The organism is Candidatus Poribacteria bacterium (assembly GCA_021295755.1).
Lineage (GTDB): Bacteria > Poribacteria > WGA-4E > WGA-4E > PCPOR2b > PCPOR2b.
On record JAGWBT010000003.1, the window covers coordinates 36,211 to 93,881 of the forward strand.

The 57,671-nt window shown below is 49.0% G+C and carries 46 protein-coding genes and 1 pseudogene (1 of these 47 running past the window's edge); 41 read left to right on the forward strand and 6 right to left on the reverse strand.

The features are described from left to right. Nucleotides 1-126: 126 nt before the first annotated feature. Complete coding sequence (locus tag J4G02_00935; protein ID MCE2393160.1) at nt 127-1,203, forward strand: aldose 1-epimerase family protein; 1,077 nt, start codon at nt 127-129, stop codon at nt 1,201-1,203. 27 nt (nt 1,204-1,230) lie between these two features. On the opposite strand, the gene J4G02_00940 is transcribed toward J4G02_00935, so the two are convergent. The 4 genes from J4G02_00940 to J4G02_00955 form a co-directional block, all read right to left on the reverse strand. Then, nucleotides 1,231-1,698, reverse strand: a complete 468-nt coding sequence (locus tag J4G02_00940; GenBank protein ID MCE2393161.1) for a DUF2007 domain-containing protein — start codon at nt 1,696-1,698, stop codon at nt 1,231-1,233. Nucleotides 1,699-1,744: 46 nt separating this feature from the next. After that, complete coding sequence (locus J4G02_00945; GenBank protein ID MCE2393162.1) at nt 1,745-3,484, reverse strand: arylsulfatase; 1,740 nt, start codon at nt 3,482-3,484, stop codon at nt 1,745-1,747. Continuing rightward, nucleotides 3,468-5,303, reverse strand: a complete 1,836-nt coding sequence (locus J4G02_00950) for a RecQ family ATP-dependent DNA helicase (protein MCE2393163.1) — start codon at nt 5,301-5,303, stop codon at nt 3,468-3,470. The genes J4G02_00945 and J4G02_00950 overlap by 17 nt, the downstream gene beginning before the upstream one ends. A 162-nt stretch (nt 5,304-5,465) precedes the next feature. Continuing rightward, nucleotides 5,466-6,107: a sigma-70 family RNA polymerase sigma factor gene (locus tag J4G02_00955; protein ID MCE2393164.1), complete on the reverse strand. Its 642-nt coding sequence runs from the start codon at nt 6,105-6,107 to the stop codon at nt 5,466-5,468. 268 nt (nt 6,108-6,375) lie between these two features. Between J4G02_00955 and J4G02_00960 the strand changes: the two genes are divergently transcribed. After that, nucleotides 6,376-7,785 carry a HAMP domain-containing protein gene (locus J4G02_00960; protein ID MCE2393165.1) on the forward strand — a complete coding sequence of 470 codons (1,410 nt, stop codon included), beginning with the start codon at nt 6,376-6,378 and terminating at the stop codon, nt 7,783-7,785. 9 nt (nt 7,786-7,794) lie between these two features. After that, nucleotides 7,795-8,409, forward strand: coding sequence for an adenylyl-sulfate kinase (cysC, locus tag J4G02_00965; GenBank protein ID MCE2393166.1), 615 nt, complete (start codon nt 7,795-7,797; stop codon nt 8,407-8,409). A 194-nt stretch (nt 8,410-8,603) separates the two neighbouring features. Here the strand turns inward: cysC and J4G02_00970 are convergent, their stop codons facing one another. Together J4G02_00970 and J4G02_00975 are read right to left on the reverse strand one after the other, a co-directional pair. Then, nucleotides 8,604-9,824, reverse strand: coding sequence for a radical SAM protein (locus J4G02_00970; protein MCE2393167.1), 1,221 nt, complete (start codon nt 9,822-9,824; stop codon nt 8,604-8,606). A gap of 92 nt (nt 9,825-9,916) precedes the next feature. After that, nucleotides 9,917-11,122, reverse strand: coding sequence for a glycosyltransferase family 2 protein (locus tag J4G02_00975; protein ID MCE2393168.1), 1,206 nt, complete (start codon nt 11,120-11,122; stop codon nt 9,917-9,919). A gap of 183 nt (nt 11,123-11,305) precedes the next feature. Between J4G02_00975 and J4G02_00980 the strand changes: the two genes are divergently transcribed. From J4G02_00980 to J4G02_01165, 38 genes and pseudogenes are all read left to right on the forward strand, one after another. Next, entirely contained in the window at nt 11,306-14,020 is a 2,715-nt protein-coding gene (locus tag J4G02_00980) for a UxaA family hydrolase (GenBank protein ID MCE2393169.1), read from the forward strand. Between the two features lie 359 nt (nt 14,021-14,379). Continuing rightward, entirely contained in the window at nt 14,380-15,504 is a 1,125-nt protein-coding gene (gene dgoD, locus J4G02_00985; GenBank protein MCE2393170.1) for a galactonate dehydratase, read from the forward strand. A gap of 38 nt (nt 15,505-15,542) precedes the next feature. After that, the gene (locus tag J4G02_00990; GenBank protein MCE2393171.1) at nt 15,543-17,522 is read left to right on the forward strand and encodes an FAD-dependent oxidoreductase; all 1,980 of its coding nucleotides are present in this window, start codon (nt 15,543-15,545) and stop codon (nt 17,520-17,522) included. Nucleotides 17,523-17,727: 205 nt separating this feature from the next. After that, nucleotides 17,728-19,173 (forward strand): trypsin-like peptidase domain-containing protein, encoded by a 1,446-nt coding sequence (locus tag J4G02_00995; protein ID MCE2393172.1) that lies wholly within the window; start codon nt 17,728-17,730, stop codon nt 19,171-19,173. A 40-nt stretch (nt 19,174-19,213) separates the two neighbouring features. Further along, on the forward strand, nt 19,214-20,629 hold the full coding sequence (locus J4G02_01000; protein MCE2393173.1) for a peptidylprolyl isomerase: 1,416 nt from the start codon (nt 19,214-19,216) through the stop codon (nt 20,627-20,629). 350 nt (nt 20,630-20,979) lie between these two features. After that, on the forward strand, nt 20,980-21,624 hold the full coding sequence (locus J4G02_01005) for a hypothetical protein (protein ID MCE2393174.1): 645 nt from the start codon (nt 20,980-20,982) through the stop codon (nt 21,622-21,624). A 531-nt stretch (nt 21,625-22,155) separates the two neighbouring features. Continuing rightward, nucleotides 22,156-22,644, forward strand: coding sequence for a Rieske 2Fe-2S domain-containing protein (locus J4G02_01010; GenBank protein ID MCE2393175.1), 489 nt, complete (start codon nt 22,156-22,158; stop codon nt 22,642-22,644). Between the two features lie 215 nt (nt 22,645-22,859). Then, entirely contained in the window at nt 22,860-23,633 is a 774-nt protein-coding gene (locus tag J4G02_01015; GenBank protein MCE2393176.1) for a cytochrome b N-terminal domain-containing protein, read from the forward strand. 41 nt (nt 23,634-23,674) lie between these two features. Then, nucleotides 23,675-24,541: a cytochrome C gene (locus tag J4G02_01020; protein ID MCE2393177.1), complete on the forward strand. Its 867-nt coding sequence runs from the start codon at nt 23,675-23,677 to the stop codon at nt 24,539-24,541. A gap of 57 nt (nt 24,542-24,598) precedes the next feature. Beyond that, on the forward strand, nt 24,599-27,724 hold the full coding sequence (locus J4G02_01025) for a c-type cytochrome (protein ID MCE2393178.1): 3,126 nt from the start codon (nt 24,599-24,601) through the stop codon (nt 27,722-27,724). Nucleotides 27,725-27,900: 176 nt separating this feature from the next. Next, nucleotides 27,901-29,538: a dicarboxylate/amino acid:cation symporter gene (locus J4G02_01030; GenBank protein MCE2393179.1), complete on the forward strand. Its 1,638-nt coding sequence runs from the start codon at nt 27,901-27,903 to the stop codon at nt 29,536-29,538. Nucleotides 29,539-29,647: 109 nt separating this feature from the next. Continuing rightward, entirely contained in the window at nt 29,648-30,022 is a 375-nt protein-coding gene (locus J4G02_01035; GenBank protein MCE2393180.1) for a cytochrome c, read from the forward strand. Between the two features lie 164 nt (nt 30,023-30,186). Then, nucleotides 30,187-31,113: pseudogene (locus tag J4G02_01040) on the forward strand (ABC transporter substrate-binding protein). Nucleotides 31,114-31,221: 108 nt separating this feature from the next. Next, nucleotides 31,222-31,605, forward strand: coding sequence for a hypothetical protein (locus tag J4G02_01045; GenBank protein ID MCE2393181.1), 384 nt, complete (start codon nt 31,222-31,224; stop codon nt 31,603-31,605). Between the two features lie 158 nt (nt 31,606-31,763). Further along, entirely contained in the window at nt 31,764-32,513 is a 750-nt protein-coding gene (locus J4G02_01050; GenBank protein MCE2393182.1) for a hypothetical protein, read from the forward strand. Between the two features lie 205 nt (nt 32,514-32,718). Next, nucleotides 32,719-34,542 (forward strand): cytochrome ubiquinol oxidase subunit I, encoded by a 1,824-nt coding sequence (locus J4G02_01055; GenBank protein MCE2393183.1) that lies wholly within the window; start codon nt 32,719-32,721, stop codon nt 34,540-34,542. 27 nt (nt 34,543-34,569) lie between these two features. Next, nucleotides 34,570-36,072, forward strand: coding sequence for a c-type cytochrome (locus tag J4G02_01060; GenBank protein MCE2393184.1), 1,503 nt, complete (start codon nt 34,570-34,572; stop codon nt 36,070-36,072). A 16-nt stretch (nt 36,073-36,088) separates the two neighbouring features. Further along, nucleotides 36,089-36,868, forward strand: coding sequence for a cytochrome c (locus J4G02_01065; GenBank protein ID MCE2393185.1), 780 nt, complete (start codon nt 36,089-36,091; stop codon nt 36,866-36,868). A 22-nt stretch (nt 36,869-36,890) separates the two neighbouring features. Next, complete coding sequence (locus tag J4G02_01070) at nt 36,891-38,633, forward strand: c-type cytochrome (GenBank protein MCE2393186.1); 1,743 nt, start codon at nt 36,891-36,893, stop codon at nt 38,631-38,633. A gap of 134 nt (nt 38,634-38,767) precedes the next feature. Then, entirely contained in the window at nt 38,768-39,547 is a 780-nt protein-coding gene (locus J4G02_01075; protein MCE2393187.1) for a hypothetical protein, read from the forward strand. Between the two features lie 14 nt (nt 39,548-39,561). Further along, nucleotides 39,562-40,524: an ABC transporter ATP-binding protein gene (locus tag J4G02_01080; protein ID MCE2393188.1), complete on the forward strand. Its 963-nt coding sequence runs from the start codon at nt 39,562-39,564 to the stop codon at nt 40,522-40,524. A gap of 35 nt (nt 40,525-40,559) precedes the next feature. Continuing rightward, nucleotides 40,560-41,327, forward strand: coding sequence for an ABC transporter permease (locus J4G02_01085; GenBank protein MCE2393189.1), 768 nt, complete (start codon nt 40,560-40,562; stop codon nt 41,325-41,327). 190 nt (nt 41,328-41,517) lie between these two features. After that, a complete protein-coding gene (locus J4G02_01090) occupies nt 41,518-42,027 on the forward strand; it encodes a cytochrome c oxidase subunit II (protein MCE2393190.1) in 510 nt (169 codons plus the stop codon). Then, nucleotides 42,024-43,871, forward strand: a complete 1,848-nt coding sequence (locus J4G02_01095; protein ID MCE2393191.1) for a cbb3-type cytochrome c oxidase subunit I — start codon at nt 42,024-42,026, stop codon at nt 43,869-43,871. Before J4G02_01090 ends, J4G02_01095 begins: the two co-directional genes overlap by 4 nt. A gap of 208 nt (nt 43,872-44,079) precedes the next feature. Next, entirely contained in the window at nt 44,080-45,222 is a 1,143-nt protein-coding gene (locus J4G02_01100) for a COX15/CtaA family protein (protein MCE2393192.1), read from the forward strand. Continuing rightward, the gene (gene cyoE / locus J4G02_01105) at nt 45,219-46,121 is read left to right on the forward strand and encodes a heme o synthase (protein ID MCE2393193.1); all 903 of its coding nucleotides are present in this window, start codon (nt 45,219-45,221) and stop codon (nt 46,119-46,121) included. The genes J4G02_01100 and cyoE overlap by 4 nt, the downstream gene beginning before the upstream one ends. Nucleotides 46,122-46,441: 320 nt before the next feature. Continuing rightward, complete coding sequence (locus J4G02_01110; GenBank protein MCE2393194.1) at nt 46,442-46,945, forward strand: heme-copper oxidase subunit III; 504 nt, start codon at nt 46,442-46,444, stop codon at nt 46,943-46,945. A 268-nt stretch (nt 46,946-47,213) separates the two neighbouring features. Next, nucleotides 47,214-47,630 (forward strand): type II toxin-antitoxin system VapC family toxin, encoded by a 417-nt coding sequence (locus J4G02_01115; protein MCE2393195.1) that lies wholly within the window; start codon nt 47,214-47,216, stop codon nt 47,628-47,630. Between the two features lie 149 nt (nt 47,631-47,779). Continuing rightward, complete coding sequence (locus tag J4G02_01120) at nt 47,780-48,034, forward strand: hypothetical protein (GenBank protein MCE2393196.1); 255 nt, start codon at nt 47,780-47,782, stop codon at nt 48,032-48,034. 3 nt (nt 48,035-48,037) lie between these two features. Then, nucleotides 48,038-48,682 carry a cytochrome c oxidase subunit 3 gene (locus J4G02_01125; GenBank protein MCE2393197.1) on the forward strand — a complete coding sequence of 215 codons (645 nt, stop codon included), beginning with the start codon at nt 48,038-48,040 and terminating at the stop codon, nt 48,680-48,682. A gap of 20 nt (nt 48,683-48,702) precedes the next feature. Then, the gene (locus tag J4G02_01130; protein ID MCE2393198.1) at nt 48,703-49,044 is read left to right on the forward strand and encodes a cytochrome C oxidase subunit IV family protein; all 342 of its coding nucleotides are present in this window, start codon (nt 48,703-48,705) and stop codon (nt 49,042-49,044) included. Between the two features lie 62 nt (nt 49,045-49,106). Then, nucleotides 49,107-49,775 carry an SCO family protein gene (locus J4G02_01135; GenBank protein ID MCE2393199.1) on the forward strand — a complete coding sequence of 223 codons (669 nt, stop codon included), beginning with the start codon at nt 49,107-49,109 and terminating at the stop codon, nt 49,773-49,775. Between the two features lie 110 nt (nt 49,776-49,885). Then, on the forward strand, nt 49,886-51,589 hold the full coding sequence (locus J4G02_01140; GenBank protein MCE2393200.1) for an FAD-binding protein: 1,704 nt from the start codon (nt 49,886-49,888) through the stop codon (nt 51,587-51,589). Nucleotides 51,590-51,668: 79 nt separating this feature from the next. Then, nucleotides 51,669-52,631, forward strand: a complete 963-nt coding sequence (locus J4G02_01145) for a succinate dehydrogenase/fumarate reductase iron-sulfur subunit (GenBank protein ID MCE2393201.1) — start codon at nt 51,669-51,671, stop codon at nt 52,629-52,631. A 98-nt stretch (nt 52,632-52,729) separates the two neighbouring features. Continuing rightward, nucleotides 52,730-53,605, forward strand: coding sequence for a CoB--CoM heterodisulfide reductase iron-sulfur subunit B family protein (locus tag J4G02_01150; protein ID MCE2393202.1), 876 nt, complete (start codon nt 52,730-52,732; stop codon nt 53,603-53,605). A 122-nt stretch (nt 53,606-53,727) separates the two neighbouring features. Beyond that, nucleotides 53,728-55,116 carry a class II fumarate hydratase gene (fumC, locus tag J4G02_01155; GenBank protein MCE2393203.1) on the forward strand — a complete coding sequence of 463 codons (1,389 nt, stop codon included), beginning with the start codon at nt 53,728-53,730 and terminating at the stop codon, nt 55,114-55,116. Nucleotides 55,117-55,213: 97 nt separating this feature from the next. After that, the gene (locus tag J4G02_01160) at nt 55,214-57,157 is read left to right on the forward strand and encodes a universal stress protein (protein MCE2393204.1); all 1,944 of its coding nucleotides are present in this window, start codon (nt 55,214-55,216) and stop codon (nt 57,155-57,157) included. A 39-nt stretch (nt 57,158-57,196) separates the two neighbouring features. Continuing rightward, a protein-coding gene (locus J4G02_01165) for a universal stress protein (protein ID MCE2393205.1) crosses the window boundary here: on the forward strand, nt 57,197-57,671 show its 5' portion. 224 nt of this gene lie beyond the right edge of the window; the window shows 475 of its 699 coding nt (coding positions 1-475); its start codon is at nt 57,197-57,199; its stop codon lies off the right edge, out of view.

The window sequence follows — 57,671 nt, forward strand, 5'->3', positions numbered from 1 at the left end:
CAACGCAAAACCGTGCTAAAGCAATCTGTATCCAAAGCACAAATGCTTGGGCTTTAGACCTAAAGGATTTTTTGGTAATTGTTAAATGATTCTGCATGAGCATAATTCATCTAAAGGAGGATAAACATGCCACAACTTTTCGGAGGTCAGTACACTAAACAGCAGTTATTGGAATTGGTCGGCGATATGACCCAACTGGCAGGAGCCCGCCGGGCGGAATTGATTGAGGGAAATGAACGCGGCTCTGATTTGATTGAAGTTTTCAACGCCTCTGGGCTCTGTTTTTCGATTCTGCCGGGGCGTTCCCTTGATGTTGCCTCCGCCCACTATAAGGGTATGTCCCTAGGCTTTCGTGGAAGTACCGGCGATGTGGGACCTGCCTTTTACGAACCTCAGGGTTATGGGTGGATGCGCGGCTTTTTTGGTGGGTTGGTGACCAGTTGTGGTATGATCTTCACCGGTCATCCTGAAGTAGATCCTGAAGAAGAAAACGAAGAACTTGGACTTCACGGTCGTCTCTCCTTTATTCCAGCCAAAGGTGTTGTTGCTGAGTGCGGTTGGGAGGGTGAGGATTACGTGGTTCGGGTCCGAGGAAAGATGCGTGAGGCGGTGGTCTTCGGAACGAATCTGGAACTCACTCGAGAAATCTCTACGGTACTAGGTGAAAAATGTCTGCGGATTTATGACCGTATTGAGAATCTCAGTGTGGATCGTTCACCGTTGATGTTTGTCTATCATACAAACCCCGGCTTTCCAATCTTGGATGCTGGTAGCCGCGTGCTAATCAATAGTGAGAAAAGTACAGAATGGTTGGAAGACAGGGAAGTCAGTCCTGAAGATTACGCCGTGGCGCGTGAACCGCAGCAGGATGCACACGATGATGTATACATACACCGGCCCATCGCAGATGAGGAAGGGATCGTACATGTAGGGTTGATTAACGACAATCTACAACTTGGCCTTTACTGGAAATTTCCTATTGGAGAGATGCCGGTCGTTACCCATTGGCAACACTTCCACAGAGGCACCTATGTAACCGGCATCGAACCCGGCAATGTCAGTATGTTGGGACGCGCTTGGAATCGTAAGTACGGCTATCTGCAATATATCCAGCCCGGCGAAACCCGTGAGTTTCATCTGGAAATCGGCATTCTGGAGGGTGAAAGCGAAATTCGTGAGCTGGAGCAGCGGATTGGTGGGTAATCGTCCGGTTGCCAAATCGGTGAAGAGCTACTTAAACAGGTGTTCGCATTCCCGACACTTCCATTGTTTCTTAAGGAATGGAAGGGGGACGGTTAAAATCACCCAAGAAGCAAATACCAGACGGCGCGAGAACTTCTCATAATACACATTTTCTGAACCACATTGCGGACAACGGATCTCACTAGTAACATCGCTTCCCTGATCCATCTCGGCATCTGACGGGGTTGGTTCACTCTCAACTGCATCTGGGTTCAAAACGGCTGGAAGAAGTTCGTTCGCTCGTTCGACATCTGCTGCCTTTACCCGCACCCCAACACCACCAATGGCATTTGAGTAAAGCCAATTCATAGTGATGGTGTGCTCATTGGTGACAAAACACTCGATACCCTCTGATTCCAGCCACGCCACAACCGGATCCGCTTCGGTCGGATGACTAAAGTTAGCGACTGTGATGAGTCCGTCTTCGCCCGTGTCGGGATTCACTGTAGCTGGCATTTTTAACTCCTTTATCGCAAACGAAAAAGCACAGATCTTCACACGATTAAGCTACTTTTGTCACATAAACGTAGTAAGCACCGATTGACTCCCCCATATCATCAGTCAGAAATGTCTGTAGCTGCATCTCACCGGCGGTAAGGCGAAAAGTAAAAGTAACGCCCTCTACCTCCGGATCAATCGATTGTGTTGCCTCCTGATCGCCGACACGTAAATGGGCGGTTTTCAGATTGAGGGCTTTCCCACCATGATACCAATCGATGATTTCACCGGGAAGCCCAGCGGTAAGCGGCTTATCTTCCTCTTTGGGCCAACGCCGCAGCTCAAAGGCGTACTCCCCATCCTCAGCGATCTCGATTGCCCAATATCCGTTACACACAAGCCCCTGACGAATATGCCCTTGACTCCAAGCGTGCTGTTCACCGTGCCAATCGTGGGTGGTCAAGACGGGCTTTTTTTCGTTCTCCGTACCCAATACAATCGGCGGATCTTCACTAAAACGCGGCGATACCAGTTCCCACCACGCTTCGTAATGTTCCCGCAATTCCGCGACAACCTCCGGATGGTCAGCGGCAATATCGTTGCGTTGTTCCGGATCGACCTCTATATCGTAAAGTTCAACGCCGTTAATCAGACGCCAACGTTGCGTCATGGTCGCGCTCTGTTTCCACTTGATAGGGTGTTCAACGCGCTGAGAGTCGGTCACGACGACGCGTTCAGGTAGTGTTTCCGTTTCGCCCTTGAGTAGTGGTGCGAGACTCATACCGTGAAAACTACCCGCTCCAAAATCAGCCTGCGAAACCTCTAGCTGGCAGAGGTCAATCAACGTTGGAAGTAGATCGATATTCGCAGTGAGTTGGTCAATATCCCTACCTTCTGTGAATCCACCGTTGGGCCAATACATGAAAAGCGGCACACGATGTCCGCCCTCGTATTCCGAACCTTTCCTCCCGCGCCTTCCTGCATTAAAACCTTCTCTGACGAATTGATTCTGGTCGAGCGTACAACCTTCGGCGGAACCGTTGTCAGTCATAAAAATAAGAATGGTGTTATCTTCAATCCCAAGTTCGCCGAGATGATTCCTGAGCCGCGCCAGATTCTCGTCGATATTGACAATCATACCGTAAAAGTTGGCTCTGGCGTCGGGGATACGTCCATGATACGGTTCACTGTAGCCGTTTGGGACACGGTAAGGACCGTGTGGGGCGTTGGTTGGCAGATAGCAGAAGAAAGGACGCTCTCTGTTTCTTTCAATAAACTGCATCGCTTGGTTGAACCAAATATCGGTGCAATACCCCTCAAACGGTTCCTTGACCCCATTACGGGCATAAGTATCGTCGAAGTAATCATTTCCCCAATGATCTGGTGTTTGGCTAATTCCACCGCCGCCGTGATAAAGTGCTTCCTCAAAACCTCGGTCGTGGGGTCTGTAGGGATAATTGTCCCCTAGGTGCCACTTGCCGAACATGCCGGTTTTGTAACCGTTTGCCCGAAAAATATCCGCCATCGTGCGTTCATCGTTGCGGAGAAGCGATCGACCGCCGATAGTATGCCACACGCCGGTGCAGTTACAGTAACGCCCGGTCATTATACCTGCTCGCGTTGGAGCGCAGGTAGGACCGACATGAAGGTTGGTCAAACGAAGGCTCTCGCTATGCATAGCATCCAGATTCGGTGTTTCGATTATCGGATTCCCATGACAACTGAAATCCCCGTAGCCTTGGTCATCGGTGATGACAAAGACGAGATTTGGTTTCTGTTCAATAGAATCATTGGATATTGGCATTATCATTTTCCTTATTCAGGGGGACCAAGCGCAGATTCGGATCGCACAGATCACAGCTTCCGCAACGGTAATCCGCTTCGATGGTCTCTCCGAAATACTCGCGTACTAATCGCCCGCGACACCCTTCTGCGAGCGAATAAAAGACAATCTGATCAATCTGACGGTTTTTACTAAGAAGATAGTCCTCAAATCCCATCTGATCTGCGGACATCGAGGCGAAGAGATCGCTGTCCTCAAGTAACTCTATCAATACCAAATCTTCCGTCCCCCAATACCTCAGATACTCTGCACTCTGCAAGTCAATTAGCTGCTCCATGAGCTGGTCGGGACGCAAATTCAATCCTCTACAAAAATCTAAGACGTTTAATTCCGATTGAGAGCGCAAGTGGCGTAGTAAAACTTTCTGTGATTCGTCGATAATTTCCTCGGTCAGGCTAGACTCAAACAGACGCGTTCTCACCGAGAGTCTTGAAGGGACGTTATACAATCTCCGCAGGAAACCGAGTTTCTCCAGGTAGCTAATCCCGACTCGGATTTTGTCCGCATTGAAATCACTCAGTTCTAGGTCTTCCACCGCAAACATCCGAAGGTTGCCGACTGAGGGGAAGGTTTCGATCAGTTTCAGGAGTTTGAGAAGATCCGGTTTATTGGGTGCGCTCTCGTTAACGAACCACTCGTGCAACCCTCGATCGTCCGGGCAATAAAGCAGGATACAGTGTGCGGTCTCTCCATCACGGCCAGCGCGCCCCGCTTCTTGATAGTACTGCTCTAGCGTTCCCGTCATCGTCCAATGAATGATATATCGAATGTCGGATTTGTCAATTCCCATTCCGAACGCATTAGTAGCAACAACCAGATCGAGTCCTTCAGGTCCATCGTCGAAGAACCGATCTTGCACCCGTTTGCGCTCAACATCTGTGCGTCCAGCATGATAAAAATCGGCGCGGTGCCCGCGCTTCTTTAAGTGCGACGCAATCTCCTCAGTTTCCCGCCGCCGTCCGGCGTACACAATCCCCTTCCCCTCCCGCTGCTGCAAATATTCATCGAGCAGTGCATACTTCTCAGCCTCTATCAAAGCTTCACAAACACTGAATTTCAAGTTGAGACGTTCGATACCACGAGTGAAGACTTGGGGCGGTTGAATCTCTAAGTGTTCCAGAATGTCTTTCCGTACACCATGGGTTGCCGTCGCTGTGAACAGGGCAATTGAGCTCGGATGCAATTCACGGATAGCGTCGCGGAGTGCAAGGTAGGAAGGGCGAAAATCGTGTCCCCATTGGGAGATACAGTGTGCTTCGTCAATCACAAACAGGGAGATCTGGTGTGAGTTAAGCAGGTTCAGAAACCGACGACTCCGAAAACGCTCTGGAGCGATATAGAGCAGCTTGATTTCCCCACGTTCTAAGCGTTCCAATTCCGCACGGTATTCCTCCCAGCTCAGGCTGCTGTTGAGCAGTGCCACCGCATAAATCCTTTGCTCACGCAACGCATCGACCTGATCTTTCATCAAAGAGATCAGTGGAGACACAACCACAGTTATCCCCGGTAGCATCAACGCTGGTAACTGATAGCAAAGGGATTTGCCATAGCCGGTTGGGAACGCCGCAAGAATATTCTCTCCCTTCAGAATCTTTTCAACAACTTCACGCTGTCCCTCCCGAAAGTCGGCGTAACCAAAATACTTTTGGAGTGCTGGGAGTAATTCGTCCGCGGTTTCATCTTGCAGGTCAGCCACCGAGACCGGAGAGGATATAGGCGAGGCACCCGGTGTATTGAGGAGTTCATCTATATTTTGAAGAAGCTCTTGTGGGGTTTTCATATAAAAAATCGGGTATCATCCAATCGGTGTTCACCGGAGATACCTTTTACGAATTTTTATGTTCAGTTGTCTCAGCAGCAGCGATTTACACCATTTGTCTCGGTAGGACTTATTTTATCATAACGGTGCATTTTAGGGAAGTTTTCTTTCGCCATATCCGATTTAAGAATTGAGTGCCCATTCCAGTTTTTCGTTTTTCAGGTATGGAATCAGAAGTGTTCGGAGGCGTTTATGGGCATGGTGGAGATGCGCTTTGATTGTGCCTTCAGAGCGATCCAATTGCGCGGCAATCTCCTTCAATTGAAGTCCATCGTGATATCGCAGATTAAAGACATGCTGCTGTTTGGGAGGGAGTTGCTGTACCGCTTGACCAATGATTTGCCCAAGTTCTTTGGTTTCTATCTGATCTGGCGGCAATGGGTTTACATCGTTAAGCGTCACTTCATCATTACTGCCTGTGGGTAAGTCCTCAAACGACAAAGTCTGCCCCCGTTTTTGTTGGCGAATGAAGTCAATACACAGATTGATGGCAATCCGGTAAAGCCAACTATAAAATGCCGATTGTCGCTTGAAATTGGGCAGGGCGCGGTAGGCTTTGATAAAGATCTCTTGAGAAAGATCCTTCGCGGTTTCAGAGTTATGCACATACTTATAAACCAAGTTGTAGATCTTTCCATGATATCTGTTGACTAGTTCATTAAAAACTTCATGCTCACCGTCCTGAAATCGTTCGACCAGTTCTTTTTCGTCAGTAGGCAGAGATGTATGTGTTGAAGGTATGGATGAAGTATTACGTTGAATCACGTTGCATTCTCCTTTGTAGTGCGAAGCGGGCGGTACATACAAATACGCAGCCGCCGATACCAATCTCTTTATTACACACTAACCTGTATCAAATTGTTCCCAACTGTATCAATTTTTTCTCATTTCCTGAACTGCTATAGTTAGTGCTTTCAACTTGACATCCAGCTTGAATCTCGGCTATAGTAATGAATCAGCCCCGATTTATCGGGGGTTCAAAATAGTGAGATAACCAATCCAGTTTTGGTTTGCAAACTAGAGTGCAAGTATATTGCCATTAATTCTTATGCGCCGATATAGCATTCAAAACAAAATTGTTCTTCCGTTTATTCTGCTCTTCACGGTGGTTGTTCTCATCGTGCCAGTCATTACGATTGCGCTTTTTGATCGAAAATACGATGAACAGGTTAGCCGTGAGACCCAAGAGTGGCTTAAGACGATTGAAGACACCGGCTTTATTCACCAGCCAGAGAAGGTGAAGGAGGCGTACGGTGCGGAAGTGACGGTCGTGAGTAGCGACAACACCGTAAATTACACCACCCTCTCCGGAGATTGGGCCAATTTCGCTGATGATATGAAGTTGAACGAAATCCGTAAACGCATCAAGGAATCAGACCTGGACCTTGTTTCACAAAATGTGATAGTCAATAGCAAACACTATAAAGTTATCTATTACCTGCAGGCGTATGATCGGTTGTATTGCCTGATGCGTCCTATAGATAAAATCGCCGATGCAAAACGGGACATAACTTTATTAATGCTCGGGATTGCCGCTGTCGTCATCTTATTAGTTGCGCTTATCAGCCATCTTATTGGGCGGAATCTTACCAATCCAATCAAGGATTTGGTACAATTCACGCGGAAGGTTGCCGGGGGTAACTTGAACGAGCAATGCGAGGTGAAGATGCACGACGAAATTGGCGACCTCACTGTTGCGTTTAATCAAATGACGCGTGACCTGCGAAATTCACGAAATGAGCTGATAAGTGCTGAACGCCTCGCCACAGCGGGCAAGATGGCAGCATCCTTTGCCCACGAGATCCGGAATCCACTCTCATCGATGCAGATGCTAGCGCAGATGCTAATGCGAAAGGAAGATCTCTTGGAAGCGAGGCGAAAACAGTCGATGCAATATATCCTTGAGGAAATTGAACGGATTGATGTTATTGTCAAAGGGTTCATGGATTTCGCCCGTCCTGCCTCTCTTAATCCTGCGCTCCACGATCTGAATCAGGTGTTACAGGGGGTCTTGGATCTGATGGAGGCTAACCTAAATCATCATCAAATCTCGCTAATCAAGAAATTTGCGCCCAACCTTCCACCGGTTTCGTTGGATCGGGATAAGTTGAAACAGGCGTTTATGAATATCGTATTAAATGCTATGGACGCCATGCCAGAAGGCGGTGCTTTGAAAATCGTGACACTACAGGATTCAGACAAGGTCCGTATTGATGTCGTAGACACAGGAATTGGGATCCCACCGGAAGATTTAAATCAACTTTTTGAGCCTTTCTTCACGACAAAATCACAAGGAACCGGGCTTGGGCTGGCAAACGCGAAACGCGTTCTTGAACAACATGGTGGGGATATACAGGGCAGAAGCATTGTTGGACGGGGAACAACAATATCGCTTTGGCTACCACTGTCTAGTGATCCCTCACCTTCAAAATCAAAAAAATAGGAGAATAGTATGGCAGAACAGAAGGCAACGAATATTACGTGGCACGAAGCGAACGTTGTCCAGAAAGATAGGGAGCAGCTGCTCAATCAGAAGGGATGTGTCATCTGGTTCACAGGGTTGTCAGGCTCCGGCAAATCCACACTCGCCTTGGAAGTGGAAAGTCAATTATACCAGCGCGGGCATCTCACCTATGTTCTCGATGGCGATAACATCCGACACGGTCTAAACAAGAACCTGGGCTTCTCGCCGGAAGATCGGGAGGAGAACATCCGCCGTATTGGGGAGGTTGCGAAGTTGTTTGCCGATGCCGGCGTTATTGCGATGACAGCCTTTATTTCGCCCTACCGCACAGATCGAGACAATGCGCGTGACCTACTTGGCGAAGGCCGATTTGTGGAGGTATTCGTTGATTGCCCGTTGGAAGTGTGCGAAGCACGAGATACTAAGGGGTTATATGAGAAGGCGCGGGCAGGCGAGATCAAAGAGTTCACGGGAATCAGTGCACCTTACGAAGCACCGAGCCAACCGGAACTGACGGTGAATACAGACAACCAGAACCTTGAGGAATGCACGGAACGCGTCATTGCCCTCCTCACAAGCAAGGGGCTTATTCCTGCGTCATAATGAGCTTAGGAGTTGGGCAGTTCAGTTTGTAGGAGCGCGATTCATTGCGTGTCCGGATGGACGATAAATCACTTGACTACAAATCTTACCCGTTGCTCCCGACAGGGTAGGTTCAGAATCTCATTAATCGTAGGGGCAACCCTTGTGGTTGCCCAATTCTTTGAATCGTAGTACATCGAGACATTAGTTAAGTTTCAAAATCCCATCAATCCACAGCATCGACGACACACAGGCATAGGACCGTCGGTGCTGATAGAATTGCGAAATTTACGAGCGGCGGTGTTATTCCACATATCCTCGACAGCATCCGTTTTAATATTGCCAATGATGTAGTCATGGTAATCACGGCAGAGGCTAACGTCGCCGTTACTGTCAATTTCCATTGTCATGTAAATGCTGACACACTGATTGTAGCCGAACACTTCCGTGTGGTCGGTGTAGTATCGCTGGATCTCATCTCGTGTGTTGAGTTTTGGCATCATCATCGGTGGGCACCGCCGCGTCTCTTTGGAGAGTTTTTCCATCTGCTCAAACTTATCGAGGATAACACCGTGATCAAAATCTTTCCACGTCCCAATCCAACCGTAGTGGGTTTGGGGCTTGAACCCAAAACGATCCTCAAAATCTTCGGTGTGTGCCTGTGCGGAATGTGAGTCGATCCACCACGTCAGGTACAAGATCTGTGCATCTGCATACTGGTTCGTGAATTTGTAGAGATCAACGACATAGTCGATATTGTACATCGTAACGCAACTGAGCGGGACGATATACGGAAATGCAACATTCCGACGCTTCTTTTCTTCGCTTAATGTTTCAAGGGCTGCCTTTACGTCCTTAAAATTGTCGTAATTCTCCGAAACCCCAGGACGCTGATTGTTGTGAATTTCCTCATTTGGTCCGTCAACGCTCAAATATAGAATTTTGCATGTTTCCAGAATGTCGTCGGCGCGTCTGGCGAGATGGGTCCCATTTGTCACAAGCGAGATTGCCATATCCCGTTCTTTGATGTAATGCAGCAATTCAATCAAACCGGGGTAGAGCATCGGCTCACCGCCCCAGATATACCAGACAGGAGACCAGCCGGCATCAACAACCTGATCGACAAGCCGTTTGTAGTATTCAACGGGAACCTCCCGTTGCTTCAACGATTTGAGAGATTCGCCGAGCAGATATCCGTTATCTCCCCACTGTCCACAGGAGTGACAGCGTAGGTTGCACATATCCGTGATTCGTAGGCTCACTAGTTGGACATCGTCGCCCTTGCCATGCGTGGCACCAAACGGATGCCTCCAATTAAAACTTTCCTTCGCGATCTGATATTTCATGAGTGCGTAGGAAGTTGCCCAATCATCAGACATCGCAGTTGCAAGTTCATTCACAAAAAAACGGGGTGAAACACGACTTCGAATTGCCATAGCCTTCCTCTCTGTTACAGGACACCAAGTCTAAATAAACTTATGAACTCTTAAATACTTAAACCGACCTTCCTCCGCTCTACGCCTTGGTTTTACCCTTCTTCTGTGGCCCGCCCTAAAACACGAGACTCTGTCGCTGAAAGAATTTCGTATCGAACACCGCCCCATACAATCTTACTCTGAAATAGCGCGTACACCGCATTCAGCCCTGCGAGAAACATCGCTATCGGTACGACTAGCGAGGCAGCGCGGAGGGTTTCACGTATCTTAGGTATATCTTTCAGCCAGCGGGGCAAATTTCGAGAAAACATGCGAAAGCTTTGGATCTCTATAAATGGAACAAGCAATACGAGGAGAAATCTTCTATCGGCATAGAATGTAAGCGGAATTGAGCCAAGCACAAGCAAAGCCTTCGGCAAAAGTACCAACAAGGTGCCCCACCACTGCGCCTTTAGTCCCATCCGAAAGGTCATCACTATTTGTCGATTGGTAAACTCTATGACCTGTTTCCATGTCCGTTTTTCAGTATGGGTAACTGCGATGCAGTCCGGCACAAAATGAACTTTGCGTTTAAGAGATCTCACCGCATGTGTCAAATTGTGGTCTTCAATAGTTGCGTTGTCCCAACGTTGTAGTACCTTGCTTTTTTCAAAGGATTCACGACGGATTGCGTTGGACCCTCCCCAAACCATAGCGAATGGATGATCGCCCTGCAACGCTATCTGAAAATTGATCCAAACTGCCTCGACAAGCGATGCCGTATTGAAGGTATGTGGAAAATAAAATCTTGCTCCCACTGTCGCGCCGACTGTGTTGTCCTGAAGCGGTTGGACGAGCAGCTTTAGCCAATCTCGCTCGATTGTCGCATCCGCATCGACAAAAGCGATGATCTCAACATCATCTGAAAAGGTTTCAATTGCTGTTATCAGGTTCTGAACCTTCTGTGAACGCGGGAGGGAGTTATCCACAATGTTCGGTGCAAGCAGTGTATGCACATTGGGTTGTCCTTCGGCGATCTCAAGCAGGTACGGATACGACTCATCGTAACCGGATTCCCCCTTTGCGTGCGTGACAAAAAACACTTCATATGAGCCTGCATAATCCTGATTGAGCAGCCGCTTTACATTCTCTGCTGTCTGATCGTCCCAGCCATAGTGCGGTGCGATGATAGCCGCTTTTGGGGTATAATCTGGCCGTTTGGCATTTCTCTCCCGACGTGCATATCGGAATGAGTTGATGATTAGCAGCACTTCAAAGATAAGGACGAAATAGGCTGCTCCAATAATGTATGAAATCATAGGGCAATATGTGCTGAGTGTTTGAAATGATTGATGATTCTACAAAATCCCATCTTAACATACATGAGCGGGTTCAGTCAATATAAAAATAGAAGGAGAATTTGTAAAGTTTATGTCAGTATAAACGGGTGATGTGTTATTATATATACAGATGTTTGAGATTATGTGACAAAGGAGGGTTTTATGGCAAATCAATACGATTTTCAAGAGGTTGGCAGACTACCAGCGCCGAGCGATAACGTAGCAATCACCACGCGAAGAGTAGATGCGGGCGCAGAAATTAACTACGACGTTCATCGTTTTACTGTATCCCATACAATTTTAGAGGGGCACCGGTTCGCAATTCAGGCGATTCCCGAGGGGGAACCACTGTTGTCGTGGGGGTTGCCTTTCGGGGTGGCAATTACTGACCTGTCTCCTGGCGACTATGCTTGTAACCAGAAGATCCTTGACGCACTTGGGATACGCGATATCGACTTCGCGCTACCCTCCCAGCCAAACTTCAAAGATCAAATTGCCCCCTACATCCTTGATGAAAACACATTCCAGCCGGGAGCACAAGTTCCTCGATATGATCACGATAGATCTTTCCTCGGCTATCGGCGAGACGGAGGGCGTGGCGTCGGAACACGAAATTATATTGTTATCATGGGAACCACCTCCCAGACTTCCGGCTATGCGAAGGCGCTTGCAGCCCGATTCCAAGAGGTTAGTGAAAATTACGAAAACATTGACGGAGTCGTCGCCGTAACGCACACCGAGGGCGGGGAGAGCGCAACACCCAATAACCTGGAGATGTTGCTTCGGACACTTGCAGGTTTTACGGTTCATCCCAACATCGGAGCGATCCTAGCTGTTGATTACGGTTCAGAAGTAGTGACGAATCAGATGCTGCAGCGCTATATGGATGAAAACAACTATCCGTTGGAGGCTGTGCCACACCGTTTTCTGAGCATACACGGCGGCTTTGATACCAGTTTGGAGGCAGGCGAAGCAATCATCAAAGAGTGGTTAGGGCCGGTAAACGCAATGCAGCGTACCGAGGAATCTCTCTCCAATGTGAAAATTGCACTTCAATGCGGTGGCTCAGACGCGTTCTCCGGCGTATCGGGCAACCCACTGGCAGCCCACGTTGCAAAGGAAGTTATCCGTTACGGTGGTGCCGCCAATCTCGCAGAAACCGACGAATTGATCGGCGCTGAACCGTATGTGCTACAGAACGCCAGAGATTTTGAGACTGCTCGCACGTTTTTAGACACAATCGAACGATTTAAGGAGCGGGCGCGTTGGCACGGCCATACCGCCGAGGCGAATCCCTCCGGGGGAAACAATTTTCGAGGGTTATACAATATTGTAATCAAATCAATCGGTGCTGCGATGAAACGCGATCCGGAAGTCTGTCTCGATTACGTCATCGACTATAGTGAACGGATGCGTGCGCCGGGCTACTACTTCATGGACAGCCCCGGAAATGACCTTGAAAGTATCGCAGGGCAGGTAGCCTCCGGTTCAAATATGATCTTCTTTGTCACCGGCAACGGATCGATTACGAACTTTCCGTTTGTTCCGACAATCAAAATTGTTACCACTACCCCGCGATACGAAATGTTGAAAAACGACATGGATGTCAACGCCGGTGCTTACCAAGATGGCGTACCGATGCAGGAATTAGGGCAACAGATGCTCGATCTCACCGTCAATGTTGCTGCTGGGGAGCGGTCTGTCGGGGAGAAGGCAGGGCATTCGCAGGTGTCGATATGGCGGAATTGGAAGCAGACAGGACCTGTCAATCCAGAAGCAGTGCTTCCAGCCGACGCTCCAACCGGTGAACCGATCCCAATTCAACTCAATATCCTACAATCAGAACACACTTTTAGTGCTATACAGACCGAAAGCGGTTACCGCAGCGATCAGATCGGGTTGGTCTTGCCGACAAGTCTCTGCTCCGGTCAGATTGCCCAGATGATTGCTGACCGGCTCAACCAAAAAGGGCTCGGGCGCGAACACGGCATTTCGCGCTATGTTGCGTTGGCGCATACAGAGGGGTGTGGCGTATCGGGCGGAAACTCGGAAGATATCTACAGACGCACACTCATCGGGCATCTGATTCACCCAGTGGTTGCCCTCGGGTTACCCTTGGAACATGGCTGTGAAAAAACCCACAACGACTACATCCGCCACGCCCTCACCGAACAGGATATCCCACTTGAACGATACGGTTGGGCGAGTGTGCAGTTGGATGGCGGCATTGATGCAGTGATTCAAAAAGTCGAGGATTGGTTCAGTCGATCCTTGGAATCAATGCCCCGACCCGATTACGCCGAGGTCGGTCTGGAACACCTTCGGATCGGATTGACATCGAGCGGTAAAGTGACAGAAACGGTTGCACAGAGTCTAGCGCATCTCACCCAAACCATCGCCGGTGCAGGTGGAACGGTCGTCGTTCCAGCAAATGTGCCCTTCTTGACTTCACATGCCTATGTTGGGAGCGCGCTTGGCAATCGTTCTCAAGTGAGAAACACCCTGTCTTACGGTCAACCTATCACTGAACCCGGATTTCATGTCATGGAGACCCCCACCGATCATGTTGTGGAAACGTTAACAGGATTGGGTGCGACAGGGGTTGATTTGATGTTCGCGCATGTCGTTGGGCATCCCCTTCAAGCACACCGAATGATTCCGTTGATCCAAGCCACGACGGACGAGACCACAGGGTCAATCTATGAAGCGGATTTGGACCTCCTACCCGCTGATGAGAATTGGACGCCGGAGGGCTTTTCGGCACAAATGTTGGAAACTATCCTAGAGGTCGCCTCGCGCCGCTACACACCCAAACTTTATGGGAAAGGAAACACAGATTTCCAATTTACGCGCGGACTGCTCGGCATTTCGATGTGAAATAAAATCCATTCACAATAGATCATTATTGACTTAAATCTACCGCGGATTCCAAGCAACTTGAGATGATTTTGAATCCTGTAGGTCGATTTTCCAAAATAGACCGCCTTTCGTAGTCATCCCGATACATCGGGATGATCATGGCATAGGAAAATGTCGAAATATGAATCTCGACCTACTCCGTGACTAAGGTGCATTGGTTCATTAATGAACTAGCGAGCTTTCGGCGTCGTTCACTGCAACCTACACCGCTTGATTTTCATCTTGACTGACATATAGGATCGTGCTATCATTGGCATCGGGAACTATCTTTCCGCATTTGGGAACACATCCTAGCAAGTTAATCAGGGGAGGAAACTGTGAAAATCGCAGATCTCAAAGTATTTCCGGTGGGGCAGTTCATATATGTCAAGATCGTGACTGACGAAGGACTATATGGTATTGGAGAAGGCTCGTTAAGCGGCAGATCGTTGGCTGTTGTCGGGGCGTTGGAAAATCATATTAAACCACTCCTGATTGGACAGGACGCTACCCGAATAGAGCATATATGGCAGGACATCTTCCGGGGGACGTTCTGGCGCGGTGGTCCCGTGCTACAATCTGCGCTCGCCGGGGTTGACATTGCGCTGTGGGATCTAGCAGGAAAGGCACTCGGTGTGCCGACCTACCGATTGCTTGGTGGTGCCACGCGGGATAAGGTGCTAGTCTATCGACATACCGGCGGAGGCACACCGGAACAACTCATTGAAACAGCACAGCGACAGTTGGAAGAAGGGTGGAAAGTCTTACGAATCTCGCCTATTGACACCATTGAGGGTGGCTTCAATCAAAAACTCGCAGTTATGCGTGGGGTTGAGCATTTTAGTGCGCTCCGGAAAGCAATCGGGGACGAAGCTGAGATTATCTTTGAGGTGCATACTCGCTTGACGCCAACCCGCGCCATCGAGTTGTGCAACGCAATTGAGGAATATCACCCATTCTTTGTCGAAGATCCCATCCGCTCCGAGAATCCGATCTCGTTTGCGACGCTACGCGAGCATACAAATGTCCCCATTGGCACCGGTGAGCAACTGCCGACGAAATGGATGTTTCGAGAACTGATTGAACAGGAATTAATCGATTACATTCGGGTGGACATCTGTCACAGCGGCGGAATAACGGAAGGAAAGAAGATCGCGACGATGGCGGAAGTCCATTATCAAGAACTAGCGTGTCATTACACCTCAAGTCCTGTTAGTTCCGCAGCGATGTTGCATCTGAATATGTCGATTCCTAACTGTGCGGTGCAAGAGTATGCCCCATCGTCAGGTTGGATGGACGAAGTTATTCAACACGACCTGCGGACAGAGGATGGCTATCTCCTCGCCCCTGAATCACCGGGCTTGGGAATTGACCTGAACGAAGAAGCCGCAGCTGCCTATCCGCCCACACCGGGTGAGCCCCCACATTTGCGACGGGAGGACGGTTCGGTTCAGGATTGGTAATTACTTGAGTCGCTCATCTATACAACAGGAGATACGGTATGCAGTTTCCCCGCCTTTTTTCTCCAATAAAGGTTGATTCACTAGAGTTAAAAAATCGCGTTGTTTTGGCACCGCTTGATGTCGGGCTGCATGATCCAGAAGGGCACGTCACTGACCGTTATATAGATTTTCTGGTTGAGCGAGCAAAGGGCGAAACGAGCCTGATTATCACTGAATTCACTTCCGTTTGGCCCGAACAACGTGTGATTACCACAGCGGTTTGGGATGATAAATTCGTGCCAGGGCTTACGCGCATGGCAGAAGCCGTTAAGGACGCCGGATCCAAGATATTCATGCAGATTGCTGTACTAGGTGGAAAATCTTATATTGAGCCGTTTGCCCCCTCCGCGATCGAAAGCGAACTCTACACCGAGGTGCCGCGCGAAATGACGGTGGATGATATTAAAAGAGTAATAGAAGCATTCATCTTGGGAGCAACGCGGGCGAAACGAGCCGGTTTCGACGGGGTGGAGTATCACTGTGCACATTCATATCTCGGTGGACAATTTATGTCGCCCCACACAAATCAACGGGATGATGACTACGGCGGTGACTTTGAACGGCGTATGCGGTTCGGCACCGAAATTGTCACAGGGATTAAGCAGGTTTGCGGTGAGGATTTTCCAGTCGGTTTTAAGTTCAGTGCGCATGAACATCTCCATGGCGGCGTGAATGACCGATACGACGAAGATGTGAAAGATGACCTTCATCTGCAGATTGCGGAATATATGGAAAATCTCGGTGTCGCCTACCTGCATGTAGCGACTACTTCTGCGACGATTATGCAGGTCAAAGGATTCGTGGAATGTACCCATCCATCTGTGCCACCGCTATATATCAAGCCCAATACGCTGGTTGATCTGGCAGAGGAGGTTAAGCAGAATGGCGCTAAAATCCCTGTTATCGCCACGGGCGGAATCACCGACCCCGTACATGCAGAAGAGATTATTTCGCAGGGACGCGCTGATATGGTTGCCCTTGGTCGCACGCTGATTGCCGATGCGCACTGGGCAAAGAAAGCTCATGAAGGTGAGAATATTGTTCCATGTATTCGGTGTAATTTTTGTCACACCTTTGTGGTCATGGATCGTGGCGGTGTGCAGTGTACGACAAATCCCATCGTCGGCAGAGAACAACTGATCGCGTTCAACAAAACGGATTTGCCCAAAAAGGTGGTTGTCGTCGGAGCGGGTCCCGGCGGTCTAGAGGCGGGTTTGCGTGCCAAGGAGATGGGGAATGATGTTATCGTATACGAAAAACGGGATGTCATTGGTGGAGAGATGATTTCGGCATCGATACCCGACTTCAAATGGGATATTAAACGCCTGCTCCAGTATTATATTACAGAAGTTCAGAAGGTGGGCTTAGAGGTTCGGACGGGCACGACCGTGACGTTAGATACACTAAGAGCCGACGACCCGGATGTCGTGATCCTTGCAACAGGCGGCGAGGCAATTATTCCAGATATCCCCGGCATTGACAGAGACAACGTAATTACCGCAATTGACGCGATAGTCCGCTGGGACGAACTGGAGGTCGGTGAGCGGGTCATGGTGCTTGGTGCAGGGCTTGTCGGATATGAGGTCGCGTGGTTTGCCGCACAGCAGGGACGCGATGTTGTTCTGGTTTCACGCCGTAGTGAAGATGATGTCATCAAATTGAAAGAACACGGCACAAACTTGGCTGTGCTTAGAAAAGGTGTTCGGGAGTCAGGGGCGAGGATACTGGCAAGCCGTGAGTTGAAGCGAGTTGACAAAACGGGGGCTGTGCTGACCTCGGACGATGGGACAGAGGAATTCCATCCCGTTGAGACCCTGATAATCAGTCGTGGCTATACGCCACGAAGCGGACTCAAGCGGGATATTGAAGCTGCTGACTTGCGATGCGAGGTTTACGAAGTAGGAGACTGCGTCGAAGTCCGAAATTTCTTTGATGCAATTAATGAAGGCGCGCATGTTGTCCGGGAGAAACTTGGATAATTGATATTGCACTAAAGTGTGTGTAGAGGCAAACCTTGTGGTTGCCCTCATTCCTTTCGCTCCAGAGGAGCGATATGTCTATAGAAGGGTAATGGGACCAATCCACGCGCTCCAGAGGAGCGCAATGTGTAAGCAAAGTATGTCCAACACCAATACCCCAAATTCCCAACAGGACGACAAATATCTAATATATGGAGGAATAATAATGTATTTGAGATTGGAACAACCCAAAATTAGACGAAAGATTGTCGTCTGGTTTCTGGCAGTTGTTTTGGGAACCGGGGGCATTGTCTCAGAAAGCGTCGCAGAACACGATTGGACAGACCAGATTGCTGCTTTCAAACCGATGGTTGTGAATGTGGAGACCTCTTCAGAGGTTGTGTTTGAAACGGAGTCGAAAGGGACTAGTTTCGCCACCGGTTTCATCGTTGATGCTGAGCAAGGGATTATCGTGACCAATCGGCATGTAACGGGCAGCAGTCCGTCTTATGTCAAGATCAATTTCTACGATGGTAGCTTTACAGAAGCACAGGTGCTTTACTACGATCCCACGCACGACTTCGGCTTTTATCAGATTGATCCGAAGGAAGTGTTGTTTGAACTCCAAGCTGTGCAACTCGGTTCATGGCGGGATCTTGCGCTCGGGGACGAGCTGCTTCTAATCGGCAATAATGAGAAAGAGGAGTATTCCATCAAGCGCGGCAGGGTTGCCAATCTCAATGTGAACAAAGGCGATCGGCATTCCAGCTACATCCATACAACGTTTGATCGCACAGGTGGATCAAGCGGCAGTCCGGTGTGGAACACGAAAGGCGAGGTCATCGCCATCCATGCGCGTGGAACCGATACCTCTAGCTTTGAATTACCAGTCAATTATGTGATTGATACCCTCAAACAGATTCAAAGCGGAGGGACAATCCAACGTGGAGAGATTGGGGTGGATTTAGAGTTGATCTCGATTGGGGAGGCAATTAAGCATTTTGGATTACCTGAAGCTTCCCGTGCAGAGATAGGCCCCTCTGAGGCGGGAACGCCGAAAGTGATACAGATTGAATCGATTATTCCCAAAACGACAGGTGAGGCAGGCCTTCTTGCTTCCGATATCATCTATAGGATAAATGGAAAACTAATTCGTGATGACCTGTATACTTTTGATGCAATCCTCAACGAAAACGCCGGGGAAAGTGTGATCTTGGATATCTATCGCAACGGAAAGGCTGTGACAGTTGAAGTCATGGTAGAAGATATGGAGTTGAAGAAAGTTCGCCGATTCGTCCGATTCGCCGGATCTGTCTTCCACGACATAACACCTCAGCTTAGGCATCTGCTTTACTTTGAGGCTGATGGGGTCTACCTCCCACATGCTGATGCGGGAAGTAGCTTTTCCCGGGTTGGCATCCGCGAACGCAGCGGCAACTCAAAAGTGGTCATTCTGGAGATTAACGGACGGGCGATTAGGAATCTTGACGATTTTATCGCTGCCTGCGCAGAGATTTCGGGAGGACAGCATACCTATGTGGTCATCCGCGACTTCAATCGCTTTGACAGTTCACCGACCCCTAGGAGTTTAACGATTAACCTGAAATTTGGTACCCTTGACGTATTTGAGTGGAATGAGAACAATCTCGATTGGGAAAAAGTTGAGGAATGACACACTGAACCTAATGCGTATTTTGATGGAAGGAAATGAGATGCGTTATAAACCCGTTTCTGCAATGTTTGCAGTGACTTGTTTGATGTTGTGCGCGCTCGGTCCAGCGATTGGGGATATTGAAATTGATATCTTCCTGCTGAACACTGAGTTCTTTTTCGATAATAAGAAACCGCATGGAGAAGTTGTCGGCAAATCGGTGCCTGTGCCAACCGCAGAGCAATATGAGGCAAAAGCCAAAACCATCGCTGAACTTATTGACACCCACAAGGCAAATATCGTCGGGCTCATTGAAGTTGAAAACCGAGCTGTCCTCGAAAAAGTCAAATATTACCTCGCAAGTCCCGACGATTGGGAAATCGCTTTCGATGAAGGCAGGGATACCTATACCGGTCAAGATGTCGCCATTCTCACGAAATTTCGGATTGTGCGGGGGAGTGCGACAAACTTTCCGGAGGAGCGTGAGATCTACTTTGTGAATGACCAAGAGTACGATGTGAACCCTTCAAAGATTCTGGGTGTCGAATTAAAGATTGACAACCAATCGTTCTATGTCCTAATCACTCACCTCATTTCTCGACGTAACCCAAGGGACGCCAAGCGGCTTGCACAAGCCACCGTCCTGCGGCGGCAGGCCGTCAAAGCGATGATGGAAGATAAGAATGTCATTGTCATGGGAGACATGAACGACACACCGGCAACGCCGGTAATTAACCGGCTCCGTGGGTTCGATGACATTTGGGGTGATTTCTTGCAGACTGCCAATGCAGTTGAAGCTAATAATCGGTATACGTACATCCACGAAGGTCAGAAAAATCTGATCGATTACATCCTCATCAGTCCGAGCCTGCGAAATGAGTTTCGCAATGTTGAGAAGACAAAGCGGTGTGAAATTATTGATGTCAGCGAGCTATCGGATCATCGGGCAATCCTTGCTCGATTGCGGATTATCCATCCTGTTGTTGTTCTTGAAACGGACAAAGGGACCATCGAAATCGAACTTTACCCAGATGTTGCCCCGAAAACTGTCGCCAACTTTATCAAGCTAATTGAAATGGACTTTTACGACGGTCTCACCTTTCACCGGTATGTGGAGAGCTTTGTGATTCAGGGCGGAGATCCGGAGGGTAGTGGTAGTGGTGGTCCAGGATGGACAATTCCGGGCGAGTTTCAAAATTCGAAACTCCGTGCGAAGATGCCTCGACACAGAAAAGGGGTGGTGGCTATGGCACGAGCGAACAAGCCGGACTCCGCAGGAAGTCAATTCTACATCTGCTTGGACGCAAAGCCCTCTCGCTATTTTAGCCTTAACGGTCAGTATACCACTTTTGGGAAAGTCATTGCAGGCATTGATGTAGTCGATCAACTCCGCAAAGGAGATGTGATGAACACAGTGCAGATAAAGGGCAAGAACGAAGAATCAGCCGCACCAACTGGGGAACAGACATCTCAATAAAGGATTGGCATAACCCATGTTGCTCGGTTCTGTAGGTCGATTTTCCAAAATCGACGTGCTGTGTCGAGATATGAATCTTGACCTACAGGTTGCAACCAATCCCCGTAGGTCGGGCATCTTGCCCGACCTCCTTATCGGGCGGTGCGACATGTGTTAAAGTAGAAATGGAGGAAAAACCAGAGATATTAATCTTTGCTTACTTTCGTTTTTCGCCCCAGAGGGGCGACATGTCTATAGGGTAGCGGTATACCTAATCTTCGCGCTCCAGAGGAGTGCTATGTGTATAGTAGAGTTTTCATTGTGATAACAAGGCAGATAATTTGCCAACAACATCAAGGAGGTAACAAAACATGTCAGAATCGTTGAAACAACGTCTACACCGGGGCGAGAGCCTTAAAGTCGCAGGATCCTCTATAGATGCATCGAGGAGCGAACTCGAAGCCCTTCTCAGTCAAGATTCCTACGATATAGTCTCTATCGACAGCCAGCACGCAGCGTTCAATGAAGACAGATTGGTTTCATTTTGCGCCATGGCAGCCGAGTTGAGCGTGCCTACCCAATTTCGCATCAAAAACACGCGGCAGGCGTACTTAATCGGCAACTACCTAGACCTCGGACCATTTTCCATTGTGGTGCCACAGGTTGAGGACGAGGAAACCGTCGATGAGGCGATAAACGCCTTCTACTATCCACCAATCGGCAAAAGGAGTTGGGGTCCCAGTTCGGGGTACGGCTTCAAACCGGATATGGAACGACTGGAGTACGCCGAATGGTGGAACAACAACGGCATCCTTGCTATCCAACTAGAGTCGGTCAATGCCGTAACCAATGCACGACACCTCGGCAAACCGGGTATTGACATGTTCCTCTTTGGCGCAAATGACATGAACTTTAGTTTGGAACAATACCCAGACCATCCGTTCAAGACGGTTGAGGATATGATTCAGCACGTTGTGGAACAAATGGAAGGCACACACGTCAAGGTCAATGCTTGAGAATGCGCGAAACTTGATGCGTAGGGTGTAGGTTGGGTTGAACGGTTAACCCCAAATCCCTATCAAGCACAATGGAGTTTCCGTTTTCCAACATCGCATCTTTTCGTATAGAGATAGTGAAACCCAACACCCCAATCCAACCGACGCTCAAACGTTGGGTTTCACTCGATTTTTGACCTTTTAACTAGTCCTACACCACCCGATCCAATTGTAATGCGCGATATTTTTGATTTTTTCCCCGTTCAATTCAACCACGGATCAATGAACGAATGAACCTTTGACCGTTTACGCATTACGTTTCATGTTTTACGCTTCATTCTAGCACTGCCTTCCCGCCCTCATACACCTTGCTAAGAGAGGTCACGGATATCCGTGAATCCCTTTATTTTATGCCTTGATCTCTCTTTTGTGTCATGCTATAATGACTGCCGATTCGACGAACTGCAATCAAAATACTCGGGTCGTGTCCTTTGCTTTCATTACACACCGTTTTACTATATTCCACAAACTTTGAAATTTGAGGTGAAGTTGGTGCTATCACGACGTTCATTTTTTAAGTTTCTGGGCTGGGGAAATTTCCTCGCTGCTACCGGCCTTGCCTTTGGTCCCGGATTGATCCGATTCTTATACCCGCGAGTCCTTTTTGAACCATCCTCGGTCTTTAAGGCTGGATTTCCCGGCGAATATCCTCCCGGAACGGTTAGCGAGAAGTTCAAGAAAAATCCGTATCGCGTCTGGATTGTTCGAAAAGAAGATGGCGAGTTTTACGCATTGTTAGCTATTTGCACCCACCTCGGTTGCACCCCTCGATGGTTTGCATCTGAGAATAAATTTAAGTGCCCTTGTCACGGCAGCGGATTTGACCGTGAAGGGATGCACTTTGAAGGCCCTGCACCGCGTCCCCTTGAGCGCGTGCAAATTACGCTGGCGGAGGATGGACAACTGCTGATTGATAAGTCCGTAAAGTTTCTGGAAGAGCGGGGCGATTGGGGAAAACCAGGGTCTTCTTTAAGGGTTTAATAAAGTAGTAGGCATACTCTGTATGCCGTAACCGATTTATAGTAGATATACTCTGTCTTGATCTCCGCGACGAGGCTTTGAAGGTTCGACTGCGTAAATTCTAATTCTACTAAATTATACCCTTTTGGTGCGGTCTTAACAAGAAAACCAAATTGAGCAAGAAAGGAGCTATACAGCCTTGGTGATGCTAACGCGAAACAGGCTGAGTTGTTATTATGAATGAAAGACGTAATGGATTAAAAGAGAAAATCACAAATAACCAGATCTGGCAGTCGATGTTTCGCCACGGCTACGAAAAAACAGGAAGACGATATACCCTCCAAGTCCTCCAAAATGTCTGGCTTCATCTGCATCCTCCCCGCGTTACCCGCCACGCGATTAACTTCCGATTTACATGGTGCATGGGCGGGATTACCTTTCTGATGTTTCTTGTCACCGCCGTTACTGGTGTGTTATTGATGTTCTACTATCGTCCCACCGCAGAATACGCATTCCGTGATATCCAGTATCTTGAATTTGACATCCCATTCGGGATGCTCCTGCGTAATATGCACCGTTGGGCAGCCCACGGCATGGTCATCGCAGTGATGCTCCACATGTTCCGCGTTTTCCTGACCGGGTCCTATAAAAAACCTCGCGAATTTAACTGGGGGGTCGGTGTCATCCTACTGCTTGTCACCTTTTTCCTCAGCTTTACCGGCTATCTGCTGCCGTGGGATCAGCTCGCATTTTGGGCGGTCACCGTCGGAACGAACATGGCGCGAGCAACACCCGTCTTAGGACATGAAGGTCCCTTCGCCCCGCAGGATATTGTTACTCAATCGAATGATGTCCGCTTCGCCCTCCTTGGGGGAACAATTGTTGGACCTTCAACGCTATTACGATTTTACATCCTTCATTGTGTCGCCGTGCCGCTTTTGGCAAGCGTGTTGATGGCTCTACATTTCTGGCGTGTCCGTAAGGATGGCGGTATTTCTGGACCCCTGTAGAACTGAATTCATTTCAATACTTATTTTCAGTGAGGTGATATATGGAGCATTTTCTTTTATTGGTTACGAAGCCGGATAACGTTCCAATTGTTGCAATTGTGTTGTTGTTACCTTTCTTCACTTGGCTTGCATTCAGCCAAGGGCGCAGAAATGACCGAGCCGGCACACCCGCAGAAGCAGCACTTAACGATAAAGTCTACTGCTGGCCCTACCTTTGCCGCAACGAGTTTCTCTGTGCGATTATTGTAATGCTCGTGCTGGGGATATGGTCTATTACCATTGATGCCCCCCTCGAAGAGCCCAGCGATCCAACAAAAACCCCGAATCCATCTAAGGCCCCATGGTATTTCCTCGCGCTACAGGAAATGCTAGTTTACTTTGATCCGTGGATTGCAGGTGTTGTCTTGCCAGGATTGATTATCGCCGGTTTAGTCGCCATTCCCTTTATAGATATCAATCCCAAAGGAAAAGGCTACTATACCCTAAAAGAGCGTCCGTTTGCACTTATTATCTTCTGTTTCGGCTTTTTCGTGTTATGGATCGTGTTGATGGTCGTCGGCACCTTCCTGAGGGGACCCGGTTGGAACTTTTTCGCCCCATGGAAAGAGTGGGATCCGCACAAAATTGTGCCGTTAACCAACGTCAACCTCTCTTACCTATTTGGCATCCGGAACGAACAGCCCGCCGGTATCTTCGGGATGTGTGTTGTCGTCGGCTATTTTGCTCTGGGTCCCATCTATTATTATCTAAAAAGAGGAACGAGTAAGTTCCTTCAAGAGTTGGGATTAGTGCGATACATCGTGGTTTCATTCCTGTTTTTAACGATGATGTCTTTGCCTATCAAGATGATTCTTCGGTGGACATTGAATATCAAGTATATTTGGGTTTCTCCGTGGTTCAATATCTAGGGCGTATTGGACAATGTGTAATTCGTCCATTCAAATAGTAAGGAGTCAATAGGAATCGTGAGGAGCAATAAAGAAATTCAGGTTGAGGAAAAATCTTACGCAGCACTGTTTTTTATCCTTTCCGGTTTGTTGGGATTCGTTACGCTGTGGGGTTTCTATAACGAGACTATCACTAGACGACCATGGAAGGAAATTCAGCGGCAATTTTACGAATACGAATATCAAAAAACCAAGATCGATTTGGAAAAGGCAAAACAGGATCTGCCTGAGATTGAAGCACCTCAAGAAATTGACCCTAAACAGGAGAGCAGCCTAAAAGGTGCGATTGCGAAGTTGCAGATAAAACTGGACGAAGCCCTGCAGGAACGCAAATTTGATCAGAGTGAATCGGATGCAATCAATTATAAATATCAGCATGCACTGCACCACGGGGAACAAGAGAAAGCCGAAAAATGGAAAAAGAAATTAGACGAATTTGAAAGTCGGATTGAGGGACCATTGACGGACGCTGTACTGGAGGCGGAGCGGAATCTTGCCGATGCTTATAAGGATCTCGCTGAGCTTTATGATACCAATGGACACGTTGAGGCAGCGTTAAGTGAATATCTCCTTGTTCGAAAATATAATGCAGCAGACTCGACAGCTTCGGCGAAGATTGATGAACTTCAGGCGAAAATTGAGGATGCGAAAGCGGATAAAGCCAAATACGCTGAGGTAGACAGACTTGAGGAGAAGCTCCATTCCGTTGGCGGTATTAAGCGCACTTTCATCGGCACGTTGGCGGAAAGCCCCTTCACAAAGACGCGCACGGTTGTGCAATACTACATTGAAGATTTTGACTATACGGCAGATCGATGTGCAACCTGTCACTTCGCTTCGGACAAAGCTGGATATGACAAGTTCGCCAAAGAGCAGTTTGAGGAAATCGAGGGGGATGGCGAAAGCCTGTTGACACTCCAATTAAAACATCCCTACATTAATACAGATAGCGAAACGGTGCTCATTGATGAGGAAGATGCCGAAGAGGGTAGCTATGAGTTAAGCGAAGACGGCAAGTTGACCTTCACCGATCCGGATGTTTTTGCCGATCTCGTCGAAATCGCGTATGAAACCGGATATGATCCCGTGCTTCGGACGCACCCCCACCGGGATGTGCTGCTCGGTAAACACCCCGGTGAAAGATTTGGATGCACCCCCTGCCACGGCGGACAGGGACAAGGTCTGACTCAAATAGCCGCACACGCCCTAGACCATAAGAAGGAGTATTGGTTGACACCTGTCTTGGGGTTGGATGAACACACAGGTAAGGCTTCAGAAGAATTGCACGGCTACATGGAGTCTAATTGTCGGCGCTGCCATGATGGCGTGATGATGCTAGACGCTCCGAATCCAGAGACAGGGCAGCTCCAAGATTATTCACCGGTTCTCTCGAAGGGAATGGCACTCTTTGAGGATATCGGGTGTCATGGCTGTCATGCTGTTGAGGGATATTCCGTGTTAGCGGACCTCGACCAAGTTGGTCCATCGCTTGCTAAAGTCGGTAGTAAAGTCAATGGTGTTGACTGGTTGGAAGGGTGGATTAAGCAGCCCACCGCCTATCTACCAGAGACCAAGATGCCAGATTTCTTCCCCGTCGAAAAGTTGACCCAAGCGGTTTATCTCAAAAATGGAAATAAGCACTACGGCGTCGTCACCAAGACCGACACCGGCATTATTCTCCAAAAAGACGATGGCACGAAATATCCTTATCCTGACACCGCTGTTGAAAGGGTTGTTGATGAAGTGAAATCAATTGCGGCATACTTGGCACAGATGAAAGACCCGGCGATAGATCAGGCCGATACCTCATACTCGACGGCATCCCGTGCGATTGCTGCCGGTGAACAGGTCGTTAAATCTGTTGGCTGCCTGTCATGTCATGCAGTTGATGGACTCGGAAGCGATTTCGCACCAAAATTGGATAATGTGGGCAGCAAACTCACACCACAATTTCTCCGTCAATGGATCAGCGATCCAAAATCTTACGACCCCGACACCGCTATGCCCAGCCTCCGTTTGACCAAAACTGAGGTGAACAATGCGGTTGCCTATCTGATGTCGTTGCAAGAGACGGCAATCTCTCCTATTGCCGGCAACGAAAATCCGCACGCAGCGGTTGATCCGATGGAAGGCGAAAAGCTAGTTCGCACCTACGGTTGCTTCGGTTGCCATAACATCCCCGGCTTCGAGAATGAGTCGAAGGTCGGTGCAGATCTCGGCGAATTTGGCGCCAAGACCGTTGAGGAACTAGACTTTGGAGATACGACGGATATCGAACACAGTTGGCACGGTTGGACAATCGGCAAGGTGACCAATCCAAGACGCTATCAAACGCGTCGCATTGTATCCCGGATGCCCGTCTTTAGTGAACACACCATCGGCGAGGAAGAGGCACGTGCCCTCGCTGTTCTGCTCAAGAGTTTCCAACCCGTAAAATACCCTGTGAGCTACCTCCACCAACCGAGCGAAAAAACATGGCAGGTTGATGCCGGACGCCGTCTCGCCAAAAAATACAACTGTACCGGCTGCCATGAGATTGAAGGAAAAGGCGGCGATTTTGTCAATGTTGTTGCCGCTAATGAAGACCTAGACCTACTAAACGCCAAGCGCTTCGCCCCGCCTACTCTGCAAGCGCAAGGTGCTAAGGTTTATCCGGAGTGGTTGTTTGAGTTCCTGAAATCACCTACTCCTATCCGCTACGGGCTTGAAGTTCGGATGCCGACTTTCGGTTTAGCAGACGAGGAAGCGACTGCGCTTGTCAAATACTTCTCTGCGCTTGACGATGAGGTTTTCCCGTATGAGACCATCGCATTACAACCGGCGTCGCGAGGGGAGCTCCGTGTCGGCAAACAGATCTTTGACGCGCTCCAGTGTATCTCCTGCCACCCGGAACAAGGCGAAGTTATACCACCGGGCAGCGATAAAACCGGACGCCCCGACCTTGCATTAGCGAAGGGTCGTCTCAAAGCGGACTGGGTCATTGAATGGCTCAAGGATCCACAATCCTTCCAACCGGGGACTGCGATGCCGCAAGCTTGGCCCAAAATCGGCGGCGCATATCAACCTGTTGATGGGTTTGCAGTCGATGATGCCGAAGAGCAGATCCGGCTGGTGAGAGATTACCTCAACTCGCTGGGCGAGTAATGTGGTCAGCATACTCCGTATGCCGTGACCTCCGTGGTTCATGTGAAAAAAATGTGTGAAGCGATCCAAAGAAACCGAGCTTTTTCTTGAAAACTCGGTTTCTTTCCACGATTTCTTAACATAAGCGATGACGTGTATTCAATCCTTCCTATCGTGGTACTAAAAGGGGGCTACAAATGCTTCAAGCCAATCCCTCCGTATCTTCCGAAGCCTCAACAGCAGGAAATAGTGGCCAACGTATCCTCATCGGCATCGTTATCGCCATCATCGTTGGGCTTATTGTCGGTGGTTGGATACCAAACTTCGCCGCAAAGACAACCCTGCTCGGCGACATATTCTTGAATGCCCTAAAAATGATTGTCGTCCCGCTGGTCATGTTTTCAATGATTGTTGGCATTACCGGCTTAGGGGACATTCGCAACCTCGGCCCAATAGGTGGACGCACTGTCCTCTATTACATGGCGACCACTGGGATTTCCGTGCTCATCGGTATCATTTTGGTCAACATCACCCAACCGGGGAAAGGAATTTCTCGCGGCGCAGATTATCCAGAGTATACCTACACCGTTGGTGGCGAAAACAATCGCACTGTTACGTTCACCAACGGCACCTGGGAGAACACACGTTTTGACGACAGGTATGTCCTGATTTTATCCGATCAAGGGGTGCAAGGTGCGATTCAGTCAATGACTGAAAACTCCGCTACAGTAAAGTTGTGGGAACCCACCCAAGGCGGTGAGGAGGTCTATATTGAGGCGGAGGATGGCACACGCCTGCCTTTTCGGCGGGTCGGAGGGCAGCTCGTTTCCGATGAACCGGAGCTGCAACCCGGAGGAAAAGGCGTAAAAATTGACCTACCTATCGCCGGGGCAGTTCGCGGCAAAGAAGAGCGAAACATCGGCAACATCTTGTCGGAAGTCCTGATTGGAAACGAAGAAACCGGAAAAGAGGGCTTGATTCCGCGAAACCTGTTCAACGCGATGGTACGGACTGACATCCTCCCGTTGATCTTTTTCTCGTTGCTGATCGGCAGCGCATTTTCCATCTTGGGTGAACGTGGACAGAATGCCATTAATTTTATTTCGGTGCTGAACGATGGTGTCATGCGTATTGTGCACTGGATCATGATTTTCGCGCCAATCGGTATCTTCGGATTAGTTGCAGGTCGTATTGGACGCGCCGGTGGATTCACCAAATTTCTGCCTGAACTGCTTGCAGTTGGGAAATATAGTTTCACAGTCCTATTTGGACTCGCTATACACGCCGTTGTTGTGTTGCCGCTAATCCTCCTGCTAATTGGTAGACGGAATCCGTTGACCTACGTAAAGGGGATGGGAGCAGCGCTGCTAAACGCTTTCTCCACAGCATCAAGCTCAGCGACACTGCCGTTGACAATGGAAGGCACTGAGAAGAAAAATGGCATATCCAATCGGACTTCAAGTTTCGTCTTACCACTTGGTGCAACAATTAATATGGACGGCACTGCCCTCTACGAAGCCGTTGCTGCGATGTTTATCGCACAGGTCTACGGAATAACCCTCGGTCCTGTGGAGCAGATTGTTATCTTTCTGACCGCGACGATTGCCGCTATCGGGGCTGCAGGTATCCCTGAGGCGGGGCTTGTGACAATGGTGATTGTCTTAAAAGCCGTTGGATTGCCGATTGAAGGTATTGGATTGATCCTGACTATCGATTGGTTCCTTGACCGATGCCGGACAACCATCAACGTCTGGGGCGATAGTGTGGGTGCTGGTGTAATTGAGACGCTTGAATCGAGGACTGCTCCAGAACAGGAGGCAGACTCCTTAAGGTAGTAGGCAGACTCCGTATGCCGTAACTGTGTAGCTCCAGAACAAGGGTCAGATTCCCCCGCACTGTCGAGTTAAGTGGAATCATGCGAATAACAAAGGTGGTATCGTTCAAATGATTCGACATCTTCTCATCATCGTTGGGATATTTGCCGCTAGTATGAGTTGGCTGATTTGGCTCTGTCGGGCGGTAGACCCCAGTACACGATACGGCTCCGAAGTCGAGTACAATTATGCTAGATATTGTGCCGGTTGTCATGGTGCGAACGGTGAAGGCAATGGACGGATTGGACGGTTCAAAAAGCTAGAACCTGCAGATCTGACGACAACCGAATTTTGGGAGGGTCGTACCGACGAACAACTTATCCACAGTATTGATGCCGGCAAGGATAATATGCCGGCATTTTTTTACTACCTAACCGATGAAGAACAGTGGGAACTGTTCGAGTTTATCAAAGAGACTTTTCGACCAACGCCGACGCATGATTAGGCACATCGTTTTTCTCGTTATGTGTCGTCAGACAGAGTAAAACCTCCTCAACCACTTCATTGCAAAACTAGCTACGGGTATAGTTATGGGGAACAGATACGAAAATGTGCGTATCCGTTTTGCCCATCCTAACCTTTTTAGTTTCAAAACTAAGGAGGTTCAAAATGAACATCGGAAGATTCACCAAATTCGCTTCTGTACTGACGATTGTTGCCCTGATTGTGGGGCTTTCAGCCTGTGACCAAATCGGACAACTTCTCCTCCCTGCTCCTACACCACCTGAGATGGACGGGCTTCCCGGAGAAATTATCATCGGTGTCTCCCTGCAGCTGGAAGGCGAAGATGCCACTCGCTTCCGCTGCCGGTCTGAGCGCGCTTAGCGATTTGTTTTCCGGACAGGGCTCCCCACAAATGTGCTAAATCCAGCGGGTATCCGGGTGAGTCAGGCGAAACTCGGCTATCAACGGGCAGCACTGATATATGATGAGGCCGATGTCTATTCCACGAGTAGCAACGAGGAGGTAAGTAAAGCCCTTGCTGCTAGTGGTGTCGATATTGTGATTACAGAGACCATCCAAACCGATGGGACTGATTTTAGGTCACAATTAACTCGGATAATGGAGACAAATCCTGAGGCTGTCTTTATCTCCGCCTTATCCGCCCAGATGACTGATATTATGATTCAAGGGCGTGAGGTCGGTATCCCTGCCTCTGTTACGTACATTGTTCCCGATCTGACCGGAATCGAAGTGCAAATCGCAGGGGAAGCCGCCGAGGGGGCGATTGCTTTTACCAATTGGAGTGCTATGGCTGACACCCCGGGCAATCAAGCTTTTGTCGAGAATTACCGGGCGAAATATGGTATCGAAGCTGGTCCCTGGGCCGCACAGTCGTATGCTACCCTTTATATTCTAGCAGAAGCGATTGCGAATGCACAATCCACCGAGGCAACGGCAGTTCGGGACGCACTCGCAAAGACCATGGATTTCCCCACCGTTATGGGGAATTTCTCTTTTGATGAAGTCGGGGACGCGGTTTACGACCCAATTATACTGACTGTTGAAAATGGCGAACTTGTCGCATTTGAGTAAGTCTCAGTGGTAAATATGCATGACCGACCCCTGTTATCAGTCGTTTGCTGATGGCAGGGGGTCGGTTCTAATTTGGTAACCCCTCGTTGTAAAGGAGGTTGCCTTAAAATGAAATTCACATCAAGGAGAGTTACCGGTCAGATCTGGTATACCACTGTTCTCGGAGTGACCATCTACGTTTTTTTGTTCTTGGTTGCGTATATATGGATTGACCATGCTTCTAACCGCGAGGAATTCCCTATCCATATACTCGGTCCGATGTATATCGGCCTTTCGTTCTACCAGATCTTATCCATCATCAACGTTGCATGGTTGTTCTTTCTAATGGCAGATCTGTCCTCCGCGCTGCGCTTACTAACCCCTCCACGAAAAGGAAAACTTCGAGGTATCGTGATACGCCTAGGCAGCATCCTGTTATCAATTGCAGCGGTTGTTACGGTGCAGTGGGCTGCCTCGTCGCTAAAACGTGTGGCCGACGCTTACGCGATCTAATTACATCCGCCAACCATAAGCAGATAATATTCACGGATATCCGTGACATCTTCTTTTTTAACCCTTGATTCCCCTTTTCGTATGCTGCTATCATAAATACCATCAACATACAATCATTTCAACATCGGACTTAAATAAAGAAAGGATCGGTTCAAATCATGAAAACTGCAATAACTCTGGCCGCACTCAGCTTTATGCTCATCGCAAGCCTGACGTATGCCGGCACAATCACCGGAACAGTTATGTATGATGGGGAGGCCCCAGCACGCCCAGCGATGCAAGCGACCAAAGACCAGCACTGTGTTGATTCGCTAAAAAATGGCAAATCTGAAGCCCTTGTAGTCTCTAAAGGCAAAGGAATTAAAAACGTCGTTGTCTACTTGCGGGCACGAGGCGCGAAGCCAACAATTCCCACCAAAAATCCAGTCATGGATCAGGTCAACTGCATGTACTATCCGCATGTCCTCGTTGTGACCGCAGGCACCACAATAGATGTGACCTCCAGCGACCCGGTTGCCCATAACGTCCATTCTCATGCAACGAAGAACGAGGCACCGAATTGGCAAATACCGGGTCCCGGTAAAAAGTTGCCTCTGAAACTAGAAAAACGTGAAGCTATTAAATTCACCTGCGACATCCACAATTGGATGACGGGATATATCTTTGTTACGGACAATGACTATTACGCTGTGACCGGCTATAAGGACAAAGACGGCAAATGGATCAGTTCCGATGCCTACGAAGGTTCGAGCGATACGGGTGCCTACATGATCAAAGATGTTCCCGCCGGCAAATACCGGGCTATAGCATGGCACGAGGAGCTTGGAGAGACCAAAGCTCAGGTTGTCGAAGTTGCAGACGGAGACGTTGAGATTAACTTTACCAGTGCTGATTTCAAGAAGAAGTAACACTGCCGACGCAGAAACCGAGTTTTTTCTTCAAAACTCGGTTTCTCTGAACGTTTTCCACTTTTTTTGACATGAAACCCGTGGGTCAGATACCAATGAACAAATTGTGTTTACGTTTTACGCATCACGTTTTAAGCCCTTGGTGTTTGGCATTTGCTTTTGGCATGAGCCTCGATATTAAGTCTGGAGTGACAGAGAAAAACCAATGTATCTCACCAAACATCTCAATATGAGCCAGTCCAAAAACAGGCTATATTTTCTTCTCGCTCTGCTTGCTATGTATCTGCTGTTGACGGTTGCGACTGTCTTCGCTCAAGATGCGACTGACACAGAATACCGCCCCTTCCCGGGGATCGGCAGCCGTAACGCCGCATGGATCGCTGCCCAGCTGCATCTGTTGTTCGGTTCCTTCATCTTGGGTGTTCCGATGTTTGCGGTTGTCATTGAGTTTGTCGGGCTGAAAACGAAGGACAAACGGTATGACAAGATGGCGCAGGAGTTCATCAAACTGTGTATGGGAGCGTTCTCAACGACCGCGTTGATGGGCGGGGTACTTGTTTTTATCCTCATCTGGTGTTACCCGAAAGTGATGAACAAACTGTCAGGAATCTTCGGTCCTTCGATGATTTTCTACGTCATCCTGTTTTTTGGGGAGACCTTTACGCTCTATCTCTATTCTTACGGGTGGGATCGGATGCAGGGCAGGGTGTCGAAAATGTGGCACCTATTTCTCGGCGTGCTCCTGAACGTGTTCGGTACAGCGATTATGTTCGTCTCTAACGCTTGGCTGACATACCAGACAAGCCCAGCGATTATGGGCCCCAAACCCGACCACGAGGCAATTCCGCTTCATGATGAGTCGGGCGCATTCATCGGTACGCTGTGGCAGGCAATCAATAACTATACGTGGATGCCTGTCAATATCCACCGTCTCATTGGGAATATAGCTTTCGGTGGTGCAATCGTTGGTGCCTATGCCGCCTTTCGGTTCCTTGCTGCCAAAACGCAGGAAGACAGGGCGCATTACGACTGGATGGGATATACGGGCAATTTTATCGCACTGTGCGGATTGATTCCATTGCCATTCGCCGGATATTGGTTGGGACGGGAAATCTATATGTTCAACCAAACGATGGGCATCAACATGATGGGAAGCCTCTTTTCTTGGCTGTTTATTATTCAAGCGGTGATGATTGGAGTGCTGTTCATCGGAGCGAATTACTATCTCTGGTCTGGCATGACCCGCATCGCAGGCGGCGAGGTATACGCTCGTTTTCGTCCCTACATGATCGCTATCATTGTTCTATCTGTCGCAGTCTGGATGACGCCGCGCACACTCATTGTGACGCCTACGGAGTCGGCTGCAATGGGTGGGCCAAATCACCCGCTCGTTGGACTTTTCGGCTTGATGACAGCGAAGAACACGGTTGTCAATCTCATTATCTTGACCACCTTTCTCAGCTTTCTGTTTTACCGTCGATCCGGTAAAACACCGACAGTGAGTTGGCGCAAAGCGGGCAATATCGTCATCGCAGCGATTTTTGGACTGGCTGTCGCAGCGATTGTTACAATTGGGATCGTAGGGTTCAAGGTTAACACTGACTTCCGCGTCAATGTCCTAACGCCGATACAAGTGATGGTCGCGTTAGCTGTCATGGTTTTGGTAACGGTGATTGACTTGATTATGTATCGCAAAGCGATGCGTTCAAGCGAAATCAGTTGGGGGCAGATGACGGACCGGTCACAATATGTGCTGATTTTACTCGCCATTACCTTTACCTCATTGATGGGATTGATGGGCTACGCACGGTCGGGGCTTCGAGAGGCGTGGCATATTTTCGGTGTAATGCCCGACAAGTCGCCGGATGCACACACCCCGCTGCTTGCGGATGCCGTTAACATGATTGCCGTTATTATAGTGATTTTCTTCGCTTTGGTAGGCTTTATTTTCTGGCTCGGTTTGTGGGGCGATAAGAAAAAAGAGGGACAGCCACCCGTTAAAGCAGAAGCCTCCGCAGGAGATGATTAACAATCAAACACAATCAGGACGAGAGCGATGCAAAGAAGACTAATTAGAATTATCTGCCTAATTTTAATGGTTGTGAGTTTTATCGCCTATATCGCGAAAGCGCCGGCTTTCCCGATCGCTTCGGAAAACCTACTGCCGTGGTCTGCATGGTTTTTTATCTTTGCTTTGGCGAATATCATACTCTGGCAGAGCGTGGTCAAACTCATGTCATTTGCGTTGATGGTCATCTGGTTCTATGCGTTTGCGGCCAGCATTGTTCCAGAAACATCGACTGCGACGTTTGACCCTAACGCCGTAGACCGGACGCCGGATGCGTTTATTGAGGTTGGGGAGATAATCTTTAACGGGAAAGGAAAATGCAACACCTGCCATACACTTGATCCGTCTGCGCCAAAAAGTCGCTGTCCCGATTTAACGGATATTGGCACTCGCGCTGCAACACGCCAACCGGGAATGACTGCGAAGGAGTATCTCATCGAATCCACCTATGAACCCCACAAATTCCTTGTTCCCGGCTACAGCAACATTATGCCGCCCGTCTGGAAACCACCAATCAGTCTAACTGAGTTGGAAATCGAAACCGTCATTGCCTTCCTCCAGAGTCAGGGTGGAGAAGTGGATGTAACAAAGTTTGAGCCGCCCGTTGATATCGGAAGTGCGGAAGCCATAGCCGAGGAATTGCCACCCCTCCTCACAGGCGACGTAGAACGTGGTAAAAAGGTTTTTGTAGAGGGCGCGAAGTGTATCGCGTGTCACGCTGTCGCTGGTGTCGAGCAACCTACCGGTCAAACGCTTGACGAAGGTGTTGAAGTTGTCGCTGCACCCGAATTGACGGATATCGCTGGGTTAAACAGTCTCCGGTATATTGAGGAATCCGTCCTATTACCGAATGCTCAAATTGTGAGCGGATACGGTTCCGTTACGGTGAAAACCGGCGGTGCCACAATTCAGGGAACGCTTGTTACGCAAGATAATGAGCAGATCAGTGTGCGTGTTAAGGACGTAGCCGGTAACGAAGAAGAGCACACCATTCTATTGAGCGAGCTCGATCCAGAGCCGATTGAAGAGTTGACAGATCTGACAGGGAAAGGATACTTCTGGATTCAAGTAACGCTTGCCGACACGGGAGCCACCGTAAGTGGCGATCTCGTAGAAGAGGACGACGAAAACATTATACTTCAGGCGGGTGGAGAGACGCAAACGGTTTCTAAGTCGAACGTGAAGGTTCAGGCGACATTGATTGACTTTGATGAGAATGTTATCGTTGGGGAATTGGTATCGGAAAATGAGGACGAAGTCATCTTAAACGTTGATGGTGAGGAGCAGATCATTGATACATTCGATATCGACGAAGGTCCGAACTACAGCCGTGCTTTCGGTAAGCGATTGGTTGTAACTTCCCCGATGCCGAATAACTTTCCGTTGTTGCTATCGGTTTCCGACATGAGCGATCTACTCGCCTATCTAGCAAGCTTAACGGGTGCGACAGACGCGACAGCGGCTGAGGGAGCAGAGGCAACCGCCGAATAAGGAGAGTTAAACCGCCATGCAAAGATTATCCCTTTTCACAAAATGCCTAATCATATTTGTTGTGCTTTGGCTCTTTTTAAGATTCTTCATCGGTGGTGTATGGTCTGTGCCGTTACCCGCTAGCGTGATCTCAATGTATTTGGGGCTTATTCTATTGGCGATTCTGGTTCACGTGTCCGTCGAAGATGACAGGTTTCGAGAATTTCTCCGTCCTGTCAAAGAGACCTTGGCTGATGAGGATAGGGGGACAAGGCGTACTGTGTTGTTTGTCCTTATTCCTTTGGTTATGCTTGGTTTAAGTTTTTCTAGGTTGTCAACAAAGGCAGATCCACCAGCCGCGCTGCGCACTGCCCATCCGGCGCCACCTGATGAACTGACCTACCGCGACAAGGTTATCGGTCCCACGCAACAGGTGGAAAACCCCTTCCGGCACCTTGAAAAAGATGACAAGGAAGCATTTAAGGCTCATGTAGAGAACGGACGGCGGGTCTATTATCAAAACTGTTTCTACTGCCACGGCGACGATCTTGATGGCGAAGGACATTTCGCTCACGGTTTCAACCCACCGCCTGCAAACTTTCAGGACCCTGGGATTATTCCGAACTTCCAGGAATCTTTCTTCTTCTGGCGTATTAGTAAGGGAGGCCCCGGTCTGCCGCCAGCTGCAACCCCGTGGGATTCTGCCATGCCGGTCTGGGAGGATCACCTGACAGAGGAGGAGATTTGGGATGTGATTCTCTTCCTGTCTGAATACACAGGGTATCGACCACGGACGTTTGGTGAAGCGGCGCATTAAGATTGGAGCGGAAGAAAAAACAATGAAAAAGCAATCCTATAATACAATGTTGATTTCAGTCGCCGGTCTTATTTTGTTGTTAGTGGTTTTTCCAATTACATCTCTTGCCCAAGGGAAACAGGCACCCGCAGCCTCCGAAGCAGGAAAGGCACTCTATGATGATAAGTGTGCGCACTGCCACGGTATAGAGGGAGCGGGCGATGGATCTGCAGCAGAAAACCTGTTGCCAAGACCGAGGGATTTCACGCGGGGGCTTTACAAAATCCGTTCGACGGAAAGCGCTCAACTGCCCACCGATCAAGATCTCTTTGACATCATATCGAACGGTATGCCGGGATCCTCAATGCCAGCTTGGAGCGAACTGCTGAGTGAGGATCAACGGTGGCAACTCGTTGCCCATATCAAAACATTCCACGACGGCTTTGAAGGGGCTTCACCGCGGTTAATTGATGTGTCGGGCAAAGTTCCATATTCTGAAGAGAGTGTCGCAAAAGGAAAAGAATTTTACACCACTCTTGGGTGTGTCGATTGCCACGGAGTGATTGGCAGAGGCGATGGTACGTCCGCCCCAGATCTGACCGATGAGTGGGGCTTTCGCACATGGCCCGCCAATCTATGGGAACAGTGGAATTATCGGGGCGGTGCGACAACTGAGGATATTTTCAAACGATTCATCGGTGGTATTGCTGGCTCGCCGATGCCTTCGTTCATCTCAAGTTTTCGACTCGGTCTGACAGATGAGGAATCGGCTCGTATGAATGAGCTAGAACTCAAAATGGATGACGACGGTCTTTCAGAAGCGGAAGACGAAGAATACGCAGCGCTTGAGGAAAAGTTGTTTATGTTTGAAGACATCATGCTCAAGGTTGAAGAAGGCGAAGAACTTGAACCTGACGAACAGACTAAACTCGATACAGCCCTGAAGCCGATTTTTGAGAAAAGCTGGCACCTCGCAAATTATGTAAAATCCCTAGGACCCGAAGAGCGACCACCAGCGGCAGTCGGCGACAAAGTACTACGCTCACAATATCGCGCCGGTGCCTTGCCGGGCATAAACGATGAAGTGTGGAATGAAATTCAAGAAGCCAGTTATTTTCCGCTGGTCGGTCAAATTGTTATTGACCCTCGACAATTCAACCCCTCGATCGATTCAATAATGGCAAAGTCGTTCTATAACGATAATGAAATTGCGTTTCTATTTACATGGGATGATCGGACGAAAACCCTTCCCCAGACAGACGACGAGACCGGAGAGACGGTTGAAGATGCTCTAGCAATTCAATTTCCGGTGAAGATTGCTGAAGGTCCGACGGATCCCAAACCTTACTTCATCTGGGGCGATCGGCTTCCCGTCTATCTCTGGAGTTGGAAGGTCGCTGAGCCGTCAACGGTGACAGAGATGACTGCGAAGGGGATCGATAAAGCGACTGTCCAAGCTGATCAAAGCCTAATACAGGCTGAAGGGGTTTACGAAGATGGGCAATATCAACTATGGGTTAAAAGATCCCTCACAACCGATGACAAAAGAAATGACGTGCAGTTTACACCGGGCGTATTCATACCCATCGCTTTTTCTGCATGGGATGGCGCAAATGGTGATGTAAAAACGAAGCGAGCCATTTCAACGTGGTACACATTCGTCCTTGATCCCGTTCCATCGAACAAGCGATTTGTCTATCCGCCGCTGGTTGCCCTTATCTCCGTTGGCCTCCTTTTCGGCTTGAGAAGTAGTGTCAGGAGACGACAGAATACAGAAGAAGTTTAACCGCAACGTATGAGGGTAGACCATAACTCTTATTGCGAGAAGGTTCAAATATCTTGACTGTATTTGAAGCAGTCAAACATAATTGCCTCTCACTTATAACCTGTTCAAACAATAATTTCAAAAGGAGTTCAATCATGAAAACCAAAGTTGTTACAATCCTAACCCTGCTCATTGCATGTGTTTACGTTACCACTGCCATCGCTGCCGGTGGGGACGAAGAGGTCGAGTCGCTAGTCTTCCCGGCTTCCTATAAAGCAATGAGTGTCTCTAATGGTGGCACTATCAGCGGAATGGTAAAATTTGATGGCGCCGCGCCCGAGATGAAAAAACTCGAAATTACCAAAGACACACAAGTTTGTGGTAAAACCGACAAGCATGATGAGTCGATTGTTCTTGGCGAAGGAAATGGTTTGCAGAACACCATCGTCTATCTGATGGACATCTCATCAGGAGCCGATTTTCCAAGCGATGCCAAATACGAAATCGATCAGAAAGGCTGCCACTTTAAGCCACATGTGCGCCTCCTGCCGGTTGGAAAACGGCTGACCATGATCAATCCTGACAGGATCAACCATAACGTTCATATCTTTAGTTCGGTGAATCCCGCATTTAATAAATCGCAGCCCGGAACTAGACGGAAGATGAACGTTAAGGCCATAAAGAAAGCCGAAGGGCCCGTACCAGTTAAATGCGATGTGCACGGCTGGATGAAGGCTTGGATTGCATACATTCCCCATCCGTATTTTACGGTCACCGACGAGAACGGGCAGTACACCCTTGAAAATGTTCCGCCGGGAACCTACAAGTTAGGCTATTGGCAAGAAGCCTGTGGTTCAAATAAAGACGCACCCGTTTCGGTTACTGTTGAAGCTGGGGGAACAGTTGCACAAGACTTTACACTCGCGCTAAAATGAGCAAATGAGGGAAGATGTTCCCTATCAAAGTCGAGAATCTCTCGTACGCTTATGGGGCTCGGCGGGCACTTGTAGATGTAACCTTTAGCATCTCACAAGGCGAAGTCTTCGGGTTTCTTGGCCCAAACGGCAGCGGTAAAACCACACTCTTTAAGATACTTTCTACCCTGATTCCGGTTAATCAAGCTGCGGTCAATATTCTTGGTCATGAGCTTGCCAGAGAATCGCAAAGCGTCAGGCAGTATCTGGGTGTGGTTTTTCAGCATCCGAGTTTGGATCTAAAACTCACAGTCACGGAGAATCTCCGGCATCACGGTCACCTGTACGGGCTGCGGGGTAAAACGCTGAAGCAGCGAATCCAAGAGGCGCTCAACCAATTTGAATTGACCGATCGCGCTCATGAGGGCGTGGAAACACTATCGGGTGGACTAAGAAGGCGTGCGGAGTTGGCAAAGGCGACCCTTCACAAGCCGAAGCTTCTGCTACTGGACGAGCCGAGCACCGGACTCGATCCCGGGGCACGCAGAAGTTTCAGAGAATATTTGGCGAGTTTGCAAGAAACAACCGTTATCCTGACAACCCACATTTTGGATGACGCCGAAGCGTGTGACCGCGTGGGGATTCTCAACGCGGGGGAATTGGTTGCCATCGGAACACCGGACGAACTGAAAGATCATGTTGGTGGAGATGTTGTCATCGTTGATTCTCCAGCGCCTGAAGAACTAGCGCCGAAAGTAAGCCAACGATTTGGGCGTACGGCAACATTGATTGAGGGGCTGTTACGAATCGAATGCCACAACGGACATGAATTTGTTCGAGATGTAGTCGCTGCGTTTCCGAGCGAAATCCGATCCGCGCGCTTTGGAAAGCCCACATTGGAAGATGTGTTTATCAAACTGACAGGACGTCGCTTTGAGGAAAACGGTTCCAGTCAAAATTCAGTAGAATTGAAAAGCAGCCACACTGAAACGCACTAAACTGAACTGTGCCAATATCAAGATTCTTACTCCCTGTGGCGACGATTTGGTGGCGTGAGATCATTCGATTTCTACGCCAACGGAGCCGTCTATTGAGCGCGGTTGCGCAACCGTTAATCTTTTGGCTGCTTTTGGGTGGTGGGCTGAACGCTTCATTTAAGCCGCCCGGCGTTCCCGAAGGAACGAGCTACATCGAATATTTTTACCCCGGTATCATCACGCTTACACTACTGTTTACAGCAATTTTTGCAACAATTTCGGTTGTCCAAGACCGTCGAGAAGGTTTTCTTCAAGGTGTGCTTGTTGCCCCGGTTTCAAGATGGGTTATCGTGCTGGGACAAGCACTTGGCGGCACAACGTTAGCACTCTTGCAGGGTGGTCTTTTTCTGTTTCTCGCACCGATAGTTGGAGTGCCGCTAAGCTTCTTCTCCGTGCTCGCAGCACTCGGTGTGATGTTGACCTTGTCCTTTGGCTTGACGAACTTAGGATTAATGATCGCGTGGCGAATGGATTCTACACAAGGTTTTCATGCGATTATGAATCTTATTCTAATCCCAATTTGGCTGCTCTCCGGTGCTTTCTTCCCCGTATCTGGGGTGCCGATACTCCTTGAGTGGGTAATGAAATTAAATCCGCTTACCTACGGCGTTGCAGCCTTACGTCGTTGTCTATACTTTAACGCACCCATAATTTCTGAGGGAATTCCTCAACTCGCGTTATCGCTACTTGTTACCGGCGCGTTCTGCGTTATTACATACTTTGGTGCTGCTCGAACGGCATACCGTCGTCCGAATGTAGCGTAAAAGAGATTGACTTACAAATTCAGCAGCCTCGAAAGGAGCTTTTAATGAATTGGCTGAATTTTCCTGCATGGCTTCCAGAGAATGTCTCAACTTTTGGAAAAGGGGTCGATGACCTCTTTATCCTAATCTACTGGATTACCTCAATTGTATTTTTGGCTGTTATGGCGGTACTCATTGTCTTCATCATTAAGTGGAGTACATTGAAGGTAGCACAACCCTTGAAATCGTATGGACTGCTGCGACCACCGTCATTGTGTTTGGACTTGCAATGTTGAGTCTGCCCCAATGGAACAAGATTAAATTCCCTTCCCAATTTCCCGGCGACCCCGGCGCTGTCGTTCAAGTGAGTGGGAAACAATTTAACTGGGATATGACTTATCCAGGACCTGATGGCGAATGGGGCACTGACGATGACTTAGTACTTGAGAACCAGCTGCATGTCCCGGTTAACGAGATTGTGCATATCAGGCTCACATCTATTGATGTTATTCATAGCTTCTTTGTCCCTCAACTCCGGCTCAAGCAGGATGCCCTTCCTGGAAGGTTTATAAACATGTGGTTTGAAGCGACGAAACCGGGTACGTATTTGGACACTCCGGGATGCTTGGATACCTTACCGTCCACACGGCTGAGGACTACGCAGCGTGGACAAATGAACGGTGGGGAGAATAATGAAAAGAAAGGAGTCAATATAGAATGAATGATCACGCACATGAATCTCATGATCATCATCATGAAGAGAGTTTTGTTCGTAAATACCTCTTTTCGCTCGATCATAAAATGATTGGCAAGCAGTTCCTGATCTTTGGTCTGGTTATGTTCATGGTTGGGGGCGGGCTAGCACTGCTTTTCCGTTGGCAACTCGCATGGCCCGACAGGCCCCTTCCCATCATTGGAGTCTCCAAAGCATATCAGGAAGAGGGCGAAGTCACAACCGCTGCAGACCGTAAATGGGAGGAACGGTTCGATGATGACAAAGAAACATGGATAGAGACGAACATGCCGGCCGGCGTAATAGACCCAGCATTTTATAATTCGCTGTTTACAATGCATGCGACTATCATGGTTTTCTTTGTGGTTGTGCCGCTACTTGTTGGCGCGTTTGGTAATTTCCTCATACCATTGATGATCGGGACCAGAGATATGGCTTTTCCTGTCCTGAATATGCTATCTTTCTGGTTCAACATGCTGGGAGGGGTTATCATGATGGCTGGGTTCTTCGTCCCCGGTGGGCACGCTGCTGCGGGCTGGACTGGATACGCACCGCTCTCTTCAGTCCCTGAGCTTAGCGGTGTAGATTGGGGACAGAATCTCTGGTGCATCAGCCTTATCGTCATGGGTATCTCCTCACTGATGGGGTCCATCAACTATATCACCACGATTATCAATATGCGAGCACCGGGGATGACCTGGTTCCGTCTCCCACTTGCGATTTGGGCGCTCTTTATCGTCGCTATTCTTCTACTGCTTGCATTCCCTGTGGTCGCTTCTGCGCTCGCACTAATCCTCTTTGACCGAATGGCGGGAACGTCCTTCTTTTTGGCGGAAGGTGGTGGCGACTCGTTGCTGTGGCAACACCTCTTCTGGTTCTTCGCGCATCCAGAGGTTTATATCCTCATTCTGCCCGGCATGGGCATGGCATCAGAGATGCTTCCTGTCTTTGCCAGAAAGCCCATCTTCGGCTATAAATCAATGGTTTTTGCCATGATATCGATCGCCTTTCTCAGTTGGATTGTGTGGGGACACCACATGTTCCAGAGTGGGATGAACCCTGCGCTCGGAGCGAGTTTCATGACCACAACCATGTTAATCGCTGTCCCTTCGGCAATCAAAACCTTTAACTGGATCGGCACCCTTCACCGTGCATCAATCCGATTCACGGTGCCAATGTTAAACACGTTGGCTTTTGTCTCGATGTTTGTTATCGGTGGTCTTAGCGGTATCTACATGGCGAACTCGCCAGTCGATATCTACATCCACGATACATACTACATTGTGGCGCATATCCATTACGTTGTCTTCGGTGGAAGCGTCTTCGCTATCTTTGGCGGCATCTTTTACTGGTTCCCTAAGATGTTCGGGCGACACATGAATGCGACGCTTGGCAAGATTCATTTCTGGATCACCTTCCTCGCCTTTAACGGTGTCTTTTTCCCGATGCACATCCTCGGTGTTGGTGGACACATGCGACGCATCGCCAACCCGACGCAGTATGAATTCTTACAACATATGCAAGGGATAAATGTGTTTATTACGATCAGTGCATTTATTTTAGGTGTGGCTCAAATTCTGCTGCTAGTCAACGTATTCTGGAGTATCTTCCGCGGGAAAGTCGCTGAACAGAATCCGTGGCAAGCAAATACTCTCGAGTGGCATGCACCAACGCCTGTCCCTCACGGCAACTTCGGAGCGATTCCGCAGGTGTATCACGGACCCTATGAGTACAGCGTTCCCGGTGCTGAAACGGACTGGACGCCGCAGACGGAGCCGAACGGCGAATCAGTGCACGGTGAACCCGTCCCTGCCGGAGCTAGTGCGGATTAAGATAATATAGGACGTAGAGAACGCAGAGCAAATACTTTTTCTCTGCGCTCTCTGCGTTAAGATTTTACCACTAACAACTCATTCTATTTTCTTGCATGGAAAGCCAAAGTATCTGTGCGATGGCTTCCAAAACCATCGGTCTAAAAGAGATCCCCAAATCTGTGTTTATCTGCGTCCTATCTAAGCCAAGGAGGTTGTTACTGGCTCAATGTATCGTCCATGGCTTCATAGACTTGCTGTACTTACCGCTGTAACGACTTTCATCCTGATCTGCATGGGTGGGCTTGTAACTAGCACGAATTCAGGGATGGCTGTCCCCGATTGGCCCACAACATTCGGATACAACATGTTTCTCTATCCGCTCTCTAAAACGGTCAGCGGATTCCTGTTCAGCGTTGATCCAAATCTCCAAGCTGATTTGGATACGGGCAATCTGTCCGTGGGGCTACGGAAGGCACTTGAAAAAAACGAGATTTCCGTATCAGAAAATGTTATAATTTCAACCGAAGAGCAGGGCAGTAAGTGGAGACTCGCAGATCGAAAGAATGAACGAACCTATACGCTGATTAAATCGGGCGAGCGGCTTGATGTATATGTTCATGGCGTGCTGTACGAACATAGCCATCGGTTGATTGGTTCTATCGTTGGTTTTCTGACGATTGCATTGATGGTATCAATCTGGGCGAAAGATAGGCGGAAATGGATGAAATGGCTCGGCGTTATCGCCCTCGTTGCAGTTATTGCTCAGGGGGTGATGGGTGGCCTCCGTGTTACGAATCTCAGTAGGGTTCTGGCTATCATACACGCCTGTTTTGCCCAAGCGTTTTTTGCGTTGACTGCAAGTCTTGCGTTGTTTACTTCGCTCAGTTGGTTGCAAATGTCGGCGAAAATTGAGATTACAGATGCTGCGCGCCTGAAAAATTTGAGTCTCATCACATTGGGACTTATCTATATCCAATTCATCTTTGGTGCCGTGTTGAGGCATACAGGGAATCGACTGGATGCCCACCTGCTTTTCGCGGGCCTAGTAACAATTCACATATTTCTCCTTTTGAGACGAATCTCGAAAAATTATCCGGAAAATCCAGCCCTTGTTCGTCTTATTTTGCTGTTGAGTGGTCTGCTTGCCGTACAATTGACTTTGGGTATCGGGGCATACCTCGCCGAGTTCACCGCTTTTGGCGAAGGCGTGCCTCCTGTTGCCGGTGTAATAATCACAACGGCCCATGCTGCCATTGGTGCTTTAATGTTGGTTGTTTCTGTCGTACTAACACTGGACGTTTTTCGATTCACAAGTAGATCAGAACCTGTTGCAAGTCGAAGTATCGTTTCCGATGAGGTGTCTGCATGATATCAACAACAGAGACGCTAGGGGTTGACCTATCCCAAATGAGTCGTCGAATGTCGGCTCTTGTTGAACTGACAAAGCCACGGCTCGTTTCGATGATACTGATTACAACATCAGCCGGCTTTTATATTGCCTCCTCGCAACCGCTTAATTGGTTGCAACTAATTCACACCATCGTCGGCACGGGGTTATCAGCAGCGGGCGTATTAGCGCTCAATCAGTACCTTGAACGTGATCTGGACGCCCAGATGGTGAGAACGTGCCACCGCCCGCTGCCGGATCAACGTCTTCAACCGACGACAGCCCTGTTTTTTGGGGTTTTATTGACCGTCAGCGGTTTGCTCTATATGGCATTTTCCGTGAACGCCCTAGGCGCATTGGTCATCTCTGCTATCGTTGTGACGTATCTGTTTGTCTATACCCCACTGAAGCAGAAAACATCGCTCTGTACTGTTGCAGGTGCGTTTCCGGGGGCGTTACCACCTGTTATCGGTTGGGTTGCAGCGCGAGGGACACTCAATATCGAAGCGTGGGTGCTTTTTGCAATTCTGTTCCTTTGGCAACTACCACACTCGCTGTCAATCGCGTTTATCTATCGTGAAGAGTACGCCCAAGCTGGATTCCGTTTGTTGCCGGTTATCCATCCTGACGGCAAGAGCACGAACAGACAGATTGTCATCAACTGTCTTGGACTTCTCGTTGTAGCGCTACTGCCTACGTTAATAGGTATTGCTGGTATCATTTATTTTTTCGCCGCGCTTACGTTGAGCATCATCTTTCTTGGATTTGGCATCAACCTATCTATTTCTCGATCGACCGTAGCAGCAAAACGATTGCTGTACGCCTCATTGATGTATCTGCCGCTTGTGTTTCTGGTCATGGCACTCGACAGATTGGTATAATGGCATGGGGGTATCAAATTTAAATGAGTGCTAACGAAAAACAGGGTCAAAACCGACGGATCGGTTGGTTCTTATTCGCGATATTTATCATCCTATTTATTTGTGCAACGATTCTCGCAATCGTCAAAAACTAATGTATTGTGATCGAGGTTTTCTAGCCTCGATTGTATCGCAATAAAGATTTTCCACCTTTTTTACGTTTCATTTTTTTACCGACGATGAATGAACTAGAACACACATCATACGAACGTGCGGAAGAGGAAAACCGACCAATCAGCAATGCACGGTTAGCTGTGTTGGTACTCCTAGGAGCCGAAATCATGTTTTTCGCAGGGTTGATCGGGACATTCCTTGTATTCCGTTTGGGGAGTGTCACTTGGCCCCCCCCATCGCAGGCTGATGTTCGTTTGCCCATTGGTGTGACTGGACTGAATACAATCGTCCTGCTCTTGAGCGGCTATACAATGTTTCAGGGGCTACGAGCCATTCGGCAGGATCGTCAGAAAGAACTCAGAAACTGGCTGTTCGCGACGGGACTTCTTGGTGTAATTTTCCTTGTGGTGCAAGGCTCTGAATGGGTCCGTTTAGTGCATCACGGTTTTACACTTTCATCGGGGGTATACGGCTCAGTCTTCTATGTCCTCATCGGTTGTCATGCTTTGCATGTTCTGATAGCAGTTTTCTGGCTGTTAGCGGTTTTCGCTCGGGCAATAGCCGGCCGGTTTTCTGCGAATCAATACGTTGGAGTTGAAGTTTGTGCAATTTACTGGGCGTTTGTTGTCGTGTTATGGCCCCTTCTTTATATTCTTGTATACTTAATCTAAATGGAGTTTAGCGGAGAGCAGGACCTCTCTAGCTCCCTGGAGATTCAGAAATGACAGCCATACCCAAAAAAAGGCACCAATCAAAAAAGAAAAAAGCTCTTGATTCGATAAATGAAGAAACCGTTGTGCAATGTCAGTCGCAAAAACCGATTTGGAAAGTTGTTGCTGATATTGGGTCACAGATTCCCTTGGCAACGTGGGAAAAAGTCCCCGATGATGCTTCAATTAATTTCAAGCATTATCTTTACGGGGAACCCAAAAGGAACGCATGAATGCCGTATTTGCTGATGCGGGATATTGGATTGCGCTGTTCAATCCTCGCGATCGGTTGCATGACATAGCAACTGCTGTGTCTCAAACTATAGAGAATCGATCCATTGTTACCAGTCAGTTGGTGTTAATGGAATTCCTCAATTACTATGCCTCACTGGGTCGGATATTTCGGCAACGGGCAGTAGAAGTCGCGAGAAGTCTTCAACAATATCCGAACGTTGAAGTTGTCCCTTTGTCTGATGAACAGTTTGAAGCGGCATTGACTATGTATGCTCAGCGGCAAGATAAAACATGGGGGCTCATCGACTGTGCATCATTCCTCATTATGCAACAACGGCGTATTACAGAAGCACTTGCCTATGATGAACATTTCAGGCAAGCAGGTTTCATTCCTTTATTACGCGAGAATTAGATGAAGGGGTACCTATCACGTCGGTGTGTCTGACAAGTTTTTCCAATGCAGGTCGGGATTGTTGGAAACGGTACGGCGTCAAAACTGATTTTACAGTATGCAAATTCGTATAAGTCGTTATCTTCATTTCGCGAGTAAGGAGATTTCTTATGATTCGTCGATATTTTTCACTCATAGTAGGGATTATGGTTCTTGCGTTGCTGATACCAACAGTTGTGGAAGCCTGTCCCTCATGTAAGACGATTGATGACCCAATTGTTCAGGGCTTTAAGTGGAGTATTCTATTCCTTATGGCAATGCCCTATATTGTTTCCGGCCTAATTGGCGGTGGCGTGTTCTATGTATACTACCGCACACATCGGGCCGGTAATCGTAAACCACCTTCAAATGTGAAAGGAGTGTGAAAATTGGAAGAAACTACAACACTCGATCATTCCGCAGATGTCTACGAACCATCCCTCACGCCCGATAGTCTGGGCAAGCTGGGGATGTGGCTCTTTCTTATTAGCGATGCGATGTCCTTTGGTGCGTTGCTCGCTGCCTACGGTGCCGTGCGCGCCGGTGCAGCGGAATGGGCACCCCCAGCCGAAATACTCGGCATTAACCTCACAGCGGGCATGACCTTTCTGTTAATCTGCAGTAGTGTTACGATGGTCAAAGCCCTTGAAGCTATCCAGAACGGTAACCAATCGAGGATGTGTACCTTTCTCGGCTTGACGATTCTGGGTGGACTAATCTTCCTAGGGCTGCAAGCGTATGAATGGACAGCACTAATCAAGCACGGTCTCACCCTCACCACAATTCCTCATCACGGGTTGACTGGTGCTGAGATTTCCGGCTCGGTGCTTTTTGGTCCAACTTTCTACACTATTACAGGTTTCCACGGTGCCCACGTCACCGGCGGGGTCATCTACCTTATCGTTATCTTGATTAAGGGGCTGCGAGGAACATACACAGCCGAATATAACCACAAAGTTGAGATTTTGGGGCTATATTGGCACTTCGTTGACCTAATCTGGATCATGGTCTTTACTTTTGTCTATCTACTGTAATCACCGAATGGAGAATCAAGATGGAACACGCTCATAAAGAACATCCGAAATACATGAGAATATTTTGGATTCTTTTCGCACTCACAATCCTTGAAGTCGCTGTCGCCATGCCTTTTTTGAAGGCGGTTTTGGGGCAGACTGCGACTGCACTCCTGCTAATTGGTATGGCATGTTCTAAAGCGGTTTATGTCGCGCTCTATTTCATGCACCTGAAATTTGAGAAAAGAACCTTGATGATCATTGCGCTGACACCATTTATTATCTGTGTTTTTCTCGTGTTTATGCTGCTTCCGGATCTGATGGACGATGCTCGCCATGAGGGAGCTAAAGCGGAATCTCAGGTCGTTGATACATCTCGCTAATGTAAAAAGTAACGCGTGAAACGTGAGATTTTTTATGTTGCACGTATTAGGGTTTATGCCTTATGTCTATGGAAGCCGAAGTCAAATCTTCAGAACAGGACGCTAGACCCAGTGACCGTATGCTGCGCGGACTTCTCTGGGGTGTGTTAGCCCTCGTGATTGTTGGCATCTTGGGTGCCAATTTCTGGACCTTCGTTCATCAAAAGTCCAGCACAACTTCTGAGTCGGCAACTTCGTTGTCAGAACTCGCGGCTCATGGACAACTGCCGGACTTTTCCTTGACTGATCAGCTTGGTGCTTCCTTTGCGTTGTCCGATCTCCAGGATAAAGTTTGGGTCGCCGATTTCATCTTTACCAGTTGTGGGACAATCTGTCCGCCAATGACGATTGAAATGGCACGTCTTCAAGACGAATTTGCCGCGGGGGACCTCCATTTCGTCTCTTTCTCCGTAGATCCAGAACAGGATACCCCTGAAGCTCTCTTTCGTTATGCAGATTACTATGGGGCAGACAGCGATCGTTGGTCGTTCTTGACCGGACAGAAAGAAGCTATCTATCAACTGGCTCAAGATGGTTTTAGCTTAGCAGCCGGTCATCGTGGAAGCGAAATCCTTCACAGTACCCGGTTTGTGCTCGTTGATCGAAACCAGCAGGTACGTGGCTACTACGATAGTCGGAGCAAGGCACATCTCCAACAACTTCGCCAGGATATGCAAACCCTGCTCAGGTAAAATCCGTTGTGGTTTCCAGATTGAGCCTGCTACATACTTGTGCCTCTAGGCACCCATTAACGCTGGCTTAAAATGCGTTCCTAAGTAAAGAAAGGATACAGGAAAGGTTTATGATTGAATACGATGTGCTCGTTATTGGCGGCGGTTTGGCGGGGATGAGTGCTGCCCTGCATGCGGGAGAGGCCGGTGCGAGCGTGGCAATGGTGTCCAAGGTTTACCCAACCCGCTCCCACTCGGCTGCTGCACAAGGTGGTATTAACGCAGCGCTAGGGATTGAAGACTCGTGGGAGGTTCACGCTTATGAGACCGTCAAGGGCAGCGACTTCTTAGGCGACCAAGATGCCATCGAAATCCTTTGCCGCGACGGTATTCAGGATGTCTTCGCTCTTGAACATTGGGGCGTTATTTTTGACCGCAACGAAGAGGGAAACATCCACATGCGTGGCTTCGGCGGAACTGACAAGAGCCGTACGTGCCATGTCGGTGATATGACCGGGCAGACCATTTTGCACGTCATGTATGAGCGCCTGCTCAGGATGAATGTCAAATCCTACGATGAATGGTTCGTGACGACGCTGCTCATGGAAGAAGGCGCATGCTGTGGTGCCGTGGCGATGGATATAACGAGTGGCAAGTTAGAAGTCTTTAAGGCGAAAGCGGTCATTATCTGCACCGGCGGTTGTGGACGGGTCTACGAGCCAAGTACCAATGGGCTTATTGTGACGGGCGATGGGTTGTCTTTAGCCTACCGTGTTGGTGCCCTGCTTATGGACATGGAGATGGTACAATATCATCCGACTACACTTCCTGCCAACGGCTTTCTCATCACGGAGGGCGCGCGCGGCGAAGGCGCGTATCTGCTGAACTCCGAGGGCGAACGGTTTATGCAGGAGGAACGCTACGGCGCAACAACATTGGAGGAAAAAGCCTCGCGCGATGTGGTCTCTCGCGCTGAAACAATCGAAATCCAAGAAGGACGTGGGATTGATGGCTGCGTGTTGCTCGATTGCCGACACATCAAAGACCGTATTTTAGAAGCTTTTCATCAAATTTCTGAACTCGCAATTGATTATGCTGGGGTGGACATTACGCAGCAGCCCCTACCGATTCGACCAGGGATGCATTATATGATGGGTGGCATTAAGACCGATATAGATGGGCGCTGCTATCGACATAACGGCGATGGGTCAGAACCACTGCCCGGCTTGTACTCGGCCGGTGAGGCTGCCTGTGTCTCAGCACATGGAGCAAATCGACTCGGAGGCAACAGCCTGCTGGACTGTGTTACATTTGGCCGGAAAGCGGGGGTACATGCAGCGGAATATGCCAGCAGCATTAACTCCCCCAATATCTCCGAAGCGGTCACTGGGGTGGAGGAGCAGAAAATTAGTGACCTCTTTGCCCGCTCGACGAACGAGCGTGCCCCCGCTCTGCGACTGGAAATGGGCGAGATTATGCATACCTTCACTGGTGTGTTTCGCGAAGAAGCCGGTTTGCTTGAAGCACAGCGCAGAATCCACGCTGTCCGTGAACGTTTTCCAGAAGTTTCTGTTCACGACAAGGGTAGAGTGTTCAATACCGATTTGCTAGCTGTTTTAGAGCTGGACTTCATGTTCGATTGTGCTGAAACGATTATCGCTAGTGCCCTTGCGCGCAAAGAGAGCCGCGGTGCCCACACCCGCACCGATTATCCTGAACGGGACGATGAGAACTGGCTTAAGCATGTGGCTGTCTACCATACCCCTGATGGACCTGTAGTTACCTATCTGCCGGTAACGATTACAAAATGGCAGCCAGAGGCACGCCAGTACTAAGGTGTAATATATAAAGCTTAGAGAGTAAAAAGTCAATAGACGTTTAGACACATTACTCACGACGTACAGGAGATAAAGAATGATAGAAGCCAATTTGAAAGTATACCGTTACGACCCGCAGACAGCCCAGGAACCGCATTATGATACCTATGAAGTAAAAGAGTTGCCCGATTTTGCAACCGTGCTGGATGCGCTCATCAAAGTCCGCGAAGATATCGACGGCACACTGGCAATGCGCTGTTCATGTCGCAGCGCGGTTTGCGGTTCATGTGCCTTTCGGGTCAATGGACACGCGAAGTTGGGCTGCAAGACCAAAGTCTCAACGCTTGCACCTGACGGTGAGGAAATTTGTGTTGAGCCGATGGGCAACATGAAGGTGATTAAAGACCTTGTTACTGAAATGGATATCTTCTGGGATAAATTGAAACAGGTGAAACCGTGGATTGAGACAGCAGGGGAACCGCCAGAACGTGAGTATCAGGTCCCACACGAGAAGATGGTCGAACTGCAACAACCGATGAACTGCATCATGTGCGGCGCGTGTGTGAGCGATTGCACAGTGCTGGAGGAGGATTCAAACTTCTTAGCCCCGGCGGCGCTGGCGAAGGCGTACCGCGTGGTCGGCGATCCTCGCCACGGTAAAACCACAGAGTGGTTGACGGATCTGAGTGAAGAGGGCGGTATCTGGGATTGCACGCGGTGTCTGGAATGCGTGGAGGTCTGTCCGAAGGATGTCGCACCAATGGACCAAATTATCAAGCTGCGCGAGCAGGCAATTGAGGAAGGGTTGACCGACAACATAGGCGCGAAACATGTGCTTCACTTCACCGAAAGCGTAGCACATACCGGCGTCCTCGATGAGCGTATGCTACCGATAAAGGCTGCCGGTTGGGGCTGGGCCGTTAAGAACGCAGGTATTGCGATCAAAGCAACCCTGAAAGGGAAAATCAAACCCCTGTTGCCCGGTTCGCACCCTTCAGTGACAGAGGTCCAGGATGTCCGGCGCATTCATGAAGAATTGGAAGCAGGAAAAAAGAAATAGCGGACTGAAGGAAAATCACGATGAGAAAGTGATCCTCGAATTCTGAGAATACCTTTTACGTCTCACGTTCTAAATTATAATTGATACCGGAGGATATAATGAGAGTTGCCTACTTCCCTGGCTGTGTTGCCAAGGGAAACTGTCCAGAACTGAACCAAGCCACCAAAAGGATTGCGCCCTTAATTGGTATTGAGTTGGTCGAATTGACCGGTGCCCCTTGTACCGGCGCAGGTGTGCTTCAAGCGCAGAATCCGGTCCTTGCCGACACATACAACGCCAAGACCCTTGCGCTCGCGGAGGAGCTGGACCTACCGCTGATGACGGTCTGTTCGACCTGCATCGGTTGTTTACGCAAAAGCAATCAGAAACTGTCCGAGGACGAGGGGTACCGGGCAGAGGTCAACGCGGTGCTTAAGTCAGGTGGTCACGAGTATCATGGGGGTGTAGATGTCACCCACCTTCTCTATGTCCTTATCAAAGAACTCGGTCTGGATAATCTACGCGGCATGGTCAAAAAACCGTTGACCGACTTGCGGGTCGCGCCGTTTTACGGCTGCTACATTCTGCGTCCTGCCAGCATCATGGGGATTGACGACCCCGACAATCCCACTTCGATGGAACGCGTGATTGAAGCGTTGGGTGGGACTCCAGTGGACTACTACGGCAAAACACGCTGTTGCGGTTTCCCGATCGGACTTGAGAACGAAGAAGCGTCATACAAAATGGCTGGGAAGCATATTGGCGAGGCGAAAGATAAGGGAGCGGATTGCATGGTAACGCCTTGTCCGCTCTGCCACATGAACCTTGATCTCCTGCAGCCCGGCGTCAGTCAGGTAGTTAAACGTCAACTTGATATGCCGGTGTTCCATCTGCCGCAAATGATCGGCTTGGCGCTTGGCTTGCCACCAAAAGAGTTGGGCCTCAGCAAACACATAGTATCAGCCCAAAGCGTACTAGCAAAGGTAGGGGGATAGGTGAGTGTTGTAAGAATCTTCGGAAAGCACTAAGCGGTTCATTAGCCTTCTCACACGCTTGAATCAACGGATTGCCGACAATCGTGCAGAACCATATCACCAGAAGTCACTTGGAGAGGTAAATGCAAACAAGAACTGAATCAGACAGCATGGGGAAGATTGAGGTCGCAACAGATCGGTATTGGGGAGCACAGACCCAGCGTTCATTGCAGAACTTTAAGATTGGCGGGGAACGTTTCCCGCGTGAGATGATCTGGGCACTCGGTATTGTCAAACAATCTGTCGCTGAGGTTAACGCCGAGTTAGAGACGCTAGATACGGATCTGGCTGAAATTATCATCAAAGCCGCACAGGAAGTAATTGATGGCGATCTGGATAGCCATTTTCCGCTGGTTGTTTGGCAGACCGGCAGTGGCACCCAAACCAACATGAACGTCAACGAAGTGATTTCAAACCGTGCCATCGAAATGCTTGGTGGCGTCCTCGGCAGCAAAGAACCCGTCCACCCCAACGACCACGTCAACAAATCTCAATCTACCAACGATGCTTTCCCAACGGCTATTCATGTCGCTGTCGTCGACCGGATTCACAATCACCTGATTCCTTCGGTGACTGCCCTGCGCGATGCGCTTGCAGCGAAAGCCGAAGCCTTTACGGATATTGTCAAGACCGGACGCACCCATCTTCAAGACGCTACCCCGTTGACGTTGGGACAGGCGTTTTCCGGATATGTTACACAGTTAAACAATTCGCTTCGCGCAATCGATCACGCACTACCACACCTATACGAACTGCCAATCGGTGGAACGGCGGTCGGCACAGGATTGAACACCCATCCCGACTACGCAACGAAAGCCGCCGCTGCAATCTCGAAGCGCACCGGATTTTCCTTTGTTACTGCGCCCAACAAATTTGAGGCTCTCGGCGCTCGAGATGCTATTGTCGAGGCAAGCGGTGCGATCAAAACCCTAGCATGTGCGTTGAACAAAATAGCGAACGACCTACGTTGGCTTGGCAGCGGTCCTCGCTGCGGCATTGGCGAGCTCCTGTTACCAGAAAACGAGCCGGGAAGTTCGATTATGCCGGGGAAAGTGAACCCGACACAATGCGAAGCCATGACAATGGTTTGCGCCCAAGTTATCGGCAGCGACACGACAGTTGCTATCGCAGGTGCATCGGGCAATTTTGAACTGAATGTGTTTATGCCCGTCATCGCTTTTAATGCGCTCCAATCCATCCGCCTACTTGCGGATGCCTGTGATTCGTTCAATGAAAACTGTGTCGTCGGCATTGAGCCAAATCGAGAAAAAATCCAGGAATACCTGAACGACTCATTGATGCTCGTTACAGCACTTAACCCCTACATTGGCTATGACAATGCAGCACTGGTTGCCAAAACTGCCCATCAGGAAGGTAAAACGCTACGGCAGACTGTGGTCGAATTGAATCTGCTGAGCGAGGAAGAGTTTGATCGAGTGGTTATTCCTAGCCAGATGATTGGACCAAAGTAAAACGGTGAAAATTAACACGGCCAAGAGACATCGTAGATAGAGCAAAGATCAAAAAAACATAATTTGTTAATGGAAAATTGACATTGGAGGGAGAAAGATGTTCAAAAAAATCTATGTACCTGTTGACAACTCGGACCATTCCGATGCGAGCGTCAATTTCGCTGTGGAGTTCGCCAAAAAATTTCAATCGCAACTCGTCGGCTCTCACGTCTATGCGGCGAAGATGCACGATGTGCGCTTCAAACAGATGGAGTACACGCTTCCCGAAGAATATCAGGATGAAGCCGAGCTTGAAAAACAGCGCCGGATTCATGACACATTGATTACGATGGGACTTCAGTTGATCTCCGATTCGTATTTGGAGGTCATGAAGAACAAGTGTGCTGAAAATGACATTCCCTTTGAAGCCAAGATGCCTGAGGGCAAACACTTCATCAAATTAGCAGAGGACATTCAGGCAAGCGATTATGACCTCGTGATCATGGGTGCCCTCGGTATGGGTGCCGTTAAGGATAGCCTACTCGGCGGCGTGGTTGAACGGGTTGTGCGACGTATTGAGACCGATACCCTTGTCGTCCGAAATATTGAGGAGATGCACGAACAGAAGGGGCATATCCTCGTCGGGATCGACGGCAGCCCCGAATCCTTCGGCGGACTGAAGACGGCAATACGAATGGGCAAGGAGTTTGGTAGACAGGTTGAGGCAGTTGGTGTTTACGACCCGTATCTCCACTATGTGGTGTTCAACTCGGTTGTCAGCGTCCTAACCGAGCGAGCTTCCAAAACCTTCCGATTCAAAGAGCAGGAGCAGCTGCACGAGGAGGTCATTGACACCGGACTTGCCAAAATTTATCAATCCCATCTAGAGATTGCCCGGACCATCGCTAAGGAAGACCACAACTACGACCTCAAAATTACCTTGCTAGACGGGAAAGCGTTTGAGAAGATCCTACAATATGCCCGAAAAACCGAACCGTGGATGTTAATGCTGGGCAGAATCGGTGTTCACAGCGATCCCGACATGGACATCGGCAGCAACACCGAAAACTTACTGCGCCTTGCTCCGTGTAATGTGTTCCTATCGAGCCAGCGGTATGTCCCAAAAGTTGATGTCAGGGCAGAGGAGACGGTGGTCTGGACACAGGAAGCCTTGGATCGGATGGCTAAGGCACCGCCGCAAGTGCAAGGTATCGCACGCACCGCTGTCCACCGTTTCGCCATTGAGCGTGGACACTCTGTGATTACGGAGAGCGTCATAGAGCAGGCAATGGACACCTTTATGCCGGGACGTTCGGCAGAACGGATGACCAAGGTTGCCAAAGAGATTGCAACGCAAACGGTTTTGGATTCCAATGCCATTAAGACCTACATCTGTGGGGATTGCGGCTATGCCGCCCGTGACCAACAGCCGGTGAAATGTCCCGTTTGCGGCGTGGACGGAGATCAATTCCAGATGGTTGATAAAGATTCTCTCCAGAGGGTTGCGGATCAAGAGGGCGGCGTCAGTGAAGAACAGACCTTCGACGGTGTGCGTCTCCAATGGTCGGATCAAGCGAAAAAGGCTTTGCGCAATGTCCCAAGAGGATATATGCGTCGCAACGTCAAAGCGCGGATCGAAAAATCGGCACGTGTCCAAAAAATCGGTACAATCACCAACGAGTTTGCGATGCAGATTATCAACGAGAGTATGGATCAAGCTTCCGCTGTCCGTGAAGACGCGCCTGAACTGAAAGCTGTCGCGCAGTCCCGTGAGTCCACTGATACTTCCCAAGGAGAAATATTTGAAAGTCCGCTTGAATGGACTTCAGATGCCCGTGAACGGCTGAACCTCGTGCCCGCTGGATTTATGCGGAACATCACGCAATCCCGTGTCGAGCAGCGAGCGCAGGAAGCCAACCTTACAACAATCAACCTAGATTTCGCAGCGCAGGTGATTGAAGAAGGACGAAGTCTGGACAATGAGGTGCTTGGAACTTATTACCAGCAGGGTGAAGACACTACTGAAACGGAGAGCGATGAAGAGGAAGCGACGCAAGCGTAAAATCACGCCTTGAATGTCAATTTAGATCGGAGTTTGCCAATGCCCCCCAGAAATCCTTTACATTTTGCGGAAATCCTTGTGTGTCTCGATGACTCAAACTATTCTCAGGCAGCGGTCGAATATGCCACCCAAATCGCTCTTGACCATGACGCATCACTGACCGGTATCGGAGTAATCGATCTGCCGGGTATCCAACGTTCAAGCGGTCCCGCGCCAATTGGAGCGATGCACTACGATCGACTAGCTGACCAGCAACGCTTCCAGGAGACGCGGGAGGTAGTGTCTGGGGTCCTTGAAAATTTTGGGAAAACCTGTCAGGAAAAAGAGATCCGCCACTCCATCCATTCAGAGATGGGTAGCCCATTTCGGGAAATTATCGAAGAATCAAAATTCCACGATTTTATTATCATTGGGCAGAAGACCTTTTTTCGGTATAGCGTCAGACACGAACCGGGTAACACCCTGGATCGAATCCTTCATAACGGGTTGACGGCGGCCCTTGCAGTCCCCGATT

Bases quoted from the DNA above. Each gene is read 5' to 3' on its own strand.
- J4G02_00935 (MCE2393160.1), top strand. From the start codon at position 127: ATGCCACAACTTTTCGGAGGTCAGTACACTAAACAGCAGTTATTGGAA.
- J4G02_00940 (MCE2393161.1), bottom strand. From the start codon at position 1,698: ATGCCAGCTACAGTGAATCCCGACACGGGCGAAGACGGACTCATCACA.
- J4G02_00945 (MCE2393162.1), bottom strand. From the start codon at position 3,484: ATGCCAATATCCAATGATTCTATTGAACAGAAACCAAATCTCGTCTTT.
- J4G02_00950 (MCE2393163.1), bottom strand. From the start codon at position 5,303: ATGAAAACCCCACAAGAGCTTCTTCAAAATATAGATGAACTCCTCAAT.
- cysC (MCE2393166.1), top strand. From the start codon at position 7,795: ATGGCAGAACAGAAGGCAACGAATATTACGTGGCACGAAGCGAACGTT.
- J4G02_00970 (MCE2393167.1), bottom strand. From the start codon at position 9,824: ATGGCAATTCGAAGTCGTGTTTCACCCCGTTTTTTTGTGAATGAACTT.
- J4G02_00975 (MCE2393168.1), bottom strand. From the start codon at position 11,122: ATGATTTCATACATTATTGGAGCAGCCTATTTCGTCCTTATCTTTGAA.
- J4G02_00980 (MCE2393169.1), top strand. From the start codon at position 11,306: ATGGCAAATCAATACGATTTTCAAGAGGTTGGCAGACTACCAGCGCCG.
- J4G02_00990 (MCE2393171.1), top strand. From the start codon at position 15,543: ATGCAGTTTCCCCGCCTTTTTTCTCCAATAAAGGTTGATTCACTAGAG.
- J4G02_00995 (MCE2393172.1), top strand. From the start codon at position 17,728: ATGTATTTGAGATTGGAACAACCCAAAATTAGACGAAAGATTGTCGTC.
- J4G02_01000 (MCE2393173.1), top strand. From the start codon at position 19,214: ATGCGTTATAAACCCGTTTCTGCAATGTTTGCAGTGACTTGTTTGATG.
- J4G02_01005 (MCE2393174.1), top strand. From the start codon at position 20,980: ATGTCAGAATCGTTGAAACAACGTCTACACCGGGGCGAGAGCCTTAAA.
- J4G02_01015 (MCE2393176.1), top strand. From the start codon at position 22,860: ATGAATGAAAGACGTAATGGATTAAAAGAGAAAATCACAAATAACCAG.
- J4G02_01020 (MCE2393177.1), top strand. From the start codon at position 23,675: ATGGAGCATTTTCTTTTATTGGTTACGAAGCCGGATAACGTTCCAATT.
- J4G02_01030 (MCE2393179.1), top strand. From the start codon at position 27,901: ATGCTTCAAGCCAATCCCTCCGTATCTTCCGAAGCCTCAACAGCAGGA.
- J4G02_01035 (MCE2393180.1), top strand. From the start codon at position 29,648: ATGATTCGACATCTTCTCATCATCGTTGGGATATTTGCCGCTAGTATG.
- J4G02_01045 (MCE2393181.1), top strand. From the start codon at position 31,222: ATGAAATTCACATCAAGGAGAGTTACCGGTCAGATCTGGTATACCACT.
- J4G02_01050 (MCE2393182.1), top strand. From the start codon at position 31,764: ATGAAAACTGCAATAACTCTGGCCGCACTCAGCTTTATGCTCATCGCA.
- J4G02_01055 (MCE2393183.1), top strand. From the start codon at position 32,719: ATGTATCTCACCAAACATCTCAATATGAGCCAGTCCAAAAACAGGCTA.
- J4G02_01060 (MCE2393184.1), top strand. From the start codon at position 34,570: ATGCAAAGAAGACTAATTAGAATTATCTGCCTAATTTTAATGGTTGTG.
- J4G02_01065 (MCE2393185.1), top strand. From the start codon at position 36,089: ATGCAAAGATTATCCCTTTTCACAAAATGCCTAATCATATTTGTTGTG.
- J4G02_01070 (MCE2393186.1), top strand. From the start codon at position 36,891: ATGAAAAAGCAATCCTATAATACAATGTTGATTTCAGTCGCCGGTCTT.
- J4G02_01075 (MCE2393187.1), top strand. From the start codon at position 38,768: ATGAAAACCAAAGTTGTTACAATCCTAACCCTGCTCATTGCATGTGTT.
- J4G02_01080 (MCE2393188.1), top strand. From the start codon at position 39,562: ATGTTCCCTATCAAAGTCGAGAATCTCTCGTACGCTTATGGGGCTCGG.
- J4G02_01095 (MCE2393191.1), top strand. From the start codon at position 42,024: ATGAATGATCACGCACATGAATCTCATGATCATCATCATGAAGAGAGT.
- J4G02_01100 (MCE2393192.1), top strand. From the start codon at position 44,080: ATGTATCGTCCATGGCTTCATAGACTTGCTGTACTTACCGCTGTAACG.
- cyoE (MCE2393193.1), top strand. From the start codon at position 45,219: ATGATATCAACAACAGAGACGCTAGGGGTTGACCTATCCCAAATGAGT.
- J4G02_01110 (MCE2393194.1), top strand. From the start codon at position 46,442: ATGTTTTTCGCAGGGTTGATCGGGACATTCCTTGTATTCCGTTTGGGG.
- J4G02_01115 (MCE2393195.1), top strand. From the start codon at position 47,214: ATGAATGCCGTATTTGCTGATGCGGGATATTGGATTGCGCTGTTCAAT.
- J4G02_01120 (MCE2393196.1), top strand. From the start codon at position 47,780: ATGATTCGTCGATATTTTTCACTCATAGTAGGGATTATGGTTCTTGCG.
- J4G02_01130 (MCE2393198.1), top strand. From the start codon at position 48,703: ATGGAACACGCTCATAAAGAACATCCGAAATACATGAGAATATTTTGG.
- J4G02_01135 (MCE2393199.1), top strand. From the start codon at position 49,107: ATGTCTATGGAAGCCGAAGTCAAATCTTCAGAACAGGACGCTAGACCC.
- J4G02_01140 (MCE2393200.1), top strand. From the start codon at position 49,886: ATGATTGAATACGATGTGCTCGTTATTGGCGGCGGTTTGGCGGGGATG.
- J4G02_01145 (MCE2393201.1), top strand. From the start codon at position 51,669: ATGATAGAAGCCAATTTGAAAGTATACCGTTACGACCCGCAGACAGCC.
- J4G02_01150 (MCE2393202.1), top strand. From the start codon at position 52,730: ATGAGAGTTGCCTACTTCCCTGGCTGTGTTGCCAAGGGAAACTGTCCA.
- fumC (MCE2393203.1), top strand. From the start codon at position 53,728: ATGCAAACAAGAACTGAATCAGACAGCATGGGGAAGATTGAGGTCGCA.
- J4G02_01160 (MCE2393204.1), top strand. From the start codon at position 55,214: ATGTTCAAAAAAATCTATGTACCTGTTGACAACTCGGACCATTCCGAT.